Raw genomic sequence first — 56303 nt, 5'->3', positions numbered from 1 at the left:
GTCGATCAGCCGGGTGATGTGGCGATAGATGCGGCGATGGTCGTCGCGATAGAAGTCAGCCTCATTGACCAGATCGGCGATGCGCTCCCACGCCTGATTGTCGAGCAGCACACCACCGATCAGCGACTGTTCGGCCTCAAGCGAATGCGGTGGCAGCTTGATCTGCGCAAGCTGCGGATCGCTCGGAAAATCGGAAAAACGGGAGGGAGCAGAACTCATCTGAAACACCATCTGGGCCGGATCGCCACATTGTAGCGACCGACCGCGCCGCGAACGGCGACCCTGAAAACAAAAAGGGCTGCACATTGCAGCCCTTTCTACATGCTCTCGCGGACGAGATTACTGCTCTGCCACCACCGCGACGGTGATGTTGGCCAGCACGTCGGCGTGCAGCGACACTTCCAACTGGGTCTCGCCAACCTGCTTGAGCGGCCCTTCCGGCATGCGGATGGCGGCACGATCGATGTCGAAACCCTTGGCAGCCAGCGCCTCGGCGACGTCAGCATTGCCGACCGAGCCGAACAGACGGCCGTCCATGCCGGCCTTGCGGGCGACTTCCACACTGACGCCTTCCAGCTTGCCAGCCAGTTCCTGGGCAGCCGCGAGCTTTTCGGCCTGCACGCGCTCAAGTTCGGCACGACGCGCCTCGAACTCGGCCAGGTTGGCCTCGTTCGCGCGCTTTGCCTTGCCCTGCGGGATCAGGTAGTTGCGGGCGTAGCCGTCCTTGACCTTGACGACGTCACCTAGAGCACCGAGGTTCACGACCTTCTCGAGAAGAATGATCTGCATGTTTCCGTTCTCCTCTTACTGGTGCAGGTCGGTGTAGGGCATCAGAGCCAGGAAGCGGGCGCGCTTGACGGCAACCGACAGCTGACGCTGGTAACCCGCCTTGGTACCGGTGATGCGTGCCGGCATGATCTTGGCGTTCTCGGTGATGAAGTCCTTAAGGATATCGACGTCCTTGTAGTCGACTTCTTCGATCTTCTCCGCGGTAAAGCGGCAGAACTTGCGACGCTTGAACAGACCACGACCGCCGCGGTCGTCCTTCTTCTTGAACTTGGATTTGGGCTTGAAGGCCATTTTCAGTTTCCTTCGAGAAATTCGATTGTTGTCAGGTGCAGAACCGGGGTTCGGCTGCGCAGGCTCTTTGCGGCGAGGAATCCGGTGATACGCATTGCGCCTCCCGGAGTTGCCGCAGCCAGCACCGCCGCCAGATCGCCCAGCGCCACTGCCTGAAGCTCTACCGAAACTTCACGGGTCAGACCCGCTTCAACTTGTTTCGATTCGTGCGCCAACATACAACTGGCGACCGGCACTCCGGCAGGGGTTCGACGCAGCGGCAGCACTTCGGCCACGCGCGCATCGAGGCGCAGCTCGTTTAGACCCGGTTCAGGCAACTCAGGCGGCAGCGGCTTCGCTGTCGGCCGGCTTGGCGTCGTCGGAGCCGATATTCATCGAGCGCGACTTCTCTTCCTTCATCATCGGCGAAGGCGTGGTGACAGCCTTCTTCATCTTGATGGTGAGGTGACGAAGCACAGCGTCGTTGAACTTGAAGGCGTGCTCGAGCTCGGCCAGCGTCTCGCCGTCGCACTCGATGTTCATCAGCACGTAGTGGGCCTTGTGCACTTTCTGGATCGGGTATGCCATCTGGCGGCGCCCCCAGTCTTCCAGGCGGTGAACCTGACCGTTGCGGCTGGTCACGATGGACTTGTAGCGATCGACCATCGCCGGAACCTGTTCGGACTGGTCCGGGTGGACGATGAATACGATTTCGTAGTGTCGCATGCAGACTCCTTGCGGTTATTGATGCAGCCCCCCGGCATGCGAATCCGGTGGGGCAAGGGAAAGCCCGGCAGTCTAACAAGTTCTTCTTGAAAATCAAAGCGCCGTCGAGTTCAGCCACGGGGGCGCCCCGACCGGCCCGGCGCCGTCCAAGGCACAAGCCTGCTTACACTCTGCTCACGCCGCTGACGCGCCGGCCGGCCTAGCATCTTTGTCGACGGGGCGCCGCCCTGCCACAAGTCAGAACACGAACGAGGCAGAACATGAAGACCACACTCGGCAGCACGCTGCTTGCCTTACTGATCAGCGCCGGCCTGCTCGGCGCGGCCACCGCAGCCGAAGCACGCGATGACCGTCGCGGCGAGCGCCACGTGCGGCATCACACGCATCACCCCATGCACGGCGACAGGCATTACGACAAACGACCGCCACGCCATGCCGCGCGCGCCAGGGACGATCGCCACGGGTATCGCGAGCGGGTGGTGATACATCACGTGCCGCCGCGCGCCCCACGACACACGGTGATTCACCACCACTATTACCAGCCTGCCTACCGCAGTTACGGCTACAGCAACTCGCCCGCACTGGTGATCGGCGTGGACATCCCGCCCCTGGTAATCCCCCTGCGCTGACGGCTGCAGCCCAGAAGGCCCACAGCCCACCCCGGCGAGACTGCTCTGCCCAAACACGACCGGGGTGAGCGCATCGCCTGCGGGCACGGGCAAGAGGCCTTCAGCGTGGCCGGCTGTCCCAGATCTTCTGCAGGCGCTTGACCGACACCGGCATCGGCGTCCTCAGTTCCTGCGCGTACAGTCCCACGCGCAGTTCCTCCAGCAACCAGCGGAATTCCTCCAGCGCGGGATCCTCGACGCCGGCCCGCCGGCGCGCGAGGCGCTCGCGCTCCCAGATCTGGGCGAGTTGCTTCCATTCGGCCATGAGTTGCGCATCGCGCGTCGGATTGTTGCGGAGTTTGTCGAGCCGCACCGAGGCACCCTTGAGGTAGCGCGGGAAGTGCGCCAGCTTGTCCCACGCGAAGGCGACGAGGAAATCCTTCGGCAGCAGCGCACCGAGCTGCCCCTGGAGGTCGGCCACCACCTCAGGGAAGGTCTTCAAGCCGGACAGCCGCTTCTGCAGTGCCGCATGCTCGATCAGCAGTTGGCCAGCCAGGCGCATGAACTCCTGCGCGACCAGGCTCACCCGCGACTTGGCCTCGGCGCAGCGCTTCGCGAACGCATCGGCGCCGGTCGGCAATGGCTCGAGCAGGCAGCAGCGGTTCAGCGTCGCCTCGACCAGACACGCCTTCAGCTCGGCCTCGGTGCCGAAGCTCATGTACTGCAGCGCGAGCTCGCGCAGGCCGGGCAGGCGCTCGACCGCGCGCACCTGGTCCTTGAGGTTGAGCGCGAACAGGCGCGCGAGGCCGCGGCGGTGCACCCGCGTCGCCTCCTCGGGCGTGTCGTAAGGGCGTAGCGAAACGCTGTCGCCATCGTCGTGCAGCGCCGGGAAGCCGATCACCTCGCGGCCGGCGACGCGCACCTCGAGCAGCTCGGGCAGGGCGCCGAAGGTCCAGGCGGTGAAGCCGGACAGCGCCTGCGCCGGCATCTCGGCCGCTGCGGCGCCGCGCCCCGGGGCGTCGCCCGCCGCCTTGCCACTCCCCTTGCGCCCGGGCTGAGCAGCACCCGCGCCACGCCCCGTCCCGCTCGCGACCTCGGCGCGCCCCCCCCCCCCGACACCCGCCGCCGACAGCGCGCCCGCAAGCGCGCCGCCGATCTTCGCAGCCGAGAAGCGCGCCGCCACCTGCTCGCGGAAGCGTGCGCGCAACTCCATCAGGTTGCGCGACTGACCCATCACTCTGCCGTGCTCGTCGACCACGCGGAAGTTCATGAAGCAATGCGGCTTGAGGTTCTCCGCACGGAAGCTCTCCAGCGGCAGCTTCAACTGCACGCGCTCCTCGACGAAGCGCTGCAGCATCTTCAGCAGCGGCTCGTCAGTGTCGAACTCGCCGCCCTCGAACGCCGCCATGAACGCCGCCGCGCTCTCGGCCACCGGCTGCAGACGGTGGCGGTGCTTCTGTGGCACGGTCTTCATCAGCGCCGCGACCTTCTCCTCCAGCAGCCCCGGCACCATCCACTCGCAACGATTGGCGGGGATCTGGTTGAGCATGGCCAGCGGCACCGCGAGCGTCACGCCATCGTCGGCCTCGCCGGGCTGGTGCAGGTAGGTGAACTTCAGCTTCTGCCCCAGCACCTCCAGCGCGGGCGGGAAGCGGTCGGTGGTGACACCCTCGGCCTCGTGGCGCATCAACTGCTCGCGCGACAGGTGCAGCAGCTTCGGCTCGGTCTTCTCCGCCGGCTTGCGCCAGACCTCCAGGCCGGCGACGTCACACACGTCCGCGGGGAGCTTGCTGTCGTAGAAGGCCTCGATCAGCACCTCGTCCACCAGCACGTCAGGGCGGCGCGATTTGTGCTCGAGGCGCTCGATCTCCGCCACCAGGCGCTGGTTGTGGGCGAGGAAGGCCATCGCGCGTGCCGGCCCCTCGGCGATCTCGCCCTGCACCAGGCCCTCGCGGATGAAGAGCTCGCGGCACAGCGCGGGGTCAATGTCGCGGTAGGCCACGCCGCGGCGCGGGTAGATCACCAGCCCATACAGCGTCCCGCGCTCCCAGGCGCGCACCGCACCGGAAGACTTCGACCAGTGCGGCTCGAACACCTGACGCTTGATCAGGTGGCCGCCGACCTCCTCCACCCACTCCGGCTCGATGCGCGCAATGCAGCGCCCAAACAGGCGCGAGGTCTCGACCTGCTCCGCGGCCATGATCCACTTGCCGGCCTTCTTCGCCAGCGACGAGCCAGGATGCGGCCAGAACTTGATGCCACGCGCGCCGAGGTAAGAACCGGCCTGCGGGCCCTTGCTTGCGTGCTCTCCATCGTCCGCCTTGCAGCCGATGTTGCCGAGCAGGCCAGCGAGCAGCGCCTTGTGGATCGCCTCGTAGTTCGCCGGCTGCGCGTTCTCCTTCCAGCCGTGCTCGGCGCACAGCGTATGCAGCTGGCTGAACACGTCGCGCCACTCGCGCATGCGCATGTAGTTGAGGAAGTGTTTCTTGCACCAGGCTTTCTGCTTGCTGGACGACTCATGGCGTTGCACCTCGTCCCAGGCCTTCCACAGGTGCCAGTACCACAGGAACTCGGACTTCTGGTCCTGCTCGCCGCCGCGGAACTTCGCGTGCGCCTGGTCGGCCGCGCCCGGGCTGTCCTGCGGCCGCTCGCGCGGGTCCTGCACCGACAGCGCGGCGGCGATCACCAGCAGTTCGGCGAGCGCGCCGCGGTCGCGCGCGGCGAGGATCATGCGGCCGATGCGCGGGTCGAGCGGCAGCTTCGCCAGTTCAATGCCGGTCGGCGTCAGCCTGCGCTCGTCGTCGTCAGTGACGGCGCCGAGCTCGGCGAGCAGCGCGTAGCCATCGCCGATCAGGCGCGAACCGGGCGCGTCGATGAAGGGGAAGTCCTCCACCGCGCCCAGCTTCAGGGCCTTCATGCGCAGGATCACGCCGGCGAGCGACGAGCGCAGGATCTCGGGGTCGGTGTGCGGCTGACGACGGTTGAAGTCGTCCTCGTCGTAGAGGCGGATGCAGATGCCGTCCATGACCCGACCGCAACGCCCGGCGCGCTGTTGCGCGGCCGACTGGGCGATCTTCTCGACCTGCAGCTGCTCGACCTTGTTGCGCGGCGAGTAGCGCTTGATGCGCGCCAGCCCCGTGTCGACCACGTAGCGGATGCCGGGCACGGTCAGCGAGGTCTCGGCGACGTTGGTCGAAAGCACCACCCGGCGCCCGTTGGAGGCCGAGAACACGCGTGCCTGCTCCTGCGCCGACTGGCGCGCGAACAGCGGCAGGATCTCGGTGCCGGGGAGGTGATGGGCCTTCCTCAGCGCCTCGGCGGCCTCGCGGATCTCGCGCTCGCCGGGCAGGAAGACCAGCACGTCGCCCGGGCCGCAGCGCTGCGCCTCGTCAACCGCTTCGACCAGCGCGTCCATGAGATCGCGGCTCCTGTCCCTGCCACCCGCCCTGGATTTGTCGCCCTCCTTCCCGCCTTTCGCGGCCGCGCGCGCCGCGGCCGCCGGGTCGATGTCCTCGCTCTCCACCGGCCGGTAGCGCATCTCGATCGGATACAGGCGGCCGGAGACCTCGATCACCGGCGCCGGCTTGCCCGCGGCGTCGGCGAAATGCTTCGCGAAGCGATCGGCATCGAGCGTCGCCGAGGTCACCACCACCTTCAGGTCTGGCCGGCGCGGCAGCAGGGTCTTGAGGTAGCCGAGCAGGAAGTCGATGTTGAGGCTGCGCTCGTGCGCCTCGTCGATGATCAGGGTGTCGTAGGCGGCGAGCAGCGGGTCGGTCTGGGTCTCGGCGAGCAGGATGCCGTCGGTCATCAGCTTGACGTGGCTACGCTCGCTGGTCTTGTCGGTGAAGCGAATCTTGTAGCCGACGACCTCGCCGAGCGCGCTCTTCAACTCCTGCGCGATGCGGCTCGCGGTGGCGCGCGCGGCCAGCCGGCGCGGCTGGGTGTGGCCGATGAGGCCGGCGACGCCGCGCCCGAGCGTCATCGCGATCTTGGGCAGCTGGGTGGTCTTGCCCGAGCCGGTCTCGCCGCAGACGATGATGACCTGGTGGGCGGCGAGCGCGGCGGCGATCTCGTCGCGCCGCGCCGATACCGGCAGCTCGGGCGGGAAGTCCGGGACGGGCAGCGCCGCGCGACGAGCGAGCAGCGCGGCGCGCGAGCGGGCAAGGAGCGCATCGAAGTCTGCCTGCAGGCGAGCCCCTCGCGCCTCCATCCGACTCCGCCCATGCATCACCTCGTCCCTGGCCGACCGGCTCTCCGGCGTAGCTTCTGCACCGCTGCGCGTTGGGGACGCGGGTTGCGCGACACGTGCCAGATCGCGCGCCATGCGGCGCAGGCGCGGGCGATCGACGCTCAGGCAGTCGTCAAAAATCGGCAATTCGGTCGGACGGCGCGCGCCCTTGTGTTCAGCCCTCATGGATCCACTTCGGGTTCTTCAGGCCGCGCATTATCTCCTGCATCTTCGCCATGTTGGCGTTGCAGTGCGACAATGGCGCCCATTGCCGAACGCCCCGCCCGCAGAGTCCGACCATGCCCGCCCACGCCATCGCTGCCGTCGTCTATAAGCCCACCGACAACATCGAGACCCTGCTGGCCCACGCAGCGCGTGCCCTCGCCAAGCGTGGCGTCCGCCTCGGCGGCGTGCTCCAGCACGACATCGCCACCGTGATCGAGGACCCCTGCGCGATGCAGCTCGAGAACCTCGAGACCGGCGAGAGCATCCCGCTGTCGCAGGAACTCGGCCGCGGCTCGATCTCCTGTCGGGTCGACCCGGACGCGCTCGCACGCGGCTCGATGGCAGTGCGCGGCGCGCTCGCGCGTGGTGTCGATCTAGTGATCATCAACAAGTTCGGCGCCCAGGAGGTGGCCGGCGCCGGCCTGCGCGACGAGATGGCCGAGACCGTCGTCGCCGGCGTGCCGCTGCTCACCGCGGTGGGAGAGCGCTTCCTCGCAGAGTGGAAGGAATTCACCGGCGGCGATGGCATGCTGCTCGACCCCACGCTCGACGCCATCCTGGCCTGGTGGTCCGCGCCACATGCGGGCTGAGCCATGCACTGCCGCCCCGGCTGCGCCGCCTGCTGCATCGCCCCCTCGATCTCCTCGCCGATCCCGGGCATGCCGCTGGGCAAGCCGGCCGGCGTACGCTGCATCCAGCTCGACGACCTGGAGCGCTGCAGGATTTTCGACGACCCGCGCCGGCCGGCGGTGTGCGCAAGCCTGCAGCCGTCGGCGGAGATGTGCGGCAACGAACGGAAACACGCGCTGCGCTACCTCGCCCGGCTCGAAGCACTGACCGCGTCCTGACCGTACCCTGAGCGTGACCTGCGCACCCACCCGGCATCGTCCCCGTGGCGCAACATGCCGGGGGCTATAATCCCGCCTCCCTCCGCTTCCCGCTCCCGCGCCGCATGGACCTCTCCCTCCTCCTCGTCGCACTCGTCCTCGGCATCGTCGAAGGCCTGACCGAATTCCTGCCGGTCTCCTCGACCGGCCACCTGATCATTCTGGGCGATCTGCTCGGCTACAACGACGACACCAGCAAGGTGTTCAAGATCGTCATCCAGCTCGCTGCCATCCTGGCGGTGTGCTGGGACTACCGCGAGCGCCTGATCAAGGTCGCCACCGGACTGCCCACGGAGCGCAGCGCGCAGCGCTTCGTGTGGATGCTGTTCATCGGCTTCCTGCCTGCGGCCGTGCTCGGGCTGATGTTCCACTCCACGATCAAGGGTCTGCTGTTCAACCCGATCACGGTGGCGACCGCGCTGGTGGTCGGCGGCCTGATCATCCTCTACGTCGAAAAGCGTGCTTATCACCCGCGCATCAACGAGGTCGACGAGATGCGCTGGACCGACGCGCTCAAGGTCGGCTTCGCGCAGGCGCTGGCGATGATTCCAGGCACCTCGCGCTCGGGCGCCACCATCATGGGCGGACTGATCTTCGGCCTGTCGCGCAAGACGGCGGCGGAGTTCTCCTTCTTCCTGGCGATCCCGACCATGTTCGCCGCAACCGCCTACGACCTGTACAAGAATTGGGCACTGCTGCGGATTGAAGACCTGCCGGTGTTCGCGGTCGGCTTCGTCGCCTCCTTCGTCGCCGCAATGTGGGCGGTGAAGAGCTTCATCCAGTTCATCTCCAACCACACCTTCATCGTCTTCGCCTGGTACCGTATCGCCTTCGGTCTCTTCGTGCTCGCGACCTGGTACTTCGGCTGGGTCGAATGGTCCGAGCCTTGATCGAGGCACGCACGATGATCATCTACCTGCACGGCTTCCGCTCCGCGCCCGCGTCGATCAAGGCGCAGGCGCTCAAGGCCCGCATGGAGGCACGTGGCCTCGCCGACCACTTCTGGTGCGAGCAACTGCCAGTGTCGCCGCGCGCCGCGATCGCACTCGCCGAAAGCGCAATCGCCCGCGCGCGCGCCGCCGGGATCGAGCCAGCCGTGGTCGGCAGCTCCCTCGGCGGCTACTACGCCACCTGGCTCGCACAGCAACACGCGCTGCGCGCGGTGCTGGTAAACCCCGCAGTCGTCGCGCCGCTGTCGCTCGAAGCCTTCGTCGGCACACAGACCAACCTGTATACCGGCGAATCCTTCGCGTTCACCCGCACGCACATCGACGAATTGCGCGCCTTCGAAGTCCCCGCAATCACCCACCCCGAGCGCTACTGGCTGCTGGTCGAGACCGGCGACGAAGTGCTCGACTACCGTCACGCAGTGGAGAAATACGCCGATGTACGGCAAACCGTGCTCGAGGGAGGCGATCACGGCTTCTCGCGCTGGGGCGAATTCCTCGACGACGTGATCGACTTCACCTGCCCCTGACGCGACAATATCCACGATGAACGCGCACGATCCTTCCCGCAGCACGCCGGCCGCAGGCGCCACCGCCACTTCCGGCTTCGATCCGCGCCGCTTCAAGGCCATGGAGCGTGCTGGATTCAACCGCATTGCCGCGCGCTACGCGGAAGGCGCTCATCTGCGCGCCGACCTCGCTGCCGCGCTGCTGGATGCCGCGGCCCTCGCGCCAGGGCTGCGCGTGCTCGACCTGGCCAGCGGGCCGGGCCTGCTCGCACGCGATGCAGGCTTGCGCGTCGCGCCCGGCGGTGTCGTGCTCGCCACAGACATCGCGGAAGGCATGCTGGCCGAGGGTGCACGCCGCTGCGGCGAGCACGCAGATGCGCCGTGCTTCGCCGCCGCCGACGCCGAACACCTGTGTCTGGCCGACGCCAGCATGGACCGGGTACTCGCTGGCCTCGCGCTGTTCATCTTTCCCCACCCGGAGCGCGCCCTGGCAGAGATGCGCCGCGTGCTCGTCCCAGGCGGCCGGATCGCACTGTCGGTGTGGGGCCCGCGCGAGACGGTGCCGCTGATCCACCGCGCGCAGGACACCATCGCCCGCCTGCTGCCCCCGCCCAAAGTCGCACGCCCCTCGGTATTCCGTTACGGCGAGGCCGGCGTGCTGGAGCAGGCACTTGAGACGGCCGGCTTCGTCGACATTGAACTTCGTCCCTGCGAATTCAGCTGCCACTTCGAGCATGCCGAAGCCTATTGGCAGGCCTTCCTCGACCTCGCGGGCGGAGCGGCCGAAGCGCTCGGGCGGCTGCCACAGGCCATGCAGGACGCGCTGCAGGCGGCGGTCGCGGATGAGCTTGCGGGCCACTGCTGCGACGACGGTCGCGGCGGCTACCTGCTGCCAGCGCGCACGCTGATCGCCACTGCGCGCCGTCCGAAAGCCTGAGGCGCCCCCCACCCATCGAACGCTGCAGCGCCCCAGGTGACCGCTTCTACCGCCCCCTCGCCCGGCAGCGCCGATTCGCATGCGCGCAACGGCATGCGCGCCGCGCTGGCGGCCTTCTGCATCTGGGGGTTGGCGCCGCTGTATTTCCGCGCCATCGGAACGGTCCCACCCTTCGAGATCGTCGCGCACCGGGTGCTGTGGTCGGCGATTCTCCTCGCCGGGCTGATCGCGCTGCTGCCCTTCACCGGAGGCTTCGCGCGCGTGCGCGGCGTGCTCGTGCAGCCGCGCCTCCTCGGCCTGCTCGCGTTCACCGCCCTCCTCACCGGCAGCAACTGGCTGGTCTTCATCTGGGCCATCGATGCCGGAAGGCTGCTCGAAGCCAGCCTCGGCTACTTCATCAACCCACTCGTCAGCGTGGCCCTGGGCGCGCTCTTCCTCCGCGAGCGGCTGCGCCCGCTGCAGGCCGCTGCGGTCGCCATAGCGTGCGCAGGCGTGGGATGGCGGGTGTGGCAGCTGGGCAGCCTGCCCTGGATCGCGCTCTTTCTCGCCGGGACCTTCGGCCTTTACGGTCTGCTGCGCAAGCGCGCCCCGGTCGAGGCCGCCAGCGGGCTCTTCATCGAAACCCTGCTCGTCGCACCGCTCGCGCTCGCGTGGCTGGTCTGGGTCGGGCAGCAGGGCGGCCTCAGCTTCGGCAGCGGCGCCCGCACCGACTGGCTGCTGCCGCTCACGGGCGTCATCACCGCGGTCCCGCTGATGCTGTTCGCAGTGGGTGCGCGCCGGCTGCCCCTGGCCACGGTAGGCTTCCTCCAATACCTCGCGCCCAGCCTCAACTTCCTGGTTGCGGTGCTCGTGTTCCGCGAGCCGCTCGACGCCACCCAGTTGGTGGGCTTCGCGCTGATCTGGTGCGCGCTCGCGGTGTATTCCTTCGATCTACTGCGTGCCGCACGCCGGCCTGCGCCCCGAATCCAGTAAACTAGCGCGCTTGAATTCTTCAGGCAGATGCCGATGTTCGTGCTGTATGAAGAGGACGGTGCATTCAAGGCCGGCACCATCCTCGCTGATAACGAAGCCACCCTGCAGGTCGAAAACACGCACGGCAAGCGGGTCAAGCTCAAACGCGCCAACGTGCTGCTCGAGTTCCGCGAGCCGGCGCCGGCCGAGTTGCTCACGCGCGCCGACACGGACGCCGAGGCGCTCGACGTCGAATTCCTGTGGGAGGTGTGCGGCGACGACGAGTTCGCGTTTGCCGACTTCGCTGCCGAATACCAAGGACGTACACCAAGCGCGGTGGAGTCGGCAGCGGTGCTGCTGCGCCTGCATTCGGCCCCGATCTGGTTCCATCGCAAGGGCAAGGGGCGCTTCCGCAAAGCGCCCGCCGACATCCTGCAGGCCGCACTGGCCGGGCTGGAGAAGAAGCGCCAGCAGGCCGCAGCGATCGAGCACATGCGCGCCGAGCTCGTCGCCGGCCGCCTGCCGCCCGAGCTCGCCGCACTGCTGCCGCAAGCCCTCTACCGCCCCGACCGCAACCGCCCCGAGATCAAGGCCCTGGAAGCCGCCTGCGTCGACAGCGGGCTGTCGGCCGCACGCCTGTTGCTCGGCTGCGGTGCGCTCGCGTCCAGCCACGACTTCCACTACAACCGCTTCCTGTTCGAGCACTTCCCCGAGGGTACGGCCTTCCCCGTCGTCGAGCCGGCCGCGCTGCCACAGGCCTTGCCGCGCGCGGAGGTCGCCGCATTCTCGATCGACGACGCCTCCACCACCGAGATTGATGACGCCTTCTCGGTGACGCCACGCGCCGAAGGCGGCTGGCGCATCGGCATTCACATCGCGGCACCGGCGCTGGGCTTTGCGCGCGGCTCGGGGCTGGACGCGGTCGCCCGCCGGCGCCTGTCCACCGTGTATATGCCTGGCAGCAAGATCACCATGCTGCCGGACGAGGTGGTGCAGACCTTCACCCTCGCCGAAGGCCGTGACTGCCCGGCGGTATCGCTATACCTCGACGTTACCCCGGGGCTGGCCATCGTCGGCGAGGAAAGCCGGGTCGAGGCCGTGCCGATCGTCGCCAACCTGCGCCACCACGACATCGAGCCCGTGTTCAACGACGAGACGGTGCATGCTGGCTTGCCCGACTTCCAGTGGAAGCAGGAGCTGTCCCTGCTGTGGGACCTAGCCACCGTGCTCGAGGCCGGACGCGGCAAGGCCGGCGGCAACGAGGACCGCATTGATTTCGGCTTCAGCGTGGACTGGAACGTAGACACCGCCGACGGCCCCGGCCATGTGAGCATCAGCCGGCGCCTGCGCGGCTCGCCGATGGACAAGCTGGTGGCCGAGCTGATGATCTACGCCAACATGACCTGGGGCAAGCTGCTCGACGCCTCGGGCATCCCCGGCCTGTACCGCGCCCAAGGTGGCGGCAAGGTGCGCATGACCACGGTCGCCGCGCCGCACGAAGGCCTGGGGGTCGATTGCTACGCCTGGTCGAGCTCGCCGCTACGCCGCTATGTGGATCTGGTGAACCAGTGGCAGATCATCTCGGTGCTGCAGGGCACACCGCCCGCATTCGCCCCCAAGTCGGCCGAGTTGATGGCCGCGATGCGCGACTTCGAGCTCACCTACGCCGAATACGCGGAATTTCAGCGCGGCATGGAACGCTACTGGTGCCTGCGCTGGCTGCGCCAGCACGGCCGCGGCGAGGTCGAGGCCACCGTGCTGCGCGAGAACGTGGTGCGCCTGACCGAGATCCCGCTCGTGTTCCGCATGCCCTCGCTGCCGCTGCAGATTCCCGGCAGCCGGGTCAAGCTCTTCATCGAGCGCACCGACCTGCTCGACGTCGAGGTCGAGGCGCGCTTCGTGCAGACGCTCGCCGAACCCGACCCGGAAGCCGAGACCGAAACCGGCTTCGGTTTCCTTTGAACCCGTGATGAACGCGAAGCGGCCCGCCCCCGCCCTCGCTCCGGTTTCTGCAACCGCCCGGCAGTTGCGGAACTTCGGCGGGCCGCTGTTGCTGGCAGCCTTCGCGATCTCGGCAGTGGTGCATGGTCTGCTTCTGCTGATCCAGTTCCGCATGCCGGAAAGCAAGCCGACGAGAGACAAGGGGCTGGAGGTGGTGCTGGTCAACACCCGCCACGCCAAGGCACCGGACCAAGCGGACGTGCTGGCGCAGGCGAACGTGGACGGCGGCGGCAACACCGAGCAGGACGCCCGCCCCTCAACGCCCCTGCCGCCGCAGCCCGAGCGCCAGGACGGCGATGCGCTGGTCGATGCACGGCGCCGGGCACCCGAGCCGGTGCGCGAGCAAAAGCAGGTGATCACCCGCGACAAGGCGCCGGCCGCGATCGCTGCCGCACCGAAGAAAGCCGAGCAACCCCCGCCCCGCCCCGAACCACAACCTCAGCTCAGTGGCCTGGATCTGCTCGACAGCGCCGCCGCGGTCGCACGCCTCGAAGCCCAGATCGACCGCGACCTCCAAGAGCTGGCCAAGCGTCCGCGCAGGAAGTTCATCGGCGCGCGCGCCAAGGAATACCGCTTTGCCCAGTACGTCGAGGACTGGCGTCAGAAGGTCGAACGGGTCGGCACGCTGAACTACCCCGAGGCAGCGCGCGGCAGGCTCTACGGCAGCCTGCTGCTGTCGGTTTCGATTCGCGCCGATGGCACGGTGGACAAGGTCTCGGTGCAGCGCAGTTCCGGGCACACGCTGCTCGACGAGGCCGCGGTGCGCATCGTCAGAATGGCCGCGCCCTACGCCCCCTTCCCCCCCGACATCCGCAAGGAATTCGACATCATCGAGATCACGCGCACCTGGACCTTCACCAACACCGACCAGGTACGCGCAAACTGAGCCCGAGCCCATGGACCGTTACGCCGTCATCGGCAACCCCATCGCCCATAGCAAATCGCCACAGATCCACACCGCCTTCGCCCGCCAGACCGGCCAGGCACTCCAGTACGAGGCCCTGCTCGCACCGCTGGATGGCTTTACCCGGACGGTCGAGGATTTTCGCGCCGCGGGCGGGCGCGGCGCGAACGTGACCGTTCCCTTCAAACTCGAGGCCTTCGCACTATCAACGCGGCGCACCCCACGTGCGCGGGCCGCCGGTGCGGTCAACACCCTCGCCTTCGACGGTGACGAGGTGCTGGGCGACAACACCGACGGCGCTGGTCTGGTGCGCGACCTCCTCATCAACCTCGGCCACACCGTCGCCGGCCGCCGCGTACTGCTGCTCGGCGCGGGCGGCGCGACCCGCGGCGCGATCCTGCCCCTGCTGCACGCCGGCCCGGCCGAGCTACGCATTGCCAATCGCAGCGCGGACAAGGCCGAGGCACTCGCCGCAGACTTCGCCGCTGAAGCGGGAAAGGCCAGACTCGAAGGCGGAAGCTTCGCCGCGCTCGCGGATAGAAAGTTCGATCTCGTCATCAACGCCACCTCGGCAAGCCTCGCGGGTGAACGCCTGCCGCTGCCGCGGGGCCTCTACGCTGAAGGCGCCCTCGCCTACGACATGATGTACGGCCGCAGCCACACACCCTTCATGTGTGCTGCGCTTGCCGACGGCGCGGCACGCGTGGCCGACGGGCTGGGCATGCTGGTCGAGCAGGCCGCGGAGAGCTTCGCGCTGTGGCGCGGCGTTCGGCCGGACACGGCGCCGGTGCGCGCAGCACTGCGCCGGCAGATCGATGCCGGCTGACGCGGGCGGCACAGACCCACGGTGAGCGGCATGCAAGGCCTCCTGCGCGGGGCTGTCCGCGGCCTGGCCATCGCCCTGCTGCTTCTGCTGTTCTGGCAGGCGGTGCTGCTCACCCAGATCGTGTGGTGGAGCCGTTTCGACCCCGGCAGCACCAGCTTCATGCGCCAACGCCTGGCCGAACTGCGCAAGACCGACCCCAAGGCCGAACTGCGCCAGCGCTGGGTCGCCTACGAGAACATCTCGGTGCACCTCAAGCGTGCCGTCGTGGCCGCAGAGGACGACCGTTTCCTGGACCACCGCGGCTTCGACTGGGAGGGCATCCAGCGCGCGCTCGAGCGCAATGCCGAACGTGGCCGCCTCGCAGCGGGTGGCTCCACGATCAGCCAGCAGCTGGCGAAGAACCTATTCCTGTCCTCCTCCCGCTCCTGGCTGCGCAAGGGGCAGGAGGCAGTGCTCACGTTGATGATCGAGACGACCTGGGAGAAGCGGCGAATCCTCGAGGTGTACCTGAACGTGGCGGAGTGGGGAAACGGGGTGTTCGGCGCCGAAGCCGCTGCGCGCCACTACTATGGCCGTCCCGCCTCCAGCCTGGGCCCGGCCGAAGCCGCCCGACTCGCGGTGATGCTGCCGAACCCGCGCCGCTACGAAAACGAGTTCGGCCCCCGCCTTGCGGCGCATGCGGCACGGGTGCAGCGGCGAATGAGCCATTCGCAGGTGCCCTGAGCCGGCAGACGGTTTTTTTTCGCACTGCAACAGAATCGGGGTCGCGACGCGCTGCACGAGCCCGTAGAATTCGCGCATCGCGCTCGACACACGCCATTCCAGCGATGACCGAATCCGAAGAACTCCACCCCGACGACGTCCAGCACCACCTGAAAGAGGTGCAGGATCTGCTCGCCCGCCAGAGGGTGGTGGAGGATCTCGTCCATCGACAGGACATGCCGCGCCACGCGCTGGTCGAAACCCTCGTGCACAAGCAGCACGAGGCCAGCCTGCGCGCGAAGCTCGACAGCCTGCACCCGGCGGACATCGCCTACATCCTGGAGTCCTTGCCGCGCGAGGAACGCCTCTACGTCTGGGATCTGGTCAAGGCCGAACGCGATGGCGAGATCCTGCTCGAGGTTTCGGACGCAGTGCGCGAGTCGCTGATCGAGACCATGGATCCGCAGGAGCTCAAGGCGGCGGCCGAATCGCTCGACGCCGACGAGCTCGCCGACCTGGCGCCGGATCTGCCGCCCGAGGTCATCGAAGACGTATTTCAGTCGCTCGACACCGAGGGGCGCGAGCAGCTACGCGCCGCGATGTCCTACCCGGAGGACTCGGTCGGCGCGCTGATGGACTTCGACATGGTGACGGTGCGCGACGACGTCACCCTGGAAGTGGTGTTGCGCTATCTGCGCCGCTTCGATGAGCTACCCGACCACACCGACAAGCTCTTCGTGGTCGACCGCGAGGACCATTTGGAAGGCATCCTGACCCTGGAGACGCTGCTGATCAGCGACCCGGAGAAGACCGTAGCCGAAGTGATGCGTTCGGAAACGGTGATCAGCTTCACCCCCGACGACGAGGCCGACGACGCGGCGCAGGCCTTCGAACGATACGACCTGGTCTCGGCGCCGGTGGTCGACAACGACAAGCGCGTGATCGGCCGGCTGACCGTGGCCGACGTGGTCGACTTCATCCGCGAGGAATCCGAAGCGGAAATCCTGTCCCAGGCCGGTCTACGCGAGGAGGAGGACATCTTCGCCTCTGTTTGGAGCTCGGTGAAGAACCGCTGGGCCTGGCTGGCGATCAACCTGGTCACCGCTTTCGTGGCCTCGCGGGTGATCGGGCTGTTCGAGGACTCGATCGAGAAGCTGGTGGCATTGGCTGCGCTGATGCCGATCGTCGCCGGTATCGGCGGCAACTCGGGCAACCAGACGGTGACGATGATCGTGCGTGCAATCGCAATGGGGCAGGTGGAGCAATCGGCGATGACGCGGCTGCTGCGCAAGGAGCTGGGCGTGGCGCTGATCAACGGCATCGTCTGGGGTAGCCTGCTCGGCGTGCTGGCGTGGTGGCTGTACGGCAACGTGGAGCTCGGGATGGTGATGACGGGGGCGATGACGCTGAACCTGCTGCTCGCGGCCTGCGCCGGCGTGCTGATCCCGATGCTGCGTCAGCGTCTCGGCGCCGACCCGGCACTCGGCGGCTCGGTGATGATCACCGCGCTCACCGATTCCGGTGGCTTCTTCATTTTCCTGGGACTGGCAACGCTGTTCCTGCTTTGATGGGCCAGGCACGCGCTAACGGCATGCCGCTCGGGATCGTGCCCCCTCAGCCCAGCTTCGCAAACACCTCGCGCGCCACCGCCACCGTCGCGTCGATTTCCGCCTCGCCGTGCGCGGCCGACACGAAGCCGGCCTCGAAGGCCGAGGGCGCGAAGTAGTGGCCGGCGTCCAACATGGCATGGAAGAAGCGGTTGAAACCCTCCTTGTCCGAGGCCATCACGTCTGAAAACGAGGCCGGCACCTTGTCGGCGAAATAGACGCCGAACATGCCACCAACCGAATCCGCACTGAAGGTGACACCCGCATCCTGCGCCGCGGCGGACAACCCGCTCACCAGACGCCGGGCACCTGCAGCCAGGCCTTCGTAGAACCCCGGCTCACGCGTCAGCTTCAGCGACACCATACCCGCCGCCACCGCCACCGGGCTGCCCGACAGCGTGCCGGCCTGGTACACCGCGCCCAGCGGGGCGATCTTCTCCATGATGTCGCGGCGGCCGCCGAAGGCACCCACCGGCATGCCGCCACCGATCACCTTGCCCAGCGTGGTCAGGTCGGGCGTGATGCCGTACAGCCCGGCTACGCCCTGGGGGCCGACACGGAAGCCCGTCATCACCTCGTCGAAGATCAGCACCGCGCCGTATTCGGTGCAGATGCGGCGCAGGCCTTCGAGGAAACCGGGCGCAGGCTTGATCAGGTTCATGTTGCCGGCCACCGGCTCGACGATGATCGCGGCGATCTCGTTGCCGCGGGCCTTGAACACGTCCTCGACCTGCTGCAGGTCGTTGTAGTCGAGCACGATGGTGTGCTTGGCGAAATCGGCAGGCACGCCGCCCGAGGACGGGTTGCCGAAGGTCAGCAGGCCGGAGCCGGCCTTGACCAGCAGGCTGTCGGCGTGGCCGTGGTAGCAGCCCTCGAACTTGACGATCGCGTCACGGCCGGTAAAGCCGCGAGCGAGGCGGATTGCGCTCATGGTCGCCTCGGTGCCGGAGCTGACCAGGCGCACCATCTCCACCGACGGCAAAAGCGAACAGATCAGCTCGGCCATCTCGACCTCGCTCTCGGTGGGCGCGCCGAAGGACAGGCCCTTCAGCGCGGCCTCGCGCACCGCCTCGACGATGGCCGGGTGGGCGTGGCCGGCGATGGCCGGGCCCCAGGAGCCGACGTAGTCGATGTATTCCTTGCCGTCTGCATCCCACACCCGGGCGCCTTCGGCGCGCGCGAGGAAGCGCGGCGTGCCGCCCACCGAGCGGAAGGCGCGCACCGGCGAATTGACGCCGCCCGGAATGGTCTGCTGGGCGCGCTGGAAGAGGGTCTCGTTACGGCTGGTCATGGCGTTTCGTTCCTGTGCTGCATGCGAAAGGCAGCATTGTCGCGCCACTGACTGGGCCGGTCCACCGCACAGGTCAAGAATCGCCTCCGCTCCGGGGCTTGGGCCGGCACCCGGCGCACACGCGCCCCCCTGTGCAACCAGGGCCGGGGCCCTTCCACCGTTCAGAACAAGCTGCGATACGCGGCGGCCCGCGCCGCGGGATCCCCCGCCCCGAACAGGTCGCCCACCACCGCAAGCAGATCGGCACCCGCTGCCAGGACCTGCCCCGCGTTGGCAAGGGTGATGCCACCGATGGCCGCCACCGGCAGGCCAAGTTCCCGCTTCGCGCGCGTGATCATTGCGAAGGGCGCAGGTGGTGCGTTCGGCTTGGTCATCGACGGAAACATCGCACCGAAGGCGATGTAGTCGGCGCCGATCTCGGCGCCCTCGGTCGCACGCGACCAGTCGGAATAACAGGTCAGACCAAGAATACGCTGCGTGCCAAGCGCCTTGCGCGCCTGCCCAGGCGAGCCATCGTCGCGACCGAGATGGGCGCCGTCCGCACCGACCTCGAGCGCCAGCGCCAGGTCGTCGTTGATGATGAAGGGCACCGCGGCCGTGCGACACAGGCGCTGCAGCGCGCAGGCCTGCTCCCTGCGCAAGGCTGCACTGGCGGTCTTGTTGCGATACTGCAGCAGGGCCGGCCGCCCCGCCAGCACCGCTTCGGCGAGCGCCAGCAGGCGGACGGTATCGGTCACGTCCGGGGTGACCGCATAGAGCCCGCGAAGCACCTGGCCGACTGGGCTGCGCAGCGCTTCAGACATCTTCCGCGCCTTTGCCCCGCGCCCAGAAGAAGCGGTCCGGAAGCGCACGCCCCATGCCGGGACGGTACGCGTGTCGCAGCGTCTGCTGGGTGAACTCCTGTGCCTCACGCACCGCCTCGGGCAGATCCATGCCGTGCGCCATCGCGGCAACCACCGCCGCGGCCAGCGTGCTGCCGGCGCCAAGGAAGCTGCCCTGCAGCCGTGGCCAGGCATCGGTGCGAATCACCCCCTCATGGCCGAACAGGGTGTCGAGCACCTGCGGCCCGTGCTCGCTGCCGCCGGTGAGGAGGACGTACTCGACCCCTCCACCAAGCACGCGCGCGAGCGCTTCATCCACATCGGGAGCATTTTCACTCCCCTCCCCTTCATCGTCGGCAGCGCTTTCGTGCGGCAACGCATCGACGCCGGCAAGACGGCACAGGGCGTGACGATCCGCCACCAGCAGGGTCGTCTGGGGCAGGATCAGGTCCGACAGCGCCGCAACGATCTCCTCGCCCGGCTCGCCCATCTGCATCGCAGCCTGCAGTCCGGGCTCGACGACCAGCGGCACTTCGGGGTAGTCGGACAGAATCTCCGCGATCACCGCCACGTTCTCGACGCTGCCGCAGAAGCCGAGCTTGAATGCGGCCACCGGCACATCCTCGAGCACAGTGCGCGCCTGCATCACCAGTAACTCGGGCTCGGTCGGCCACACCTCTTCAACGCCGCGCGTATCGCGCACCAGCGCCGCGGTATGCACCGGCAAGGGGTGACAGCCCATGCTCGACAAGGTCAGCATGTCGGCGGCAAGGCCGCTGCCGCCGGTCGGATCTCCTGCGGACAGGCACATCACGCACGGCGGCGTATCAGGAATCGCAATTGGCATGAGCGAGAACTACGCCACGTTTGCACCACAGAGGATGCGTTAAGATTCCGCGAATTCTAACGCCAAGCCTTAAGCTGCGCAGACTCATGGACGATACTTCATACCGCACCTGGATGTGCCGGATCTGCGGCTTCATCTACGACGAAGCCGCAGGCTTGCCAGACGAAGGCATCGCACCCGGCACGCGCTGGGAAGACATTCCGCCCAACTGGACCTGTCCGGAGTGCCACGCCGGCAAGGGTGACTTCGAGATGGTCGAGATCTGAGTGGCGCCACGAAGCCGTGGCCCCGCACCTGAAGAACGAAGGGGAGACGACAGAGCATGAACATTGCCGGGCTGAAGGTGATGGTCATCGACGACAGCAACACGATCCGGCGCAGCGCCGAGATCTTCCTCACCCAGGCGGGCTGTGAGGTGCTGCTGGCCGAGGACGGGTTCGACGCGCTTGCGAAGATCACCGACCACCATCCGGACGTCATTTTCGTAGACATCATGATGCCGCGCCTCGACGGCTATCAGACCTGCGCGCTGATCAAGAAGAACCCGCGCCTGTCCTCGACCCCCGTGATCATGCTTTCTTCCCGTGACGGCCTGTTCGACCGTGCGCGTGGGCGTATGGTCGGGTCGGACGAATACCTCACGAAGCCCTTCACCAAGGACAGCCTGCTCAAGGCAGTCTCCGCCCACGCCACGCAACGCAACCACTGAACAGGACAGGATCACGAAGATGCCGATTCACAGGATTCTCGTCGTCGACGACTCGCCCACCGAGCGCCTCGCCATGCAGGAAGTGCTCGTGAAGAACGGTTACGAAGTGCTGACCGCCCAGAGCGGAGAAGAAGCCATCGCGCGCAGTCAGGCCGACCACCCCGACCTCATCCTCATGGACGTGGTCATGCCCGGCATGAACGGCTACCAGGCCACGCGCACGATCTCGCGCCACGACACGACGCGTGACATCCCCATCATCATGTGCACCACCAAGGGCGAAGAAACCGACAAGATCTGGGGCATGCGCCAGGGCGCACTGGCCTATCTGGTCAAGCCGGTCGACCATCAGGATCTGCTCGCCCGCATCCGGGCCATGGGCTAAGCGCCATGGGCCGCAGCAGCCTGCGAGAATTCCAGGAACGGCTGGCACGTCGGCTCGCCGAAGCGGGCACCACCGGGCGTCGCGGCCTGCTCGGGTTTGCCTGTGGAAGCGAGCACTGGCTGATCGACCTGGCCGAAGCGGGGGAGATCCTTCCTCCGCCGGGCCTGTCTGCCGTTCCCCTTACCCACCCTTGGTACCGTGGGCTGGCCAACGTACGCGGCACGCTGTTCGGCGTAGTCGATTTCGCCCTCTTCAACGGTCAGCCGGCCACCCCCGCCGGGGGCAGCGCACGCCTGCTCCTGATTGGCGCCCGCCACGGCGTGAACGCCGCCCTGCTGGTGGGCGCCTCGACCGGGCTGCGTGCGCATGAAGACTTCGAGGCCGAAACCGAAGCCGATGCACGCCCCTGGGTGAGGCGCCGCCTGCGCGACCTCCAGGGTCGCGTCTGGCTCGAACTCGACCCCGTGCGCCTGCTCTCGCAACCTGCCTTCCTCGACGCCGGCCTCGAATGACGAGCCCGCCGATTTCCGCCCAAAACGACTGAATTCGAGCTTCCATCATGGCACTGAACCTGTTCACCAAGAAGAATGCGGCCCCCGGCAGCACCGAGGAGAGCACGATTCTCGAAACCGGCGCCCCGCGGCGCACGCCAGCCTCCGATACCAAGCCGGTTCCGGAGCGCTCGGGAAGCGACCTTCGCGGCCTCGGCATGATGCTCGCGGCGCTGGTCATCGCCACGATCGGCCTGCTCGTCTACCAGGGTCGAACCTCCTCGCTCAACACGCTGCAGGTGAGCGCCTCCAGCGAACTGCAGACCTTGTCCCAGCAGTTGGCCCGCTCCGCGCAGATGGTCCGCTTCGGAGACGCGGGATCGATCGCCGAACTGAACAGCACCCGCACCCGCTTCGCCAGTCTGCTGCAGACCCTGGACGAAGGCGGCACCTACGGTGACGCCATCCTGCCTCCGGTTCCGGAGACGGTACGCCCGCAACTGGAGCAGCTCGGGGCGGTCTGGAGCAAGACTTCCAGCGCAACCGCGCAACTCGCCAATCAGGCCGACATCTTCGTGGCCGTCGCAGCCGCGGTGCAGACCATCAACGGCGAAAGCGCAGCGCTCTTCGACGCAAGCGAGGACATGCTGCGACAAGCGATCGCCGACGCGTCCGACACCGGCCTCCTGTCCGCAGCCACTGCCCTCTCGATGCAGGCCCAGCGCGCGGCCGGGCACGCCAACACCTTACTGCTGGCCGAGGAAGCCACACCTGAAGCAGCCGCCGCACTTGGCGCGGCCGGCGACCGCATGCGGGAGCAACTGGAGCAGCTCAAGCGCAGGGCCGCAGGCACCCGCCTCACCAGTGCCGCCCAGGAGCTCGAGATCGTCGCAGGCCCGACGCTGACCGCGATCAACAGCATCGTCGCCGGCACCCACCCCCTGCTGCAGGCACGGGAAGCCGCGCGCGGGATCGCGAGCGACGCTGCGCCGCTGCTCGCCGGCAGCGCATCGCTCACAGACGCGCTGACCCGCATCTCGAGCGGCTTCGGGCCACTGCACGTCGGCGCCCTGCTGACCGCCGCCCTGTCGGTATTCCTGCTGATCCTGATGATCCGAAGCTACGCCAGCGACCTCGCCGCCCGCCGCGCAGCAACCGAGGTTGAGCGCCAGAAGGCTGAGAACGAACGCAACCTCTCGCAGCAGGCCATCCTGCGCCTGATGAACGAGATGGGCGACCTCGCCGACGGCGACCTTACAATGCGCGCGACCGTGTCGGAAGACATCACGGGCGCCATCGCCGACTCGGTGAACTACACCATCGAAGAGCTCGCGGTTCTCGTGCGGCGAATCAACGACGCGGCTTCGCGCGTGACCAATGCGACCGAATCCGCACGCAACACCTCCAACGAGCTGCTCGACGCGACCGAGCGGCAGTCGCGCGAGATCGAAGAGGCGGGCACGACCACCGAGCGCATGGCCCAGTCGATGACGGAATCCTCCGAGCGTGCCCTGCAGTCCGCGGCAGTGGCGCGCCGCTCACTGGACGTCGCGCGCAAGGGCGCGGACGCGGTGGCGAACACCATCCGCGGCATGAACGACATCCGCACCCAGATCCAGGAGACGGCGAAGCGGATCAAGCGCCTCGGCGAATCCTCGCAGGAGATCGGCGAGATCGTGGAGCTGATTTCCGACATTACCGAGCAGACCAACGTGCTGGCGCTGAACGCCGCCATCCAGGCCGCCTCGGCGGGTGAGGCCGGCCGCGGCTTCACCGTCGTTGCGGAAGAAGTGCAGCGCCTGGCCGAACGCTCCGCAGAGGCGACCAAGCAGATCGCAGCGATCGTGAAGACGATTCAGACCGACACCCAGGACGCAGTGGTCGCAATGGAAAATGCGACCCAGGACGTGGTCGAAGGGGCGCAGCTGTCCGACGCCGCAGGCCAGGCGCTGGCAGAGATCGACGCGGTGAGCACCGACACCGCCCGCCTCATCGAGCAAATCTCTGCCGACATCCAGACCCAGGCCGCGACCGCCAGCCGGGTGGCCGAAACCATGAAGGACATCCTGGCAGTCACCGAGCAGACCTCGCTCGGCACCCGTGAGACGGCAGTGTCGATCGAGCAGCTCGCCGAGCTCGCGGTCGAGCTGAAAGGTTCAGTTTCGGGCTTCAAGGTCTGAGCACCCCGCCAGGAAGATCAAGCATGACAAACGCCACCGAGCCCGACCTGGGCGCGCTGACCTGGGTCAAGGGCGAAATCGATGCCGCGCTCGCGCGTGCGCGGGAAGCGCTGGAGCAAGGCGCCGACGCCGACGGCACCGCCGGCCTGCAGTTTGCCCAGACTCACCTGCACCAGGTTCGTGGCGCGCTCGCGATCGTTGGCCTGGACGGTCTGACCCAGTTCGCCGACGCCACAGAGAAACTGCTCTCGTCCATGGCACATGGCGAGGCAGGCGCCCCTGCAGCGCAGCGCGAACTCGTGCGGCGCGCACTTGCGATGATCGGCAACTACCTTGATGAACTCGCTCACGGCGCGCCAGACCAGCCGCTCCGCCTCGGCGATACCTATCTCGAGCTCGTTGCAGCGTCCGGCCAAACCGCAGCTGGCCCGGTGGACCTGTTCCATCCGGATCTTTCCCGCCGCCCCCCGGCCCTGGCCGCCTCTCCTACAGCCTCTCCTACAGCCTCTCCTACAGGCTCTCCTACAGGTTCCGCTACTCCCTCAGCCAGCGACGACGCCGGCAGCGCACTGCGCAACGCGCGCAGCCGCTTCGAGCGCGGCCTGCTCGACTGGTTGCGCAAAGGCAACGCGGGTGAAGGCGCGCGCACCATGCGCGAGGCGATCGCCGAGGTCGCCGGACTGCAGCAAGGCGCGCCCGCGCACGCGCTGTGGTGGATCAGTCTGGCGTTCTACGACGCCCTGATCGCAGACAGCCTGCAGCCCGAACCCGCAGTCAAGCGCCTGTGCACCCAGATCGACGCCCAGTTCCGTCGTCTGCTCACCAGCACCGCTTCGCAGCCCGATCGACTGCTCCGGGAACTCCTCTACGAGATCGCCCGCTGCCCGGCCGTAACGCCGCATCAACGCGCCGTGCGCAGCTTCTACGGCCTTGAAGCACTGTTGCCAACCCCCGGCGCGCAGGTAAGCGGAACACCGACAGCTCCGCTGCTCGACGCGCTGGGCCGGCACCTCGCCGCAGCACGCCTGCATTGGGATGCGTTCTGCGCAGGCACGGCCGTCGACCTGCAGCATTTCGAGCATGCGCTTGTCGAGATGGGGCCTTCGGCTGCAACGCTTTCCCGCCCGGGCGTCGAGCGCCTGATCGGCGCGCTTGCTGGTTTCGCTCACTGGCTGCGCCGAGACCCCTTGCAGTTGCCTCAGGCCGCCGCGATGGAAGTCGCCACCGCGCTGCTGACGCTCGAAACCGCGCTCGCACCGCGCCCCGCGGAGCCCGCCTTCACGGCCCGCGCCGACGCGCTGGCGGAACGCCTCGCTGCGCTTCAACGCGGCGAAACCCTGGGCGAGGATGAAGGCGGCGACAGCTTCCGCGCCGCAAGCCAGGCACAGGAAAAGGGCGCCATCGAGCAACTCGTCAAGGAGATGCGCAGCAGCTTGGCGCAGATCGAACAGACCCTGGACGACTTCTTCCGAGATCAGGCCAAGCGCGATCCGCTCGAGAAGCTGCATCACCCGCTGCAGCAGATCATTGGCGCGCTCAGCGTGCTGGGCGAAACGGAAGCGCTGGCCATTGTGCGCGACGCGGCGACGAGGATCGCCAGCCTCACGCGCGAGGATGCCAGCCCCGATGACGGGGAGCTCGAAGCGCTCGCCGAGCGGCTGTCCGCTTTCGGCTTCTACCTGGACGCCCTGCCCCGCGGCGGCGCGAATATACACGCCCTGTTGGCGCACGGCGTACCTGGAGCCGCCCACCCAACCCCCGCCGAATCCGCCTTCCCGTCCGAAGCCGAGGAAGAAGCCGGCGCACCGGCAGCGATGCCGGTGGCGGAGGCGGAAGCCCCGACAGCAACAATCGACGAGGCCTTCAACGACGAGCTTGCGCGAGCGCAGCAACTGCTCAACGAGCCACAGGCAGCGCTCGAGCTGGCACCCCTCACCGAGCCCGCCGTAGCCCCCGTGGCCGGGGCCGAGCCGCCTGCAGCAGCCCTTGCGGCTGCCGAGACTGCTGGAGAGGAGCAGGCGCCAATCGATGAGGAACTGCTGGGCATCTTCATCGAAGAAGCGCATGAGGTGCTGGCAACGCAAAGCGAGCAGCTCGAGCTGCTACGCACCGCGCCGGGAAACCAGGAGGCCCTTGTCACGATCCGCCGCGGCTTCCACACCCTCAAGGGCAGCGGGCGCATGGTCGGCCTCACTGCGCTGGGCGAGGTCGCATGGGCGGTAGAACAGACGCTCAACCGCTGGCTGCAGCTTGAATGGCCCGTGACCCCGGCGCTGCTGCACTTCATCGACGACGGTCGCGAAGTGTTCTCAAGCTGGGTGGCGTTGCTCGAAGCCGGGGACATGAGCACAGTCGAGGCAGGCGCCCTGGTCGCCGACGCCGAGCGCCTGCGCAACGCAGAGCAGGCACCCGTCCTTCCAGCGCAGGATCAGCCGCCGGCCGAGCCCCCAGCCGCTGCCCTCCCGTCGGCCGCGCCGGAAGCCCTCGAATCCGCGCTTCCCGAAATTCCGCCGCCAGAACCTGAAGCGAGCGAACCGGCACCGGCCGCCGAAGCCGAGATGGTGCTCGAGAGCGCAGCCTTCCTGATCGACGCCGAACTCGGCGAACTCCCCCCGCTCCCGCTGGAGGAAACCGCGGAAGCGCCCCACGCGCCGGCATCGGAAACAACGCCGGACAGCGGAGCGCCGGAGGACGCGGCATTTGCGGTCGAGGACTTCCCGGCTCCCGACATTTCCTGGGACGAGGAAGACCACCTGCTAGAGCCGCTGGAGATCGACCTGCTGCCCGAGCCGGTTGAAGCCGCGTTGCCCCCCGAAGCGGCCACTGCCTCCGCGGAGCTTCCTGAATTCGAGCGCACAGAACCTGAGGCGGCAGACGCCCTGGACGAGGAGACGGCGACCGCACCCACCCTCGAGGCGGTCGACATCCCCCCCGCCGAAGCGGCCGAACAGCCGGCGGTGGTACGCATCGGCGACGTCGAAATCTCCGCCGCACTGCACGAACTCTATTGCTCGGAAGCCGCGCAGCACCTCGACACGCTTGCCAGCGAGCTCCTGGCCCTGCGGGCCGGCGCCCACAGGCCGCCATCCGCCGCGAGCATCCGTGCAGTGCACACCTTCACCGGGATCTCGGGCACGACACGGCTCGACGCCCCCCACAAGCTCGGGCGCGCATTGGAGCGCGCGCTCGAGCGGCTGGCCGAGGGCGGGCGCGTGCCCGACGCCGAAGAGCTCGCGCTGTTCGAAGACGCACAGGCCGCCATGCGCGCCATGCTCGCCGACACCTGCGCCGGGCAAGCACCGCAAGAAGCCCCCACGCTCGTGAGTGCGCTCGATTCAACCGCACGGATGCTGGAGCACCCTGCGCCCACCGAGGCAGAACCAGTGATGACGGCCGAGCCAGCGGCTCAGAGCGCGTTGGCGGTCGAGGACGAAGGCGAGATCGAGTCCGCACTCGACATCGAGATAGAGCCTGCGGCCGGGGCGAAGCCAACCGACGAAGTCGCTGCAGAGCCCTTCCTCAGCGAGCCCGCCCCGTCGAAAATTCCGACGGCCCCGGTGCGCACGGAATCCGCCGCGCGGGAAGCGGCCGAACAGCTCCCGCCCGTCCGCGACGACCTCGACGCCGACCTGTTGCCGATCTTCCTTGAGGAAGCCGGCGAAGTCCTGGGGCAGTTGCACGACACCCTGCGCAATTGGCGCAATGCCCCGCATGCCGATGGCGAAGCACCGAAGGTGCTCGCCCGCCTGCTGCATTCGCTCAAGGGCAGCGCGCGCATGGCGGGGGCGATGAGCCTCGGCACGCAGCTGCACCAGCTCGAATCCCGGCTTGAGGACGGCCTTGCAGCACGCGAGTCCATCGCCAGCCTGGTGGACGCACTCGCACACGGCCTGGATCAGTCCGAGCAGACGATCGGCGCACTCACCCTGGGTGACCAGGCTGCCGAGGCGCCCAGCGAGGCCGCCGGGGCCGAAGGTGCAGCACGCGCGCCCACCGCGGCCGACGAAGGAACGCCTCAGGGCGAAGCCGCTCCCGACGCCGAAGTGCTGAGCAGCCCGACCCTGCGCGTGCGCACTGAGTTGATCGACCGCTTCGTCAACCAGTCGGGCGAGATCGGGGTCGCACGCAGCCGGATCGACGGCGAGCTGCGTACGCTGCGCCGCTCGCTGCTCGACCTCACCGAGAACGTCATCCGCCTGCGCAACCAGCTACGCGAAGTGGAGATCCAGGCCGACGTGCAGATGCAGTCGCGCATCGCACAGTCGGGGTCGGAGCATGGCGACTTCGACCCGCTCGAGCTCGACCGCTACACCCGCTTGCAAGAACTGACGCGGATGATGGCCGAGAGCGTCAACGACGTGACCACGGTGCAGCAAAACCTGCTGCTGAACCTGGACGGCGCCGAGCTTGCCCTCAACAGCCAGGCACGTCTGGCGCGCGATCTCCAGCAAGGTCTGATGCAGGTACGGATGCTGCCCTTCGAAAGCCTCGCGAGCCGCCTCTACCGGGTGGTGCGGCAGAGTGCTCGCGACCTCGGCAAGCGCGCAAACCTGGACCTGAGGGGCGGCCGCATCTCGGTCGACCGCAGTGTGCTGGAACAGATCGCCGCGCCGCTCGAGCACCTGCTGCGCAATGCGCTCGCCCACGGCATCGAAACGCCCTCGGCACGTCATGCCGCGGGCAAGCCCGAAACCGGCGACATCATTGTGAACGTACGGCAGGAAGGCAACGAGATCGCCATCGACGTCTCCGATGATGGCGCCGGCCTCGATCTCGAGCGCATCGCGGCCCGCGGCCGCGAACGCGGTCTGCTGGGCGAGCACGAGCAGGCCGACGAACGACGCCTCACCAACCTGATCTTCCTTTCGGGCTTCAGCACCGCGAGCGAGCTGTCCGCAGTGTCGGGGCGCGGCGTCGGCATGGACGTGGTCAAGGCCCAGGCCGCCGCGATCGGCGGGCGGGTGAGCGTCGCCTCCACACGCGGCGCGGGCACGCGCTTCACGATCCACATCCCGCTCACGCTCGCGGTCACCCGCGCGCTGCTGGTGCAGTCCGGCGGACGCACCTGGGCCATTCCGTCCAGCCTCGTCGCCCAGGCGATGGAGCTCAAGCCCGCCCCGCTGCGCACGCTGCAGGAGCAGCACGGCTATGCGTGGCAGGGCGAGCACTTCCCCTATCGCTATCTGCCGCGCCTGCTCGGCGACCGCGACGCGCGCCCGCTCGAACAGCGCTACAACTGGGTGCTGCTGCTGCGCGCCGGTGCGCAGCGGCTTGCCCTGCATGTGGATGGACTGCGCGGCAACCAGGACATCGTCGTCAAGAATGCGGGGCCGCAGCTCACCCGGGTGGTCGGCATGTCCGGCGCCACGGTGCTCGGCGACGGTGAGGTCGTGATCATCCTGAACCCGGTCGCGCTCGCCAGCCGAGGGCTCGGCGAGCAGGAGATCGACAGCATCCATCTGCCGCCCGAGTCCGAAGCCCCGCCACCGCTGCATCTGCCCACGGTGATGGTGGTCGACGATTCGCTGACCGTGCGCAAGATCACCGGGCGCCTGCTCGAGCGCGAGGGCTATCGCGTAATCACCGCAAAGGACGGCGTGGACGCGCTGGAGCAACTCATCGACACGCTGCCCGACGTCGTGCTCTCGGACATCGAGATGCCGCGCATGGACGGCTTCGATCTGGTGCGCAACATCCGCGCCGACAAGCGTCTGCAGCACCTCCCGGTGATCATGATCACCTCCCGTCTGGCCGAGAAGCACCGTCGCTACGCAGAAGAGATCGGCGCCAACCACTACCTCGGCAAGCCCTACCAGGAAGAGGAACTGCTCGCGCTGGTGGCGGGATACATCACGGGTCAAACCCAAGCCCCGGCCTGATACCCGCCCCGCGGCCCTGCCCGCGCGGGGGCCGCGCGTGCGGACCCGGCCCCCTTCGGGCCGGGCCCACAGCCACGCTTGATCAAGCCTCGTCGCGTGCCGGGCGCTCGCGATTGCTGCCACTCACCATGCGGTACTCATACAGCCGGCATTCAAGCGCACCGTTGAACAGGGGCGTGCGCCGACTGGCCTTGAGGCCAATGAGCTTGGGCAGCGCGGTGTCCGCGCTGAAAAAATAGCAGCGCCAGCCGCCCCAGCGCCGTTTGAGCGCATCACCCAGGCGCGGATAGAAGGCCGCAAGCGCCTCCGCCTCGCCCAGGCGCACGCCATAGGGCGGGTTCGCCACCATCACACCGGACTGCGCGGGCGGCTCTCGCTCGAGCAGGTCGGCGCGCGAAAGGCTCACACAATCCGCCAGCCCGGCGGATTCGAGGTTCACCCGGCTCCGCCGCACCCATTCGGCGACGATGTCGGAACCGTGGATGGGCAACGCGCGCACTGGCTTGCGGCGTGACTCTGCCGCTCGCCGCAGCGTCGCCCAGGCCGCGCGATCGTGAATGCGCAGGCGATCGAAGGCGAACCCGCGTCCCAGCCCGGGAGCGACATCGAGGGCCATCTGCGCCGCCTCGATGAGGAAGGTGCCGCTCCCGCACATCGGGTCGATGAGCGTCTCTCCCGGCTGCCACCCCGAGAGCCGCAGGATGCCCGCAGCGAGGTTCTCCTTCAGCGGCGCTTCGACTGCAGCCGGTTTGTAGCCGCGCTTGTAGAGCGGCTCGCCGGAGGTGTCGACATAGAGCGTCGAAGTGTCGGCAGTCAGGAACAGGTGGATGCGCACGGCCGGGTTCGCGGTGTCCACGCTCGGCCGGCGTCCGGCCACGGTCCTGAAGTGGTCGCAGACCGCATCCTTGATCCGCAGCGTGACGAACTCGAGGCTCTTGAGCGGGGATTTCTGCGCGGTGACGTAGATCCGGATCGTGTCGTCGGGCGTGAACCACTTCGCCCAGGTCACGCTGTACGCAAGCTTGTAGAGATCGACTTCCGCGCGATAGCGCCCCTGGGCCACCCGCCACAACACCCGGGTCGCAAGCCGGCTCTCCAGATTCGCGCGCTGGCACGCGACCCAGTCGCCCTGCCAGCTCACCCCACCATGGACCGCCTTCGCCTCGCGCGCCCCCAGGCTCGTCAGCTCCTCCACGAGCAGCGCCTCGAGCCCACGCGGGCAGGGAGAGAAGAAGGTTTCAGCCATGAGGTGCTCCGCGCGCGTTCAAAGCCGGCATTCTACCCGCACGAATCATGGAGATTGCGGCATGTGCCCCGAAGCAGCCGCACAACGCGCATGACACGGGCACGGGCAGCGAGAAACGCGCAAAACGGGGCCCCACGCAGCACATGCCACGCGGGGCCGAATGGCCCGGGCTGCAGGGAGGCGTCGCCCGGGCGGGGAGAGAAAACCGGCGTTCAGGGGTGCCCGGACTTGCCCGCCTTGATGTCGTGATACCACTGCTCATGGTGCTCGCGCGCCCAGGTCTCGTCGACGTAGCCGGTCTTCATCGACTCGTAGGCGCCTTCCGCGCCCAGGGTGCCCATGTAGATGTGGCCGAAGGCCAGGCCCAGCATCAGGATTGCACCAATGGCATGCACGATGTTCGCGGTCTGCATATCAGCCCGCGTCCAGTCGCCCAGGTTCGGGAAGTCCATGATCAGCCCGGAGACCGCCACGGTGAAGCCGAGGATCGTGACCCCGAACCAGAACCAGGTCTTCTCGCCGAAGTTGAAGCGCCCGGAGGGGACGTGGCTGCCGTCGAGCAGACCGCCGGCACGGCGGATCCACACCGCGTCGATCGGCCGCCAGACGTTGTCGCGCAGGAAGGCGAAGAACATCAGCAGCACGAAGATCCCGAACAGCGGGCCCACGTAGTTGTGCACCAGCTTGCCGGCGTTGAGCAGCAAGCCCAGCCCACCGTGGCCGATGAGCGGCAACAGTACGTGCTTGCCGAACAGGATTGCCAGCCCGGTGATGGCAAGCAGCAGGAAGCTGATCGCCGTGCCCCAGTGCACGAAACGCTCGAAGCCCGAGAAGCGCAGCATCTTGCGCCCGGTCTTCTGCCCATGCAGCTTCAGCGTGCCCTTGATCATCCAGAACAGCAGGATGGCCGAAGGCACGAGGATGAGGAGCCAGCCGCCGTACAGCGTGACCGGGCCGTTGCGCAGCTGGCGCCAGGTGTTGCCTTCGCTCTGGATCAGCACGCCGGCCTCGGGGCCGCGCACGGTGGTGAAGTGCTCCTCGCCGGAGCGCACCGCGCGCCACACCGGTGCGTTGTTGAGCGGCCGCTCGACCTGGCGCTGGGCCTGGTCCGCGGCGCTGCTGCCGGGCGGCGGTTCGGCCGCGTGCAACGGCAGCGCCGTCGCCCACAGCATGAGCGCGAGCAACAGCACGGCCAGCCAGCCGCCGTGTCGCACCCGCATCGATGGTGTCGTCATGGCGCTCTCCTCACTGGATGCGGTTGTACTCGTTCTGGCCGCGGGCGCGCTCCTTGAGCGCCTTCTCCCAGGCCGCACGGTCGCCCTTGAACTCGCCGCCGTCCCACGGCCGGGAGTCGGCCTTGCCGCGGTACTCGCCCTGCTCGTAGACGGTGACCTGCGGCACCTCGCTGCACGCCGACAGGCCGAGCAGCGCGGCGCCGGCGAGCGCCGCGAGCGAGATCGACTTCAGTTTGCGCGCGCTCATGACTGGCCCTCCCGCTTGCGTTCCTGCTTCTGCTGGCCGCCGCCGTAGGCGGCATCCCAGCCCCACACCTCGGCGCCGCCACCGCGGCGCAGCACGCGCTCGCGGAAGATGTTGGCCACCACGTCGGCGTCGCCGGCGATCAGCGCCTTGGTCGAGCACATCTCGGCGCACAGCGGCAGCTTGCCCTGGGCGAGGCGGTTGGAGCCGTACTTCTCGTACTCGGCCGCCGAGTTGGTCTCTTCCGGGCCGCCGGCGCAGAAGGTGCATTTGTCCATCTTGCCGCGCGCGCCGAAGGCCGCCGGGCCGTTGGGGAACTGCGGCGCGCCGAACGGACAGGCGTAGAAGCAGTAGCCGCAGCCGATGCACTTGTCCTTGTCGTGGAGCACCACGCCTTCGTCAGTCTTGTAGAAGCAGTCGGTCGGGCACACCGCCATGCAGGGCGCGTCCGAACAGTGCATGCACGCCACCGAGATCGAGCGCTCGCCCGGCACGCCGTCGTTCATCGTCACCACCCGGCGGCGGTTCACGCCCCAGGGCACCTCATGCTCGTTCTTGCACGCGGTGACGCAGCCGTTGCATTCGATGCAGCGCTCGGCGTCACAGAGAAATTTCATGCGTCCCATCGTGTTCTCTCCTCGTCCTTACGCCTTGCTCACGCGGCACAGGGTGGTCTTGGTTTCCTGCATCATCGTCACCGAGTCGTAGCCGTAGGTGGTGGCGGTGTTGACCGCCTCGCCACGCACGACCGGCGCCGCGCCTTCCGGGTACCACTCGAGCATGTCCTTGCCCTGCCACCAGCCGGAGAAGTGGAAGGGCAGGAAGACCGTGCCCGGCGCCACGCGCTGGGTGACCTGGGCGCGCACCTTGAGGCGAGCCTTGGTCGGGGATTCGACCCAGATGTACTCGCCATTGCGGAAGCCCGCGTCGTTGGCGTCCTTCGGGTTCACCTCGGCGAACATCTCCTGCTGCAGTTCGGCCAGCCAGGGGTTGGAGCGTGTTTCCTCGCCACCGCCCTCGTACTCGACCAGGCGGCCGGAGGTCATCACCAGCGGGTAGTCCTTGGAGATGTCCTTCACCTTCTCCTGCATCGACTTGTACAGGGTGGGCAGGCGCCAGAACTTCATCTTGTCGTCGTGGGTCGGGTACTTGGCGACCAGGTCCGGGCGCGGCGAGTAGATCGGCTCTCGGTGCTGCGGGACGGGGTCGGGGAAGTTCCACACCACCGCGCGCGCCTTCGCGTTGCCGAAGGGGTGGCAGCCATGGTTCTTCATCACCACGCGCTGGATGCCGCCGGAGACGTCGGTCTTCCAGTTCTTGCCCTCGGCCGCGGCCTTCTCGGCATCGGTGAGCTCGTCCCACCAGCCCAGCTTCTTGAGCAGCACGTGGTCGAACTCGGGATAGCCCATCTGCAGGTCGGCGCCCTTGGAGGCCGAACCCTCGCCTGCGAGCAGCGACACGCCGTCCTTCTCGACGCCGAAGTTGGCGCGGAAGTTGCCGCCGCCCTCCATGACGTGCTTGGAGGTGTCGTAGAGGTTGGGCGTACCCGGATGCTTCATCTCGGGGGTGCCGAAGCACGGCCACGGCAGCCCGAAGTATTCGCCGTCGCAGGGGCCGCCCACCGCCTTCAGCGTCTTCACGTCGAAGGTGTGCATGTTCTTCATGTGCAGCTTGAGGCGCTCGGGCGACTGACCGGTGTAGCCGATGGTCCAGGTGCCGCGGTTGATCTCGCGCAGCGTGTCCTCCATGCTCGGCTCGTCCCAGCCCTGGGCGTCCTTCTCGAGCTTGATGTTCTTGACGAACTCGTCGGCCCAGCCGAACTTCTTGGCGAAGGCGTACATGATGGTGTGGTCGGGCTTGGACTCGAAGAGCGGCTCGATGACCTTCTCGCGCCACTGGATCGAGCGGTTCGACGCGGTGGCCGAGCCGGTGGTCTCGAACTGCGTGCAGGCGGGCAGCAGATAAACGCCCTCCTTTCGCACCATCGCTGCCATCGCCGCGGTGGCCGACGGGTAGGGGTCGATCACCACCAGGGTGTCGAGCGCCTTCATCGCCTCGACCATCTCGGCACCGCGCGTCTGCGAATTGGGCGCGTGGCCCCAGTACACCACCGCGCGCAGGTTGCCGGCGGGCTGGTCGATGAGCTCCTTGTTCTCGAGCACGCCGTCGATCCAGCGCGACACGGTGATGCCGGACTTCTCCATCATCTCCTGCGAGGCGTAGCGGCCCTTGACCCACTCGTAATCCACGCCCCACACGCCGCACCAGTGCTTCCACGAGCCGGTCGCGAGGCCGTAGTAGCCGGGCAGCGAATCCGGGTTGGGGCCGATGTCGGTCGCGCCCTGCACGTTGTCGTGGCCACGGAAGATGTTGGCGCCGCCACCCGACTTGCCGATGTTGCCGAGCGCGAGCTGCAGGATGCAGGATGCGCGCACCATCGCGTTGCCGATCGAGTGCTGGGTCTGGCCCATGCACCAGACGATGGTGGAGGGTCGGTTCTCGGCCATGGTACGCGCGGCCAGCAGCATCTGGTCCTCGGGCACGCCGCAGGCTTCCTCCACCTTGTCCGGCGTCCATTTGGCGAGCACCTCCTCGCGGATCTTGTCCATGCCGAAGACGCGGTCGTCGATGTACTGCTTGTCTTCCCAGCCATTCTGGAAGATGTGGTACAGCAGGCCGAACAGGAAGGGCACGTCGGTGCCCGAGCGGATGCGGATGTACTGGTGGGCCTTGGCTGCGGTGCGGGTGAAGCGCGGATCGACCACGATCATCTTCGCGCCGTTTTCCTTGGCGTGCAGGATGTGCAGCAGCGACACCGGGTGCGCCTCGGCCGCGTTCGAGCCGATGAACAGCATCGCCTTGGCGTTCTGCATGTCGTTGTAGGAGTTCGTCATCGCGCCGTACCCCCAGGTATTCGCCACGCCCGCCACGGTGGTGGAGTGGCAGATGCGCGCCTGGTGGTCGCAGTTGTTGGTGCCCCAGAAGGAGACGAACTTGCGCAGCAGGTAGGACTGCTCGTTGTTGTGCTTGGAGGAGCCGATGAAGTACACCGCGTCGGGGCCGGACTCCTCGCGGATCTTCAGCAGGCGGTCGCCGACCTCGTTCAGCGCCTGTTCCCACGAGATCTTCTGGTATTTGCCATCGACCAGCTTCATCGGGTACTTCAGGCGGTATTCGCCGTGGCCGTGCTCGCGCAGGGCCGCGCCCTTGGCGCAGTGCGCGCCGAGGTTGATCGGCGAGTCGAATACCGGCTCCTGGTGCACCCACACGCCGTTGCGCACGATGGCGTCGCTGGCACAGCCGACCGAACAGTGAGTGCACACGGTGCGGCGCACTTCGGCCTGGCCCTCGGCGCGCGACACGCCCGCGGGCGCGACGGCCTCGGCGGCGCCGATGAAGTTGTAGGGCAGCTGGGTGGCGAGCGCGCCCGCACCCACACCCAGGCCCGAGCGCTTGAGGAAGGCGCGGCGGTCCATGGTCTGGCCGAGCTGGCGCGCGGCGGCGCCGCGCAGGCGACGCGCGCCGGTGGCGGCGGTCGCGGATTTCTTGGTCAACATCCTCGCGTCCTCCTCAGATCCGCGTCGTGCGGTAGTAATTGCGCATGTGCTCGCTCACGCCCTGGTCGGCGGCTTCGCGGCGCGCGTCCTCCACCACCTGGGCGGTGACCGGCGTGGCTTGCGCGGCGGTCGCCGCCAGCGCGGCGGCGCCCGCTGCACCGCCGGCACCGATCGCGGCCAGGAAGTTGCGGCGCGACAGCTTGGTGTTTTCGTCCTTCATCCTCGCTCTCCCCTCTATGCGCCGGAGCGGCTCGTGCCGGCCCGGCCTCGTTTCCATGGCGGCCGCGCTCAGCGCGCTTCCGCCTCCAGCATGTCGAACGCCTCGCGCTCGATGTCCATGAAGGCCGCCAGCAGGCCGCCGACCTTCGCGTAGAAATCCGCCCCCGGCGCCGCCGCCAGCGCACCGGCGAACTGCGCATACCAGGGCGCGAGGTGGCGGCCGAAGAAGCGCCGCTGGCGTTCCAGGCCGGCCGCGTCCGGCCCGGTCAGCACCAGGTGGCGCATGACCTCGGCGAGCGCGGCGATGTGGTCCTCGGTCTCGGTGACGCCAGGCCGACGCCCCAGGCCGAGCGCCGCGAGGTCGTCGCGCAGCTCGGCGAGCGGTTCCTCCTGCAGGAAGCCGGTGAGGTACCAGGAGCCGTTGCTCATCACCTCGGGCTTGCCGACCGAAACGAAAAGCGCGTCGAACTCGTCGACCACCGCCTGCGGCGGCATCGCCTGAGCGGCGGATCCCAGGGCGGCCCAGGCGCGCGGCAGCTCGCCGGCCTCGCCGCCGAGCGTGCGCCCGGTCTGCGCCAGCGCGGCCAGCAGCGCGTCGTCGGGCGCGGCGTGGAACAGGCGGGCGATCAGCGCGTAGTGCTCGGCACGCGCGCGGTCCTCGTCCGACCAGGTCGGCTGCGGCTGGAGGGCAATGGTGGAGGTCGCGGAGTCGTTCATTCGGAGTCGTTCACTCAGTGAGATCCCAGGCTTTCACGGCCGATCCGGTCTTCATCATGTCGATCACCCGGCAGTCGGCGCACATTCGCAGGCGGGCGCGCTCGGCCTCGCCGGCGAACATCGAGTGTCCGGACAGGCGGGCGATCATGGATTCGATCAGCGGCGCGGCGCCCATGGCCTTGCCGCAGGCGGTGCAGTGGAAGATGTCTGCCTCGCGCAGGGTGCGCACCTTGCGTGCGCCCTCTCCGCCGTACTCGCCCGGCAGCAGGCGCGGCTCAAGCGTGATCGCGGACTCCGGACAGGAGGCCTCGCACAGCCCGCACTGCAGGCAACTCTTCTCGACGAGTTCGAGACGGTAAGCGTCGCTGGCGGCGCGTAGCGCGCCCGCCGGACAGGCGCCAGTACAGGACATGCACAACGTACAGGCGTCGGACACCAGCACCTGGCCGAAGGGCGCGCCGGCCTTCAAGGCGATCGCCGCAGGCAGGCCGGCGGGCGTTTGTGCTGCAGGGGCATGCGCCACCAGGTGGCGCAACGCGAAGTCCAGCGTCTCGCGCTTCCTGGATAGCAACTGGAAACGCGCGGGCTCGGCGACGCCGGTGGCCGGCGCCCAGCCGTACAGTGCGGTCTCGAGCGTCTGCCAGTCGTCGGCATCCGCGGCAATCACACGCAGGTGATCACCTCCGTAGCCGAGCGCGGTGAGGATGTTCTGGCCATGGCCGGCCTGCGCCTGCAGCGGTGCGGCGTCGTGGCTGCCGGCGGCAAGCACCGCCACCTGGGAGGCGCCTAGCGCGAGGCTGCCGAGCATCAGGTCCAGCCCGACCGCGTCCGCGCTCCACACCTCGACCGGGATCACCCGCGCCGGCAGGCCGCGGCCACGGCGGGCCAGGCGCGCGATGGCCGCGGTGCCGGCCTCGGCGGAGTGGAACAGCAGGCAGGCGTCGCTGCCGCCGGCGCGGGCGTATTCGGCGAGCAGGGTCTTCACGCGCTGGCCGAGCTCGGGCACGCGCGGATACTGGAAGGACAGCGCGCCCGAGGGGCACACCGTGCTGCAGGTGCCGCAGCCCTTGCACAGCCAGGGATCGACCGCGATCACGTCGCCCTGGCTGCGGATCGCTTCGGTGGAGCAGGCCTCGATGCAGTTCGTGCAGCCGGTCTTCTTCGCCCGGCTGTGGGCGCACAGGCCGGCCTCGAAGGCCACGTAGCGCGGCTTCTCGAACTCGCCCACGAACTCACCCAGCGCCTGCACCGCGAGCGCCTGCTCGAAGGGGGCGCGTCCCGGGGCGGCGTAGCCGTCGGGCAGCTCGACGCGGCGCAGCAGCGGCTCTACCGAAAGGTCGAGCACGAGGTCGAAGCGCTCGCGGCGTGCGGTGTCGACGCGCGCGAAGTCGATCGCGCCGATCTCGCCACAGGCGGCGACGCAGGCGCGGTGGCTGCGACAGGCGTCGGCGTCGACCTGCAGATCCCAGCCGATCGCACCTTCGGGACAGGCCTTCACGCAGGCGTTGCAGCGCACGCACAGCTCGAGGTCGATCGGGTTGTCCTGCGACCATTCCAGCGCGAAGGCGCCCAAATGACCGGAGAGCGCCACCGGCCTGCCCGTCCACACCGGATACGCGTTGACCGCCGGCAGCTCGGCATCCTTCGTGCGCGCAGTGATCAGCACAGCCGGCTCGAAGCTGCCCGCCAGGCGCTCCGCCCAGCCCAGCGCCGCGCCCGCCTCGCCGATGATCAGCAGGCTGCGCCCGGCCGACATCTGCACCGCCGCCACCGGCTCGGGATCGGCCAGCGTGGTCGCGGCGGCGATCAGCGCAGCGAGCTTGGGCGTCGCAGCAGCGGATTCGGCCGACCAGCCGGCGTTTTCGCGCAAGTTGAAAAAGCGGATGCGCTCGCCGGCGCCGGATTCCTCTGCAAGCTCGCCAAACAGCGCGGCTTCCTGCGTACAGCCGACGTGCACCGTACGGGCGCCGGCGAGCGACGCTTCGAGTTCCGGCAGTTCGCTACCGCACAAGGCCCGATGGCAATGCACGGTGGCGGCCGCAGCGTCGGCCAGCCGCCCGGGGTCGAGCGTGAAGCTTCGGTTGCAGTCGCAGAGATGAACGCAGGCAGTCGTGTCGTGGCGGTCGGGCATGTTCAATTCCATCTATTACCTAAGCAAAGCAGTTCATAGGCCAGCGGCGAACGGAGCCAAAACCTCTAAGCACCGAAAAATACCGCACCCGATCCAAGCCATCCGGCGAGAAGCGACAATCTGTCGCTCATGGTGCGATTTGTCGCGACGGCAACCCCGTTTGATCCAGTTCCCCCTTCTCTGTGCTCCCCGCCTCTGCACCCTCCTGTCGCCCGCCCGCCTCCACCGCGCGGCCTTCCGCCCTCGCAGGCTCCTCAGCAGGTCCAGCCACGTCCCCGCGGGCGGTCGAATCACCAGGACTTTGCGCCACGCTAGCCGGCGAGGGCGCATCGTTTTCGGCCTCGTTCGCCATGAGCCATTCACGCGCGTGGCGCAGCTTGGCCAGCGCCTCGGACGGGATTGGATCCGGTTGTGAATAGTCGTCGATGTAGATGTCCAGCCCGTCCATACGGTTGAAGTGTGGATCGGAAAAAAGCTTGTGCAGCGCCTTGCGGCGCAGGGCCTCGCCCACCTCCTGCTTGAGGAAGACGCTGAAGTCAGAGGACAGTGACAGGCTCTCCACGGGCGGCAGGGGCGCCTCGGCACCGGCGGCAGCGTGTGCGCCGTCGTCGCCCCCAGCCCGCGCCGCAGCGGGCACCTCCTGTGTGCCGGACAGGACGCTATCGCTCTCCACCGTCACAGATGCGGGTGCAGCCTCGAGTTCGGGGGCCGGGCCCGGTGCGCGCTGCAAGCTCGCGGCGAGCTTGCGCCGTGACCAGCGCGAGAGGAAACTGCCGCTCACGTTCGCCTCCGGTCCAGCCCGAGCGGATCATTGCGCTTGACCTTCTTCTTTGGCTCGGGCTTGTAGTGCGTATTGACGAAGTCCCCTGCCCAGTCAGCGATCTCGCGCGGCATCGCCACCCCATCGACCTGTTCGCCCGAATCCAGCCAGCGCGCCGCCTCACCGTAGCTCACAGTCACCGCGGTCGGGCGCGCGAGGTCTTCCTCCATGCGCCACTGGATGAAGACCTTGGGAATGGGCGCTGTGATGTTGGCGAAGTAGTTCTCCGCCTCGTCCCGAAACAGCTCCAGCGCGAGCGCGCCGAAGCGCCACTGGCAACGATCGGCCTCGTCGACGATCCTGGAGGGCGCGGGATCGGCATCGTCGAAGGCGGGCACCACACCGACCGCCTCCCAGGCGGCGTCGACCCAGGGATTGTTCAGGCGGCGACGCTCCATGATCACTGCAATCGGAAATTTTTTCATCGTGCCGTCCCGTACGGTTCGAACCTATGTGGTCTACAGCATACGTGCCGGCCTGCCAGCGCGCGACCGTGGGAAACCCCAGCCGCGGGAGGGCCATGGGAGACCGGGCTTGCGGCTACAATCGGGCGGGTTCGCTTATCCGAGTTGCAGTGATGCCCCCTCCCCGCCGCCCGCAGCTGAGCCAGGCCAGCCGTCCGCTGACCATCGAGATCCCGGCCGTCAACGAGCTCGGCGCGATCGTGCCGACCCCGATCGCAGGCGAACACCCCCTGACGCTCTATGTCGACAAACGCGAGATCGTCACCCTGATGACGCTGGGCGCAGCGCCCGAGGCGCTGACCATTGGCTGGCTACGTAACCAGCGCCTGGTGCGCAGCCTGGACGAGATCGCCGCTGTACAGGTGGATTGGGACGTGGAGGCGGTCGCGGTGACCACGCACAACGGACTGGAGGATGCCGACCGCAGACTCGGCAGCCGAACCGTCACCACGGGTTGCGGCCAAGGCACGGTGTTCGGCGGCCTGATGGACGAGATCGACCAGATCCGCCTGCCCCACGACCGCCAGCTCAAGCAGTCTACGCTGTACGCCCTGATGGACGCGGTGCGCCATCACGAATCGATCTACAAGCAGGCCGGTGCAGTGCATGGCTGCGCACTCGCGCAGGCCACGCCGGAGGGCTGCAGCATCCTGATGTTCTTCGAGGACGTCGGCCGGCACAATGCAGTCGATGCGATCGCGGGCCAGATGTGGCTGGACGGCCTGGACGGCGCCGACAAGATCTTCTACACCACCGGCCGCCTGACCTCGGAGATGGTGATCAAGACCGCCCAGATGGGCATCCCCTTCCTGGTCTCGCGCTCCGGCCTCACGCACATGGGCTGGCAGATCGCAACCCGGATCGGCCTCACCATGATCGGCCGCGCCCAGGGCAAGCACTACCTGCTGTTCACCGGCGAGGACCGTTTCGAGCGCAACTGAAGCCGGCCTCGCGGCCCTTTGCCTGCACGGGCGAAGGGGAAGACCTGATCACGACACACTGCCAGCCATGAACGACGCCACGCATTCCCATTCTTCCAACCCCTCCCGCGCCGACCGCCGCATTACCGGCGTGCTGCTCGCCGGCGGCCAGGGCAGCCGCATGGGCGGCGTCGACAAGGGCCTGGTCGAGCTCGCCGGACGGCCGATGGCTGCGCATGCGCTCGAGCGCCTGGCGCCCCAGGTCGACGAGCTGATCATCAACGCCAATCAGAACCCAGCCGCCTGGCAGGCCTTCGGCTACCCCGTGTTCGGGGACGACATCGACGGCTTCGCCGGCCCGCTCGCCGGGCTGCATGCGGCGCTGATGCGCGCACACCATCCCTTCGTGGTCACGGCGCCCTGCGACTCGCCCTTCCTGCCTGTGGATCTGGTCGAGCGCCTCGCCACAGCCCTGCATGCCGCCGGCGCCCAGCTCGCGGTGGCGAAGACCTTCGACCAGCCACATCCTGTGTTCTGCCTGTGCAGGCGTGACGTCGCCGGGCACCTCGGCGCCTTCCTCGCCTCTGGCGGGCGCAAGATCGACCGCTGGTACGCCAGCCTGAACATCGTCGAGGTGCCCTTCGACGACGAGGAAGCGGCCTTTCGCAACATCAACACCCGCGCCGAACTCGAGGCGGCAGCGGGCGCGTTGCACACGCCGGGCAGCTGAGCATGCGCCCCCCGCGATGAGCAAGGCGCCGCTTTCCACCCCTACGCTGCCCGACACCGGGGCGCTGCAGAGCCCGTGCCTCACCGCGCGTGAGGCCGCAGCTTTCCTGCACCTGAACGAGAAGAAGCTCTACGCGCTGGCCAACAGTCGCGAGATCCCTGCAGCACGGGTGGGCGGCAAGTGGCTGTTCCCGCGCGCGATGCTGGAAGAGTGGCTGCTCGAGCAGGCCCACGGCGGCGCGCTCACCGACCGGCTGCTGATCACCGGCAGCGACGACCCGCTGCTTTCGGCCACCGTGGCCGCGCTCGCACCTGCGCTCGGCAGCGATGCCTTCATCGCCTACAGCCCGACCGGCACCCTGCCCGGGCTCGAGTTGCTGGCCCGCCGGCGCGCCAGCGCCTGCGCACTGCACTGGGGCGGGGTGGAGCACAGTGCCCAGCAGCACGCCACGCTGCTACGCCGCTTCGCCCCCCATCGCCAGTGGGCGCTGGTGCGCCTGGCGCTGCGGGAGCAAGGCGTGATCCTGCGCCGCGGGCTGGCGGTGGACGGCATCGGCACATTGGCCGCCTTCGACTACCGCTGGGCGATGCGCCAGACCGGCGCCGGCTCTGCACACTTCCTCGAGTCGGCGCTCGCCAGTCGCGGGTTTTCTGTGGCGGACTGCAGCGCGGTCGCCACCGCCCACACCGAGCGCGAAGCTGCAGCGCTGGTCGCGCGCGAGGATGCCGACTGCGCACCCGGCACCCGCGGCGCGGCGGCCGAGTTCGGCCTGGGCTTCCTTCCCCTCGGCTGGGAGGCCTTCGATCTGGCGCTGCCGCGCGAGGTGGTGTTCCGCCACCTGTTCCAGAACCTGCTCTCCGCCTTCGGCGGCCCGGCTGCTCGCGCGCTGGCAGGTCGGCTCGGAGGCTACGACCTCACCCCGCTGGGCCAGGTCATCGGACTGGACTGAACACCTGGGCGGCGATGAAATCCGCCACCGCATGCGGATCGTTGATGTCGAGCTGAGGCAGCGCGGTGTCGAGCGGCGCGTCGGTCGCCACCGCAACGATGTCCGGGTCGTTCAGGTGCAGCAAAGGCGCCGCGATGACCGTACGACGCACCTCGATCTTCGGGATCCGCGCGCGCTTGAAACCCTCGACCAGCACGAGATCACACGGCCCCAGATGGGCGAGCAGCTCATCCAGCGTCGCTTCGGGGGCGCCGCGAAGTTCCCGCGTCAGCGACCAGCGCTGCCCGGAACTGACCATGACCTCGCGGCAACCGGCCTGACGGTGGCGCCAGGAGTCCTTGCCCGCGTGATCGATGTCGAAGCTGTGGTGCGCGTGCTTGACCAGGGATACCGCGAGTCCGCGCGCGCTCAACACGCCGATGACCTGCTCGAGCAGGGTCGTCTTGCCGCTGCCGGACCAGCCGGCGAAGCCGATGACTTTCATGTTGCATCCGTTTTCGTGTGCGCCGTGTTTACACGAGCGTCGGCGAGGCCGGCTTCAATACGATATTCCGGCTCGGCGAGCAAGCTCACCGTGAAGCACGTTCCCTCGCCGGGCCGGCTGTCGACCTCGATACGGCCGCCGTAGCGCTCCACCAGGGTGTGGCTGATGGAGAGCCCCAGGCCGGTGCCCTGGCGCTTCTTGGTGGTGAAGAAGGGGTCGAAGATGCGCGCCATGTCCTCGGCACGGATACCACTGCCGGTGTCGCGCACCCGGATGAGAGCGCCGCGTGCATCGGCATCCGCATCGCGGTCGGCCGTGGACAGGGTCAGCGTCCCGCCGTCCGGCATGGCCTGCACCGCATTGACGATCAGGTTGATCAGCACCTGCTGCAGCTCCTGCAGGTTGATCTGCACGTTGACCGTCGCCGCAAGGTTCTGTACGACCCTGACCTCCGAGCGCGCCAGATGCTGGCGGGTCAGCAACAGGCAGTCGGCGAGCGCGGCATTTACGTCCACGTCCTCCACGTAGCCGGCGAACTCCCCCGGGCGCGCGAACTGCAGCAGCTTGGTCACGATCAGCCGGATGCGGCCCACCTGCTCGTGGATCAGGCGGATCTCGTTGCTCACCGGTTGCGCCGCCGGGCCGAGCTCCTCGCGCAGCAGGTCGAGATTGCCCTGGATCACCGCAGTCGGGTTGCTGATCTCGTGCGCGACGCCCGCGGTGAGCTCGCCGATCGCAGCGAGTTTCTCGCTCATCACCAGGCGGCGCTGGGCGGCACGCAGTTCCTCGTTGGCCGCAGCAAGATCCGCCGTGCGTTCGGCCACCTTGCGGTCGAGCGATGCGTTCAGCGCCCGCAGCTCGTCCCGGCGCGCGGCCTGCTCATCGAGCAGATGGTCGAAAGCGGTGGCCAGACGCCCCAGCTCGTCACGGCTGGCGACGTCACTCACGCGCGCACGCTCATCGCCCGCGTCGATCCGACCGATGGTGGCGTGCATGCGCTCGATCGGGCGGAAGATGCTGCGCGCCCAACGCAGCGTCAGCAGCGCGCCCACGATCGAGACCGCAAGCGAGAGCGCGACGACGATCAGCAGTGCCATCTGCTTCGCGGCACGGAAGGGGGCCTCGAGAAAGCCCACATAGAGCATGCCCACGCGCTCGCCGCGGCTGTCGAGCACCGGCTCGTAGGCGGACACGTACCAGTCGTTCACCACGAAGGCGGTCTCCAGCCAAGTCTGGCCGCGGTCGAGCACATGAGTGCGAACTTCGTCCGAAGCACGCGTACCGAGCGCCCGCGCGCCCTCGAACAGGCGCACGTTGGTGGCGATGCGCACATCATCCACGAACAGCGTGGCTGTACCCTCGCTACCTTGCGGAAGCGTTCCTTCGCGATAGACGATGGCGTTGAGCGTGTCGATGAAGCCGAGATTGCCATTGAGCAGCACCCCACCTTCGAGCACGCCGGCCAGGGCGCCCGTTTCATCGTGCACCGGCGCTGCGGCATGCACGATCAGCCCGCGCGTTTCCGCCGCGCGCGGATCGGGACGGGCACGCTCGGTCGACACCAGCGCAAGCCGCGCGCGTTCGGCAAGCAGCGGTGAGATCGCCGCGAGGGCCTCGGGCGCAAGCCGCTCGATCACGCTGCCACCTGCGCCAAGCATCGCCCGCTGCACCATCGGCCACTGCCCACGCTCCGGCATGGAAGACAGGCCGGAGGACGAAACCAGCACCCGCCCGGAGGCGTCGAGCAGGTTCAGGAAGTCCAGGCCCTGGCGCGCCTTGCTCGCCGCCAGGAGAGCCTGCAGCGCCGCTGGGTCGCGCTGCGCCCGGGCGAGTGCCTGCGAGGCCGCGAGCGCCTGCACGTCTCGTCCGGCACCTTCGATCACGCGCTCGAAGTAGCCATGCGCCGTCGCGAGGTCGCTGCCCACGCGCGACACCATCAGGCGGTGGTAATACGCCTCGCCCCAATACCAGATCAGCCCCATGACGATGGGAAAGCCGAGCATCAGTGGGGCGAGCACCAGGCACAGCAGCTTGGCGCGTACCGAGCTGCGCAAGCGCTCAAACCCACCCATCCGCCCCGCCCCCCGACACGTTGCGCATTGTCCGTGCAGCGCTCATGCCCGGCGGCCAGCCGGCACGGCGGCCGGCGGTTCCTCCGCTGCCCACTCGGCGAACTTGCGCTCCAGCGTCTTGCGCGACACCCCCAGCCGGCGCGCCGCCTCGGTCTTGTTGCCCTCGCAATCCGCGGTGACGCGCTCGATGTGGCGGCGCTCGATCTCGGCGAGGGTCAGCGCCAGCTCACCCGGCGCGGGCACCTGGCGTGGGCAGGGTACGCCCAGCGGCTCGGGCGGAAAACAGCCCAGGATCATCGAACGCTCGACATGGTTGCGCAATTCACGCACGTTGCCGGGCCATGCGTAGGCACAGAGCCGGGTCACGACCTCATGCGTGAGTGGCAAGGGCGCCACGCCAAGCTGGCCGGAGAGCTGCTGCATGAAATGCACGACCAGCTCCGGGATGTCTTCCGCGCGTGCACGCAAGGGTGGCAGCACGATATCCACCACCGCAAGCCGGTAGTACAGGTCCTGACGGAAGCGTCCGGCCTGCACCTCTGCGGCGAGGTCGCGGTTACAGGCGGCGACGATGCGCACATCGACCGGCACCTCGCGCTCTGACCCCACCGGCCGCAGCCGGCGCTCCTCCAGCACGCGCAACAGGCGGGTCTGCATGGCGAGGGGGAGTTCGCTGATCTCATCAAGGAAGAGCGTACCGCCATGGGCGTAGTAGAACAGGCCGTTGCGGCTCTCGGTGGCGCCGGTGAATGCGCCCTTGACGTGACCGAAGAGTTCGCTCTCGATCAGCTCGGAGGCGATCGCGGCGCAGTTCAGCGGCACGAAGGGGCGCTGCGCCCGCGGGCTGCTCTGGTGCAGGGCGCGCGCCACGACTTCCTTGCCGGTGCCGGATTCACCCTGCAGCAGCACAGTGCTCGGCATCTGCCCGACGCGGCGCACCATCGCGCGCAGCTGAGCCATGGCCGGCGAGTGCCCGACGAGGCCGAGCGGATCATCCCCACCGCGGGCGCCAGCCAGCTCGCGCCGCAGCACGAAGTTCTCGCGGCTCAGACGCGCGCGCTCGAAGCAACGTTTGATGGAATTCAGGATCTGGTCGACGCGGAAGGGCTTGAGGATGAAGTCCGACGCCCCGCCGCGCAGGGCGTCGATCGCCGTCTCCATGTCGGCGAAGGCGGTGACCAGGATCACGTCGCCGGTATAGCCATGCTCGCGCAACTCGTGCAGCCATTCGATGCCCGACTTGCCCGGCAGCGCGATGTCGAGGACGAGCAGGTCGAAGTGCAACCGCGCCATCAGCGCCGCCGCATGCTCGGCATCCGCGGCCGACTGCACCATGCCGCAGCGTCGCACGAGCGTACGCTCGAGGAAGTTGCGCATGCCCTCCTCGTCATCGACGACAAGCACCGAGTGTGCCTGCCAGCTGTATTCGGCCAGGTCCACGGTCGTTCCGCCCTCGGTGCCCTGCCTGCCCTGTCTCGACTCCGGCATCTCGCCTACTCCCCCTCCGCCATGCGCGATGCTGCCCGGATCACCCATGCCCCGCATGCTCAGAACGGCTTGAGAACAACCAGGAACACGACGACGAACAACACCAGCACCGGAATCTCGTTGAACACGCGATACCAGACATGGCTGCGCTGGTTGCGCCCCTCGGCGAAGGCGCGCATCAGCCTGCCGCAATACAGATGGTAGGCGATCAGCAACACGACCAGCAGCGTCTTCACATGCAGCCATCCGCCAGAGAAGCCGTAGCCGAACCACAGCCACAGCCCGAGCGCGACCGCAAGAATGCCGAGCGGAGTCATGAACCGGTAGAGCTTCATCTCCATCAGCGCAAGGCGCTCACGGGTGGCCGCATCCTCGGCCATGGCGTGGTTGACGAACAACCGCGGCAGGTAGAACAGGCCGGCGAACCAGCTCACGACGAAAATGATGTGCAAGGCCTTCAGGGTCAGCATCTGCTCAGGGCTCCGGTTGTGAATGGGTCGAAGCGCCGACGCGGCCGGCGAGTGCGGCTCGCAGGCCGTCGGCAATGGTCGGATAGGCGAAGCGCACGCGAAGTTCGCGCTTGATGCGCCGATTGTCCAGCCGGCGCGATTCGCTCATGAACGACAGCGTAAGCGGCGACAGGCGGGAAGCGATCGCGTCCCGGCTCAGGCGCTCCGGCCGGGGCAGGCCGAATGCATCAGCCACGGCATCGAAATACGCCCCCATCCTGAGGCCGGAGTCGTCGCTGGCGTTGTACACCCGCCCGGCCGGCGCACGCAGCAGCGCGATGCAGGCGAGGCGGGCGAGATCCTCGGCATGGATGTGGTTGGTATGCACGTCCTCGTCGGCAGCCAGCACCGGATCGCCGCGACGCAGGCGCTCGAGCGGCAGGCGGTCACCCGCGTAGATCCCGGGGGCACGCAGGATTGCGACCCGCACTCCGCAGCGGCGGCCGAAGCGGCGCAGGCGCGCTTCGGCATCGACCCTGCGCCGCGCACGCGCCGTCGTGGCACGGAGCGGACGCGTCTCGGAGACCTGCTCACCGCCACAGTCTCCGTAAACCCCTGTCGTGCTTATGTATACCACCCCCTGTGGTAGACTTTTGCCACCTCCGAGTGCGGCCAGCAGACGCTTCGTCCGCGGGTCTCCCTCGCCGCTCGCGGGCGGGGGAGCAAAATGCAGAATGGCATCAGCCAGACCCGCGAGCCGACGCAAGCTGCTACGGTCGTCGAGGTCGCCGATCAGCGGCAGCGCGCCGGCCGTGCGCAGCGCCGCGGCGGCCTCGGGCTGGCGCACCAGGGCGTACACGCGAAAACGCCGCGTCAACCACGGGAGCGCACGCTGCGCGACATCGCCGCTGCCCACGATAAGAATTCGTTTCATTTGCTGATTATCTCACGCACCATGACCCACCGGATTTCACTTCGCCCCGGCGATCACAGCTTCGACGCCACCGACGACCAAACCGTGCTCGACGCAGCGCTCGCCGCGGGGCTGATGCTGCCACACAGTTGCCGCGATGGCGCCTGCGGCGCCTGCAAGGGCAAGGTGCTCGAGGGCCGGGTCGACTACGGCCTCCACGCCGAGGGCGCGCTGACCGCTGCCGAGCGCGCCGAAGGCCACGCGCTGTTCTGCTGCGCGAAACCGCTCACCGATCTGGTCATCCAGGCGCGCAACGTCACGCGCGCCGGTGACATCCCGGTCAGGAAGATGCCTGCGCGGGTACAGAAGCTCGAGCGCCTGGCCGACGACGTGATGCGCGTGGACCTGAAGCTGCCCGCGAGTGAGCAGTTCCAGTTCCGTGCCGGACAATACATCGACATCCTGCTCGCAGACGGTCAGCGGCGCAGCTTCTCCATCGCGAACGCACCGCACGATGCGGCCCATCTCGAGCTGCACATCCGTCGCATCGAAGGCGGCCGCTTCACCGGGCACGTGTTCGAATCCATGAAGGAGAAGGAGATCCTGCGCTTCGAAGGCCCGCACGGTAACTTCTGGCTGCGCGAGGATTCCGACCGGCCAATCGTGATGATCGCGGGCGGGACCGGCTTCGCCCCGATCAAGGGCCTCGTCGAGCACGCGATCCACATTGGCCTCACCCGCCCGATCACGCTCTACTGGGGCTCACGTACCCGGGGCGGCCTGTACATGGATGCGCTCGCACGCGGTTGGGAAGCCGCCCTGCCGGGCCTGCGCTACGTGCCGGTGCTCTCCGATGAAGTCTGGGACGGCCGCCAGGGCCTGGTGCATCAGGCGGTACTGGACGATTTCACCGACCTGTCGGGCCACGAGGTCTATGCTTGCGGCGCGCCTGTGATGGTCGATGCGGCGCACAGCAGTCTCTGCGCGGAACGCGGCTTGCCCGAAGAAGCCTTCTTCGCCGACGCATTCACGTTTGCCCAGCCCACGAACTGACGCCCGGAGCGCCCCATGAGCCAGACCACCCTGCTGACACGCGAGCCGGTCGTAAACAAAAACCGCGCCATTACCGCCAACCGCCTGATCGCTCATGGTCCCAACATCGCAGCGGTCGTCGAGACGCTGGCCACCCTCAGCGATGCCTGGCCGACGCATCACCCGGTCTTCCTCAGCCTCGGCCGGCTGGTGCCGACACCCGAGTTGATGGACTGGACGATTCCCGACAACACCGCAATCGAGATCCCCGCGCAGACCCTCGCCCACCCGCAAACACAGGCGCTGATGGCCCGCCTGCAGGAAACCGGCGTAGGCATGTGCCTGACCTGGTTCCAGGCTGGCGTGGCGCTGCCTGCCGGCGCCGACTGGCGCTTCGTTCTGATGGACGTGCGCCGCGCACCCAATCCGGGCGGCTCGCCCGGACTCAGCCTGGCCTGGGGCCTGCCCGATATCGAAGGCTTCCACAAGGCGATCGGCGCCGGTTACGACGGTGCCTCCGGCTGGTTCTTCCTCCATGGCAATCCACCCGCAAAGAGCCTCACCCCGGGCCATGCGCAGATCGTGCGGCTACTCAACCTGGTACGCAACAACGCGGAAATCCGCGACATCGAGGCAGTGCTGAAACAGGACGTGGCGCTGTCCTACAAGCTACTGCGCTACATCAACTCCGCCGGCTTCGGCCTGATGTGCGAGATCCAGTCCTTCCGCCACGCAGTCAGCATCCTGGGTTACGACGCGCTCAACAAGTGGCTGTCGCTGCTGCTGGTGACGGCCAGCCGCGATCCAAGTGCCCCCGCGCTGATGCAGACCGCGATCGCGCGCGGTCGCTTCATGGAAGAGATCGGCGTGAGCTTCTTCGATGCGGGAGAGCGCGACAACCTGTTCATCACCGGCGCCTTCTCCCTGCTGCACGTCCTGCTCGGCACCTCGATGCAAGCTTTGCTGGACGAAATGAACCTGCCACCGAACGTCAGTGAAGCGTTGCTGTACGACCGGGGGGAGTTCGCGCCCTTCCTGCGCCTCGCCCAGTCCTGCGAGAGCTTCGATGCGAAGAACCTGAGCGCAGCGGTCGACGACCTGCATCTGTCCCCCGAGCAGATCAACCGGGCGCAGCTCGTGGCCCTGGCCTTCGCCGACAGCCTGCACGCCTGATCGCCCGCAGTGGCGGGCGATCAGGTGGCGGGCGCGGGCACTTCGTGTCGAGTGCCACTTTCGTCACGGAAATGCGCGTGGTCGGTCACTAGAATGCGACGGATATCCAACTGTCCGTGCACCCGATGCAGCTGACCCAATTCTCCGCCTTCGAACTGCAGCCGCTGCCGGATGGTGCGTCGACCATCCTGCGCCTGCTGGCCGCGCAGGCGCCGAACTGGCCCGAGATTGCACTGGTCGCCGCGCGGGACCCGGCCTTGTGCCTTGCGCTGCTGCTCGCCGAGCCACTGTGCGCGGGCGAGCTTCAGGAGGGGCTCAACAGCGCGCTGCGGAAGCGGCTGGAGCGCACCGGGGCCGATCTGCTGCGCGCCTGGCTGCTGGGACTGGGGCACCTGGGCGAAGAAGCCGACGATACGCCTGACAATTCCCTGCTGCGCGCCGAATGCGCACTGCACCTGGCAATCGAAACCGGCTACCCGCGCACGGACGAGGCCTACCTCGCCGGATTGTGGCGCGGACTGACCGGATCCGAGCGGTGGCGTACAGGCCAGCGCCCGAGCCTGCCCGCACTGATTCACGATTGCGGCCTGCCGCCCACACTCGCGGATGCTCTTGAAGTGCGGGGACTGCTCGACGAACAGATTGCCGCCGCACACCCCCTGATCGCCCTGATCGCCGCTGCCGAGCGCCTCGTCGCCCAGGACTGGCAGGATCAGGCCGCACAGGTTGCACGCCTGACCGGCCTGGAGTCCGCGAGCGTGATGAGCCTGCGCACCGACGTGGGCTACATCGTTTCGGGCCATGCAGCCTATCCGCCCGCACCTCCCACCGCAGGCCGCCCCGCCGCTGCGCAGGCGCGGCCACGTCTGATCGATGACCCATACCGCAGCGCCGGCATGCTCGGCCTGCTCACCGCGGCCTTCGTAGACCTGGACGCTGCCACAGTCCGCGAGCGTCTGAACATCGCCTGCCCGCTTTTTGGCCTGCGTGTAGCCCCCGTGCTCCTTGGCTGTGACGACCGGGGCGTCCTTCACCCACTTCTGACACCCCCCGACGGCAGCCCCGAGGCCCTGATCGGCGAGCTCGGGCTGCGCCTGGACGACGCCGCGAGCTGCATCGCACTTTCCGCCCGCAGTGGGCAGCCGGCTGAATTCACCACGCAGACACAAAGCCCGGGGCGCAGCGTCGTCGACTGGCAGATTGCCCGATGGCTGGGCCACCCGGGCTTCCAGGTGCTTCCGCTCGGCTCGGAGGAGGACCCCTCGGTGGCCCTGGTGCCAACGCTTGGCCGGCAGGCGCTCGACAGCGAAATGCGCTGGCGCTACGTCGCGCTGCTCGGAGCCGCCGCACGCGCGCTGCGCAGCCACCACCGCCATGCACGCGAGATCACCGAGCGCGAGAGCGCGCTGCAGGCGCGCTTCCGGGACCACATGCGCAAACTGGCTCATGAAGCGAGCAATCCGCTCACGGTGCTCAAGAGCCGGCTCGGCATGCTGGCGCAAGAGCGCTCTGCCGACACACCGCTGCAGGACGAGCTCAGCCTGCTCAATGCCGAGCTCGACCGGATCGACAACCTCCTGCGCAATTCCGCAGACCTTCCCGCCCAGAGCCCGGAGTCGCGCGCCTGCCGCGTCCCCGAGCTGCTTCTCGACATGCGCACGCTATACGGCGAGCCGCTGTTCAGCAGCCGGGACATCCAGCTCGAACTGCGCGCCGCGCGTGACGTGCCGCCCGCAGCCATCCCGCCTTCGGCGCTCAAGCAGGTCCTGCTCAACCTGTTCCGCAACGCCTCCGAGGCGCTCCAGCCAGGACAGCGCCTGATCGTCTCGGTGTTGCCGCTGGTCAATGTCGACGGACGCAACTGCCTCGAGATCCGCTTCGTGGACAATGGACCGGGTCTTCCGCCCGAACGCGCCCGCGATCCGCTTTCGCCGCGCCCAAGCGAAAAGGGCGGGACGCACCGCGGCGTGGGGCTAAGCATCGTGCGCGAGATCCTCGCGAAATGGGGCGCGACGCTGCTCTGCCGCAGCCAGCCCGGGACCGGAACGAGCTTCCAGGTGATGATCCCGCTGGAAGAAGTCGGCTGAGTGTTGCATCATGGGGACTGACAATCCCGCCCCCTCCTGATTCCTGGAGCCATGACACCGCCGACAGATCAAGCCGTCCAGGCCCGTACGGTTGACGAAAAGGCCGCCACCAGCGAATCCACGCGCATTCTCATCGTCGACGACGACCCCTCGCTCAGGAAGACTTTTCCCCACGTCCTCGCTAGGCCCGGCCGGGTTTTCGACGAATGCGGCAGCATCTCTGAAGCGATCGCCTGCCTCGAGCGCAAGCACTACGCGCTGATCCTGCTCGACTATCGCCTGCCTGACGCGAACGGCCTCGCCCTGCTGGAATGGCTTTCCGACCACCAGCGCGACGAAGCCGTGGTCGTCATCACCGGCGAAGATGCGATCGACGCGGCCATTGGCGCCCTGCGCGGCGGTGCAGACGACTTCGTACGCAAGCCCTATCACGTCGCCCAACTCCAGCGCGCCGTCGACAGCGCGTTGCACAAGGGAACGCTCGAGCGCACCAACAAGCTGATGAGCAAGCGCCTGAAGGCCTCGGAGCGCCTGCACCGCTACCTCGTCGAGAGCTCGCCCGACATCATCTTCACGCTCGACGGCGCCGGCCGCTTCACCTACCTCAACCCGCGCGTCAAGGCGCTGCTCGGTTACGAGCGCAATGCGCTGCTGCGCCGTCCCTTCACCACACTGGTGATGCCCGAGGACATCGACCGCATCGACAGCCTGCTCAGCAAGCCCAGCGCCCTGCCGGGGGAGAGCTTCCATGTCGAGCTCCGGCTGCGCCGCCATAGGGCCAACACCGCCGGCGCAGAGGGCGACAGCGTCACAGTCTCGCTGACCGCCATCCCGATGATCACGCAGGAAGGCGAGCGCCGCGTGGTCGGCCTGTACGGCGTCGCGCGCGACATCTCCGAGCGCAAGCGGGCCGAGGAGATCATCTCCTTTCAGGCCTATCACGACCAGCTCACCCACCTTCCCAACCGCGTGCTTTTCAAGGACAGGCTTGAGCTGTCGATCGCGCAAGCGCAGCGCCGCACGGGCGCCCTGGCGGTCATGTTCGTGGATGTTGACCGATTCAAGCTCGTGAATGACACCTTCGGCCATGCCGAAGGCGACGCGCTGCTGCGCGCAATCGCCAGCCGGCTGACCGCGGCGCTACGCCGTGGAGACACCCTCGCCCGCCTGGGTGGGGACGAGTTCACCATCCTGCTGCCGGACATCGCCCACCCCGAGGATGCGGAGACCATCGCGCGCAAGGTCATCGCTGCGCTCGACGAACCGATCGCCTTGAGCCGGGGCGAGTTTCGTGCCACGGTGAGTGTCGGAATCGCGCTCTTCCCGCGCGACGGCAATACTTCGGAAGATCTGACCCGGCACGCCGACATCGCGATGTATCAGGTCAAGCGCTCCGGCAAGAACGGCTACCGCTTCTTCGACCCCGAACTGAACACCCGCCACCGCGACCGCATCGCGCTGGAGAACGACCTGCGCAGCGCGCTCGCACGCAACGAGCTCGAACTGCACTACCAGCCCCAGGTCAGCTTCACCGCCCGCCGCATCGTCGGCCTCGAAGCCCTGCTGCGCTGGAATCACCCCGCGCTGGGCCCGGTCTCGCCCGCCACTTTCGTCCAGGTCGCGGAGGAAGTGGGCCTCATCGGCGAGATCAGCACATGGGTGCTCGAAACCAGCTGCGCCCAGCTCGCGCGCTGGCAGAGCGAAGGCATTGCCGCACCGCAGATCTCGGTCAACCTTTCCGCCCACGACTTCCATCGCCACGACATCGTCGATTCCGTCTCCGCCTGCATCGGCCGGCACGGCGTCGAGCCAGGACACATCGAGGTGGAGATCACCGAAAGCCTGATGATGGATGACGCCGCCGGCGTGGCGGCCAAGGTGCGCGCCCTGCGCGCCGCCGGCATCAGCGTCGCGATCGACGACTTCGGCACCGGCTACTCGGCGCTGGCCTACCTGCAGAAGTTCCCGGTCAACACAATCAAGATCGACCGCAGCTTCGTGCGCGACCTCGAAGGCCCGATGACCAACCCGATCATCTCCGCCATCAGCGGCATCGCGCGCGGCTTCGAGCTCGACCTGATCGCCGAAGGCGTGGAGAACAGGGAACAGGCCGAAGCCCTGCACGCACTGGGCTGCGACATCATGCAGGGCTACCTCTTTGCGCGCGCGGCGCCCGCCGAGCAGGTCGGCGAATGGCTGACGCGTCCGGAAGCCCTGTTCACGTCGCTGGAAGACCCCATCCTCGGCGCCCCCTGCGCCGAGCCGGGCTGAGCGGAACGGCGCCCATAAAAAAGGGCCGGCAGGCCGACCCTTTTTCCATTCGCAGCCACCGCCACGCGGCAGTGGCCCACACGACGCTTACTTCAGCGACAGCACCCACTCGACCAGCGCGGTCGCATCGGCGTCATTCACCTGCGGATTGGGAGGCATCGGAACCTTGCCCCAGACGCCCACACCACCCTTCTTGACCTTGTCGGCGAGCATGGCCGCGGCGTCGGCCTGGCCGGCGTACTTCGCGGCGACATCCTTGTAGGACGGGCCGACCAGCTTCTTGTCCACTGCGTGACAGGCCATGCAGTTCTTGGACTTGGCCAGCGCCTCGGAAGCGAACGCGGGCGAAGCGGAGAGGAGACCTGCAGCAACTGCAGCAGCAACCAGAGCCTTCATGTTCATTACCTCGTGTTGTTGGTGATTACGGGCCGATGTTAACCCAGGCTCCTGCGGCGCGCCATGGATCCAGATCAAATGCAATACCTTGTTGCGTATTTCCAATCACCATCGCGGACACGACAGACGCTCATTGCCGCACCTCCATCACCTCATCGGCAGCCAGCGCCACGTGCGTCGCGCGGAACGGGTTGATGTCCAGCCCGCCGCGCCGGGTATAGCGCGCCCATACCGCGAGCCGCACAGGCTTGCAGCGCGCGAGCAGGTCGCAGAACACGCGCTCCACACACTGCTCGTGAAACTCGTTGTGTGAACGGAAGGACACGATGTAGCGCAACAGCCCCTCCCGCTCGATGGCCGGGCCGCGGTAGCGCACCACCAGCATGCCCCAGTCGGGCTGACCGGTGACGAGGCAGTTCGACTTGAGCAGATGGGAGTACAGTGTCTCCTCCACCTCGTGCCCGCCCGCGCGCAACGATTCGGGCGCAGGCAGGTAACGGTCAATGTCAATGTCGAGGGTGTCTAGACAGACCCCCTGCGGATACCCGAAGCGGCGCAAGGGCTGTTCGCTCAACGGACTCAGCCGCACACCCACCAGGGCCCCGGCCGCGGCCGAAAGGTCCTGCGCGATGAGTTGGCGCACCGCTTCCACGTCGGCAAAGCGCTGCTGGTTGAAGGCGTTCAGATAGAGCTTCAGCGACTTCGACTCGATCAGCCGCGGCGACGAGGCCGGCACACGGAATTCGCCGAGCGCGACCACCGGCTTGCCTCGTGAATCGAGCCAGGACAGTTCGTACGCGTTCCACAGATCCTCGCCGACGAAGGGCAGCGCTTCGGCACGCAGGCCCAGTTCATCCCGCTTGAGCTGGCGCTCGATCGGGAACAACAGCTCGGGGGCATACGTGTCGCGATAGGCGACCGCCTGGCCAAGCAGCGAGGATTCGGCGCCGTGCCGGCGCGTGTTTTCAGTGTTCATGCTGGCCTCG

General features: G+C 67.9%; 52 protein-coding genes (2 of these 52 only partly in view). 25 read left to right on the top strand and 27 right to left on the bottom strand.

The features are described 5' to 3' along the window. From dnaB to rpsF, 5 genes are all read right to left on the bottom strand, one after another. Positions 1-219: the 5' portion of a replicative DNA helicase gene (dnaB, locus tag ACNKW1_RS10980; RefSeq protein ID WP_418364615.1), read on the bottom strand. The gene continues 1182 nt to the left of window position 1, outside the view; only the first 219 of its 1401 coding nucleotides appear in the window; the start codon lies at positions 217-219; the stop codon falls past the left edge of the window. A 120-nt stretch (positions 220-339) separates the two neighbouring features. After that, positions 340-789, bottom strand: a complete 450-nt coding sequence (gene rplI / locus ACNKW1_RS10975) for a 50S ribosomal protein L9 (RefSeq protein WP_418364614.1) — start codon at positions 787-789, stop codon at positions 340-342. Between the two features lie 15 nt (positions 790-804). Further along, entirely contained in the window at positions 805-1080 is a 276-nt protein-coding gene (rpsR, locus tag ACNKW1_RS10970; protein WP_002933051.1) for a 30S ribosomal protein S18, read from the bottom strand. A 2-nt stretch (positions 1081-1082) separates the two neighbouring features. Beyond that, the gene (gene priB, locus ACNKW1_RS10965) at positions 1083-1355 is read right to left on the bottom strand and encodes a primosomal replication protein N (protein ID WP_418364613.1); all 273 of its coding nucleotides are present in this window, start codon (positions 1353-1355) and stop codon (positions 1083-1085) included. Between the two features lie 43 nt (positions 1356-1398). Beyond that, positions 1399-1785, bottom strand: a complete 387-nt coding sequence (rpsF, locus tag ACNKW1_RS10960; RefSeq protein WP_418364612.1) for a 30S ribosomal protein S6 — start codon at positions 1783-1785, stop codon at positions 1399-1401. Between the two features lie 260 nt (positions 1786-2045). Here rpsF and ACNKW1_RS10955 point away from each other — a divergent pair, with 260 nt between their 5' ends. After that, complete coding sequence (locus ACNKW1_RS10955) at positions 2046-2414, top strand: hypothetical protein (protein WP_418364611.1); 369 nt, start codon at positions 2046-2048, stop codon at positions 2412-2414. 100 nt (positions 2415-2514) lie between these two features. Here ACNKW1_RS10955 and hrpA read toward each other — a convergent pair whose 3' ends face one another. Then, positions 2515-6807: an ATP-dependent RNA helicase HrpA gene (gene hrpA / locus ACNKW1_RS10950; protein WP_418364610.1), complete on the bottom strand. Its 4293-nt coding sequence runs from the start codon at positions 6805-6807 to the stop codon at positions 2515-2517. Positions 6808-6920: 113 nt separating this feature from the next. On the opposite strand from hrpA, the gene ACNKW1_RS10945 reads away from it, so the two are divergent. The 11 genes from ACNKW1_RS10945 (at position 6921) to mgtE (ending at position 17078) form a co-directional block, all read left to right on the top strand. Continuing rightward, entirely contained in the window at positions 6921-7436 is a 516-nt protein-coding gene (locus ACNKW1_RS10945) for a DUF2478 domain-containing protein (RefSeq protein WP_418364609.1), read from the top strand. A gap of 3 nt (positions 7437-7439) precedes the next feature. After that, a complete protein-coding gene (locus tag ACNKW1_RS10940; protein ID WP_418364608.1) occupies positions 7440-7694 on the top strand; it encodes a YkgJ family cysteine cluster protein in 255 nt (84 codons plus the stop codon). Between the two features lie 104 nt (positions 7695-7798). Then, the gene (locus ACNKW1_RS10935; protein ID WP_418364607.1) at positions 7799-8623 is read left to right on the top strand and encodes an undecaprenyl-diphosphate phosphatase; all 825 of its coding nucleotides are present in this window, start codon (positions 7799-7801) and stop codon (positions 8621-8623) included. Between the two features lie 14 nt (positions 8624-8637). After that, positions 8638-9210, top strand: coding sequence for a YqiA/YcfP family alpha/beta fold hydrolase (locus ACNKW1_RS10930; protein ID WP_418364631.1), 573 nt, complete (start codon positions 8638-8640; stop codon positions 9208-9210). Positions 9211-9226: 16 nt separating this feature from the next. Continuing rightward, entirely contained in the window at positions 9227-10126 is a 900-nt protein-coding gene (locus ACNKW1_RS10925) for a class I SAM-dependent methyltransferase (protein ID WP_418364606.1), read from the top strand. A 93-nt stretch (positions 10127-10219) separates the two neighbouring features. Next, positions 10220-11098, top strand: coding sequence for an EamA family transporter RarD (gene rarD, locus ACNKW1_RS10920; protein ID WP_418364630.1), 879 nt, complete (start codon positions 10220-10222; stop codon positions 11096-11098). A gap of 33 nt (positions 11099-11131) precedes the next feature. After that, positions 11132-13039, top strand: coding sequence for a ribonuclease catalytic domain-containing protein (locus ACNKW1_RS10915; RefSeq protein ID WP_418364605.1), 1908 nt, complete (start codon positions 11132-11134; stop codon positions 13037-13039). Positions 13040-13046: 7 nt separating this feature from the next. After that, a complete protein-coding gene (locus ACNKW1_RS10910) occupies positions 13047-13964 on the top strand; it encodes an energy transducer TonB (RefSeq protein WP_418364604.1) in 918 nt (305 codons plus the stop codon). A gap of 10 nt (positions 13965-13974) precedes the next feature. Continuing rightward, a complete protein-coding gene (gene aroE / locus ACNKW1_RS10905; RefSeq protein ID WP_418364603.1) occupies positions 13975-14808 on the top strand; it encodes a shikimate dehydrogenase in 834 nt (277 codons plus the stop codon). 30 nt (positions 14809-14838) lie between these two features. Further along, positions 14839-15531 (top strand): monofunctional biosynthetic peptidoglycan transglycosylase, encoded by a 693-nt coding sequence (mtgA, locus tag ACNKW1_RS10900; protein WP_418364602.1) that lies wholly within the window; start codon positions 14839-14841, stop codon positions 15529-15531. Positions 15532-15635: 104 nt separating this feature from the next. Further along, positions 15636-17078, top strand: a complete 1443-nt coding sequence (gene mgtE, locus ACNKW1_RS10895; RefSeq protein ID WP_418364601.1) for a magnesium transporter — start codon at positions 15636-15638, stop codon at positions 17076-17078. 46 nt (positions 17079-17124) lie between these two features. On the opposite strand, the gene hemL is transcribed toward mgtE, so the two are convergent. The 3 genes from hemL to thiD form a co-directional block, all read right to left on the bottom strand. Next, positions 17125-18408, bottom strand: a complete 1284-nt coding sequence (gene hemL / locus ACNKW1_RS10890; protein ID WP_418364600.1) for a glutamate-1-semialdehyde 2,1-aminomutase — start codon at positions 18406-18408, stop codon at positions 17125-17127. 161 nt (positions 18409-18569) lie between these two features. Further along, positions 18570-19211 (bottom strand): thiamine phosphate synthase, encoded by a 642-nt coding sequence (gene thiE, locus ACNKW1_RS10885; protein ID WP_418364599.1) that lies wholly within the window; start codon positions 19209-19211, stop codon positions 18570-18572. Then, the gene (thiD, locus tag ACNKW1_RS10880) at positions 19204-20040 is read right to left on the bottom strand and encodes a bifunctional hydroxymethylpyrimidine kinase/phosphomethylpyrimidine kinase (RefSeq protein ID WP_418364598.1); all 837 of its coding nucleotides are present in this window, start codon (positions 20038-20040) and stop codon (positions 19204-19206) included. The genes thiE and thiD overlap by 8 nt, the downstream gene beginning before the upstream one ends. Positions 20041-20189: 149 nt before the next feature. On the opposite strand from thiD, the gene ACNKW1_RS10875 reads away from it, so the two are divergent. Genes ACNKW1_RS10875 through ACNKW1_RS10850 form a run of 6 tightly spaced genes read left to right on the top strand, consistent with a single transcriptional unit; the run spans position 20190 to position 29720 of the window. Beyond that, positions 20190-20342, top strand: a complete 153-nt coding sequence (locus ACNKW1_RS10875; RefSeq protein WP_418364629.1) for a rubredoxin — start codon at positions 20190-20192, stop codon at positions 20340-20342. A gap of 56 nt (positions 20343-20398) precedes the next feature. Continuing rightward, positions 20399-20785 (top strand): twitching motility response regulator PilG, encoded by a 387-nt coding sequence (pilG, locus tag ACNKW1_RS10870; RefSeq protein ID WP_418364597.1) that lies wholly within the window; start codon positions 20399-20401, stop codon positions 20783-20785. A 19-nt stretch (positions 20786-20804) separates the two neighbouring features. Next, positions 20805-21170 carry a response regulator gene (locus ACNKW1_RS10865; RefSeq protein ID WP_418364596.1) on the top strand — a complete coding sequence of 122 codons (366 nt, stop codon included), beginning with the start codon at positions 20805-20807 and terminating at the stop codon, positions 21168-21170. A gap of 5 nt (positions 21171-21175) precedes the next feature. Next, the gene (locus ACNKW1_RS10860; RefSeq protein WP_418364595.1) at positions 21176-21682 is read left to right on the top strand and encodes a chemotaxis protein CheW; all 507 of its coding nucleotides are present in this window, start codon (positions 21176-21178) and stop codon (positions 21680-21682) included. A 47-nt stretch (positions 21683-21729) separates the two neighbouring features. After that, on the top strand, positions 21730-23841 hold the full coding sequence (locus ACNKW1_RS10855) for a methyl-accepting chemotaxis protein (protein WP_418364594.1): 2112 nt from the start codon (positions 21730-21732) through the stop codon (positions 23839-23841). Positions 23842-23864: 23 nt separating this feature from the next. Beyond that, positions 23865-29720 (top strand): Hpt domain-containing protein, encoded by a 5856-nt coding sequence (locus ACNKW1_RS10850; protein WP_418364593.1) that lies wholly within the window; start codon positions 23865-23867, stop codon positions 29718-29720. 82 nt (positions 29721-29802) lie between these two features. Here ACNKW1_RS10850 and ACNKW1_RS10845 read toward each other — a convergent pair whose 3' ends face one another. The 10 genes from ACNKW1_RS10845 to ACNKW1_RS10800 form a co-directional block, all read right to left on the bottom strand. After that, positions 29803-30966, bottom strand: a complete 1164-nt coding sequence (locus ACNKW1_RS10845; protein WP_418364592.1) for a THUMP domain-containing class I SAM-dependent RNA methyltransferase — start codon at positions 30964-30966, stop codon at positions 29803-29805. A 212-nt stretch (positions 30967-31178) separates the two neighbouring features. After that, positions 31179-32201 (bottom strand): formate dehydrogenase subunit gamma, encoded by a 1023-nt coding sequence (locus ACNKW1_RS10840; protein WP_418364591.1) that lies wholly within the window; start codon positions 32199-32201, stop codon positions 31179-31181. A 10-nt stretch (positions 32202-32211) separates the two neighbouring features. Next, positions 32212-32448 carry a hypothetical protein gene (locus ACNKW1_RS10835; protein WP_418364590.1) on the bottom strand — a complete coding sequence of 79 codons (237 nt, stop codon included), beginning with the start codon at positions 32446-32448 and terminating at the stop codon, positions 32212-32214. Then, the gene (gene fdh3B / locus ACNKW1_RS10830; RefSeq protein WP_418364589.1) at positions 32445-33071 is read right to left on the bottom strand and encodes a formate dehydrogenase FDH3 subunit beta; all 627 of its coding nucleotides are present in this window, start codon (positions 33069-33071) and stop codon (positions 32445-32447) included. The genes ACNKW1_RS10835 and fdh3B overlap by 4 nt, the downstream gene beginning before the upstream one ends. Positions 33072-33089: 18 nt before the next feature. Beyond that, the gene (locus ACNKW1_RS10825; RefSeq protein ID WP_418364588.1) at positions 33090-36002 is read right to left on the bottom strand and encodes a formate dehydrogenase subunit alpha; all 2913 of its coding nucleotides are present in this window, start codon (positions 36000-36002) and stop codon (positions 33090-33092) included. 13 nt (positions 36003-36015) lie between these two features. Then, complete coding sequence (locus tag ACNKW1_RS10820; RefSeq protein ID WP_324525247.1) at positions 36016-36222, bottom strand: twin-arginine translocation signal domain-containing protein; 207 nt, start codon at positions 36220-36222, stop codon at positions 36016-36018. 68 nt (positions 36223-36290) lie between these two features. Next, positions 36291-36938: a TorD/DmsD family molecular chaperone gene (locus ACNKW1_RS10815; protein WP_418364587.1), complete on the bottom strand. Its 648-nt coding sequence runs from the start codon at positions 36936-36938 to the stop codon at positions 36291-36293. Positions 36939-36948: 10 nt separating this feature from the next. Next, a complete protein-coding gene (locus ACNKW1_RS10810; RefSeq protein ID WP_418364586.1) occupies positions 36949-39069 on the bottom strand; it encodes a 4Fe-4S binding protein in 2121 nt (706 codons plus the stop codon). Between the two features lie 127 nt (positions 39070-39196). Beyond that, the gene (locus ACNKW1_RS10805; protein ID WP_418364585.1) at positions 39197-39850 is read right to left on the bottom strand and encodes a DUF3306 domain-containing protein; all 654 of its coding nucleotides are present in this window, start codon (positions 39848-39850) and stop codon (positions 39197-39199) included. After that, on the bottom strand, positions 39847-40314 hold the full coding sequence (locus ACNKW1_RS10800; protein ID WP_418364584.1) for a DUF3305 domain-containing protein: 468 nt from the start codon (positions 40312-40314) through the stop codon (positions 39847-39849). Before ACNKW1_RS10800 ends, ACNKW1_RS10805 begins: the two co-directional genes overlap by 4 nt. A gap of 152 nt (positions 40315-40466) precedes the next feature. On the opposite strand from ACNKW1_RS10800, the gene ACNKW1_RS10795 reads away from it, so the two are divergent. From ACNKW1_RS10795 to ACNKW1_RS10785, 3 genes are all read left to right on the top strand, one after another. Next, complete coding sequence (locus tag ACNKW1_RS10795) at positions 40467-41294, top strand: formate dehydrogenase accessory sulfurtransferase FdhD (RefSeq protein WP_418364583.1); 828 nt, start codon at positions 40467-40469, stop codon at positions 41292-41294. Positions 41295-41361: 67 nt separating this feature from the next. Then, positions 41362-42003, top strand: coding sequence for a molybdenum cofactor guanylyltransferase MobA (gene mobA / locus ACNKW1_RS10790; RefSeq protein ID WP_418364582.1), 642 nt, complete (start codon positions 41362-41364; stop codon positions 42001-42003). Between the two features lie 16 nt (positions 42004-42019). Continuing rightward, positions 42020-42952: a substrate-binding domain-containing protein gene (locus ACNKW1_RS10785; protein WP_418364581.1), complete on the top strand. Its 933-nt coding sequence runs from the start codon at positions 42020-42022 to the stop codon at positions 42950-42952. Here the strand turns inward: ACNKW1_RS10785 and mobB are convergent. Genes mobB through ACNKW1_RS10760 form a run of 5 tightly spaced genes read right to left on the bottom strand, consistent with a single transcriptional unit; the run spans position 42936 to position 48379 of the window. Continuing rightward, positions 42936-43436, bottom strand: a complete 501-nt coding sequence (gene mobB, locus ACNKW1_RS10780) for a molybdopterin-guanine dinucleotide biosynthesis protein B (protein ID WP_418364580.1) — start codon at positions 43434-43436, stop codon at positions 42936-42938. The genes ACNKW1_RS10785 and mobB overlap by 17 nt on opposite strands. Next, positions 43433-45508 carry a sensor histidine kinase gene (locus ACNKW1_RS10775; RefSeq protein ID WP_418364579.1) on the bottom strand — a complete coding sequence of 692 codons (2076 nt, stop codon included), beginning with the start codon at positions 45506-45508 and terminating at the stop codon, positions 43433-43435. The genes mobB and ACNKW1_RS10775 overlap by 4 nt, the downstream gene beginning before the upstream one ends. A gap of 42 nt (positions 45509-45550) precedes the next feature. Continuing rightward, entirely contained in the window at positions 45551-46996 is a 1446-nt protein-coding gene (locus tag ACNKW1_RS10770; protein ID WP_418364578.1) for a sigma-54-dependent transcriptional regulator, read from the bottom strand. Between the two features lie 59 nt (positions 46997-47055). Then, the gene (locus ACNKW1_RS10765; RefSeq protein WP_418364577.1) at positions 47056-47466 is read right to left on the bottom strand and encodes a CopD family protein; all 411 of its coding nucleotides are present in this window, start codon (positions 47464-47466) and stop codon (positions 47056-47058) included. 4 nt (positions 47467-47470) lie between these two features. After that, positions 47471-48379, bottom strand: a complete 909-nt coding sequence (locus ACNKW1_RS10760) for an NAD-dependent epimerase/dehydratase family protein (RefSeq protein WP_418364576.1) — start codon at positions 48377-48379, stop codon at positions 47471-47473. 21 nt (positions 48380-48400) lie between these two features. Here ACNKW1_RS10760 and ACNKW1_RS10755 point away from each other — a divergent pair, with 21 nt between their 5' ends. The 4 genes from ACNKW1_RS10755 (at position 48401) to ACNKW1_RS10740 (ending at position 54921) form a co-directional block, all read left to right on the top strand. Next, positions 48401-49411 carry a CDP-6-deoxy-delta-3,4-glucoseen reductase gene (locus ACNKW1_RS10755; RefSeq protein WP_418364575.1) on the top strand — a complete coding sequence of 337 codons (1011 nt, stop codon included), beginning with the start codon at positions 48401-48403 and terminating at the stop codon, positions 49409-49411. 15 nt (positions 49412-49426) lie between these two features. Then, positions 49427-50563, top strand: a complete 1137-nt coding sequence (locus ACNKW1_RS10750; RefSeq protein WP_418364574.1) for an EAL and HDOD domain-containing protein — start codon at positions 49427-49429, stop codon at positions 50561-50563. Between the two features lie 125 nt (positions 50564-50688). Then, positions 50689-52650 carry an ATP-binding protein gene (locus ACNKW1_RS10745; protein WP_418364573.1) on the top strand — a complete coding sequence of 654 codons (1962 nt, stop codon included), beginning with the start codon at positions 50689-50691 and terminating at the stop codon, positions 52648-52650. A 51-nt stretch (positions 52651-52701) separates the two neighbouring features. Further along, complete coding sequence (locus tag ACNKW1_RS10740; RefSeq protein ID WP_418364572.1) at positions 52702-54921, top strand: EAL domain-containing protein; 2220 nt, start codon at positions 52702-52704, stop codon at positions 54919-54921. Positions 54922-55008: 87 nt separating this feature from the next. Here ACNKW1_RS10740 and ACNKW1_RS10735 read toward each other — a convergent pair whose 3' ends face one another. From ACNKW1_RS10735 to ACNKW1_RS10725, 3 genes are all read right to left on the bottom strand, one after another. Beyond that, positions 55009-55317, bottom strand: coding sequence for a c-type cytochrome (locus tag ACNKW1_RS10735; protein ID WP_418364571.1), 309 nt, complete (start codon positions 55315-55317; stop codon positions 55009-55011). A gap of 130 nt (positions 55318-55447) precedes the next feature. Further along, the gene (gene queF, locus ACNKW1_RS10730; RefSeq protein WP_418364570.1) at positions 55448-56293 is read right to left on the bottom strand and encodes an NADPH-dependent 7-cyano-7-deazaguanine reductase QueF; all 846 of its coding nucleotides are present in this window, start codon (positions 56291-56293) and stop codon (positions 55448-55450) included. Next, positions 56290-56303, bottom strand: partial view of a cobyric acid synthase gene (locus ACNKW1_RS10725; RefSeq protein WP_418364569.1) — the end only. The gene runs 1519 nt beyond the window's last position; the window shows 14 of its 1533 coding nt (coding positions 1520-1533); the start codon falls outside the window, past its right edge — the gene reads right to left on this strand; its stop codon occupies positions 56290-56292. Before ACNKW1_RS10725 ends, queF begins: the two co-directional genes overlap by 4 nt.

The sequence above is a fragment of the Thauera sp. WH-2 genome (assembly GCF_048321015.1).
Taxonomy (GTDB): domain Bacteria; phylum Pseudomonadota; class Gammaproteobacteria; order Burkholderiales; family Rhodocyclaceae; genus Thauera.
This window is presented reverse-complemented; position numbering and strand designations above follow the sequence as displayed.

Bases quoted from the DNA above. Each gene is read 5' to 3' on its own strand.
- ACNKW1_RS10820 (WP_324525247.1), bottom strand. From the start codon at position 36,222: ATGAAGGACGAAAACACCAAGCTGTCGCGCCGCAACTTCCTGGCCGCG.
- ACNKW1_RS10875 (WP_418364629.1), top strand. From the start codon at position 20,190: ATGTGCCGGATCTGCGGCTTCATCTACGACGAAGCCGCAGGCTTGCCA.
- rarD (WP_418364630.1), top strand. From the start codon at position 10,220: ATGCGCGCCGCGCTGGCGGCCTTCTGCATCTGGGGGTTGGCGCCGCTG.
- ACNKW1_RS10825 (WP_418364588.1), bottom strand. From the start codon at position 36,002: ATGTTGACCAAGAAATCCGCGACCGCCGCCACCGGCGCGCGTCGCCTG.
- ACNKW1_RS10810 (WP_418364586.1), bottom strand. From the start codon at position 39,069: ATGCCCGACCGCCACGACACGACTGCCTGCGTTCATCTCTGCGACTGC.
- ACNKW1_RS10745 (WP_418364573.1), top strand. From the start codon at position 50,689: ATGCAGCTGACCCAATTCTCCGCCTTCGAACTGCAGCCGCTGCCGGAT.
- ACNKW1_RS10955 (WP_418364611.1), top strand. From the start codon at position 2,046: ATGAAGACCACACTCGGCAGCACGCTGCTTGCCTTACTGATCAGCGCC.
- ACNKW1_RS10930 (WP_418364631.1), top strand. From the start codon at position 8,638: ATGATCATCTACCTGCACGGCTTCCGCTCCGCGCCCGCGTCGATCAAG.
- ACNKW1_RS10815 (WP_418364587.1), bottom strand. From the start codon at position 36,938: ATGAACGACTCCGCGACCTCCACCATTGCCCTCCAGCCGCAGCCGACC.
- fdh3B (WP_418364589.1), bottom strand. From the start codon at position 33,071: ATGGGACGCATGAAATTTCTCTGTGACGCCGAGCGCTGCATCGAATGC.
- ACNKW1_RS10865 (WP_418364596.1), top strand. From the start codon at position 20,805: ATGCCGATTCACAGGATTCTCGTCGTCGACGACTCGCCCACCGAGCGC.
- ACNKW1_RS10845 (WP_418364592.1), bottom strand. From the start codon at position 30,966: ATGGCTGAAACCTTCTTCTCTCCCTGCCCGCGTGGGCTCGAGGCGCTG.
- aroE (WP_418364603.1), top strand. From the start codon at position 13,975: ATGGACCGTTACGCCGTCATCGGCAACCCCATCGCCCATAGCAAATCG.
- ACNKW1_RS10750 (WP_418364574.1), top strand. From the start codon at position 49,427: ATGAGCCAGACCACCCTGCTGACACGCGAGCCGGTCGTAAACAAAAAC.
- ACNKW1_RS10835 (WP_418364590.1), bottom strand. From the start codon at position 32,448: ATGAGCGCGCGCAAACTGAAGTCGATCTCGCTCGCGGCGCTCGCCGGC.
- thiD (WP_418364598.1), bottom strand. From the start codon at position 20,040: ATGTGCCTGTCCGCAGGAGATCCGACCGGCGGCAGCGGCCTTGCCGCC.
- thiE (WP_418364599.1), bottom strand. From the start codon at position 19,211: ATGTCTGAAGCGCTGCGCAGCCCAGTCGGCCAGGTGCTTCGCGGGCTC.
- ACNKW1_RS10860 (WP_418364595.1), top strand. From the start codon at position 21,176: ATGGGCCGCAGCAGCCTGCGAGAATTCCAGGAACGGCTGGCACGTCGG.
- ACNKW1_RS10765 (WP_418364577.1), bottom strand. From the start codon at position 47,466: ATGCTGACCCTGAAGGCCTTGCACATCATTTTCGTCGTGAGCTGGTTC.
- ACNKW1_RS10800 (WP_418364584.1), bottom strand. From the start codon at position 40,314: ATGAAAAAATTTCCGATTGCAGTGATCATGGAGCGTCGCCGCCTGAAC.
- pilG (WP_418364597.1), top strand. From the start codon at position 20,399: ATGAACATTGCCGGGCTGAAGGTGATGGTCATCGACGACAGCAACACG.
- ACNKW1_RS10925 (WP_418364606.1), top strand. From the start codon at position 9,227: ATGAACGCGCACGATCCTTCCCGCAGCACGCCGGCCGCAGGCGCCACC.
- hemL (WP_418364600.1), bottom strand. From the start codon at position 18,408: ATGACCAGCCGTAACGAGACCCTCTTCCAGCGCGCCCAGCAGACCATT.
- ACNKW1_RS10740 (WP_418364572.1), top strand. From the start codon at position 52,702: ATGACACCGCCGACAGATCAAGCCGTCCAGGCCCGTACGGTTGACGAA.
- ACNKW1_RS10755 (WP_418364575.1), top strand. From the start codon at position 48,401: ATGACCCACCGGATTTCACTTCGCCCCGGCGATCACAGCTTCGACGCC.
- mgtE (WP_418364601.1), top strand. From the start codon at position 15,636: ATGACCGAATCCGAAGAACTCCACCCCGACGACGTCCAGCACCACCTG.
- rpsR (WP_002933051.1), bottom strand. From the start codon at position 1,080: ATGGCCTTCAAGCCCAAATCCAAGTTCAAGAAGAAGGACGACCGCGGC.
- mtgA (WP_418364602.1), top strand. From the start codon at position 14,839: ATGCAAGGCCTCCTGCGCGGGGCTGTCCGCGGCCTGGCCATCGCCCTG.
- ACNKW1_RS10935 (WP_418364607.1), top strand. From the start codon at position 7,799: ATGGACCTCTCCCTCCTCCTCGTCGCACTCGTCCTCGGCATCGTCGAA.
- rpsF (WP_418364612.1), bottom strand. From the start codon at position 1,785: ATGCGACACTACGAAATCGTATTCATCGTCCACCCGGACCAGTCCGAA.
- ACNKW1_RS10770 (WP_418364578.1), bottom strand. From the start codon at position 46,996: ATGCCGGAGTCGAGACAGGGCAGGCAGGGCACCGAGGGCGGAACGACC.
- ACNKW1_RS10785 (WP_418364581.1), top strand. From the start codon at position 42,020: ATGAGCAAGGCGCCGCTTTCCACCCCTACGCTGCCCGACACCGGGGCG.
- ACNKW1_RS10945 (WP_418364609.1), top strand. From the start codon at position 6,921: ATGCCCGCCCACGCCATCGCTGCCGTCGTCTATAAGCCCACCGACAAC.
- hrpA (WP_418364610.1), bottom strand. From the start codon at position 6,807: ATGAGGGCTGAACACAAGGGCGCGCGCCGTCCGACCGAATTGCCGATT.
- ACNKW1_RS10775 (WP_418364579.1), bottom strand. From the start codon at position 45,508: ATGGGTGGGTTTGAGCGCTTGCGCAGCTCGGTACGCGCCAAGCTGCTG.
- ACNKW1_RS10910 (WP_418364604.1), top strand. From the start codon at position 13,047: ATGAACGCGAAGCGGCCCGCCCCCGCCCTCGCTCCGGTTTCTGCAACC.
- ACNKW1_RS10940 (WP_418364608.1), top strand. From the start codon at position 7,440: ATGCACTGCCGCCCCGGCTGCGCCGCCTGCTGCATCGCCCCCTCGATC.
- ACNKW1_RS10795 (WP_418364583.1), top strand. From the start codon at position 40,467: ATGCCCCCTCCCCGCCGCCCGCAGCTGAGCCAGGCCAGCCGTCCGCTG.
- ACNKW1_RS10760 (WP_418364576.1), bottom strand. From the start codon at position 48,379: ATGAAACGAATTCTTATCGTGGGCAGCGGCGATGTCGCGCAGCGTGCG.
- ACNKW1_RS10840 (WP_418364591.1), bottom strand. From the start codon at position 32,201: ATGACGACACCATCGATGCGGGTGCGACACGGCGGCTGGCTGGCCGTG.
- queF (WP_418364570.1), bottom strand. From the start codon at position 56,293: ATGAACACTGAAAACACGCGCCGGCACGGCGCCGAATCCTCGCTGCTT.
- mobB (WP_418364580.1), bottom strand. From the start codon at position 43,436: ATGAAAGTCATCGGCTTCGCCGGCTGGTCCGGCAGCGGCAAGACGACC.
- ACNKW1_RS10850 (WP_418364593.1), top strand. From the start codon at position 23,865: ATGACAAACGCCACCGAGCCCGACCTGGGCGCGCTGACCTGGGTCAAG.
- ACNKW1_RS10735 (WP_418364571.1), bottom strand. From the start codon at position 55,317: ATGAAGGCTCTGGTTGCTGCTGCAGTTGCTGCAGGTCTCCTCTCCGCT.
- ACNKW1_RS10915 (WP_418364605.1), top strand. From the start codon at position 11,132: ATGTTCGTGCTGTATGAAGAGGACGGTGCATTCAAGGCCGGCACCATC.
- mobA (WP_418364582.1), top strand. From the start codon at position 41,362: ATGAACGACGCCACGCATTCCCATTCTTCCAACCCCTCCCGCGCCGAC.
- ACNKW1_RS10855 (WP_418364594.1), top strand. From the start codon at position 21,730: ATGGCACTGAACCTGTTCACCAAGAAGAATGCGGCCCCCGGCAGCACC.
- rplI (WP_418364614.1), bottom strand. From the start codon at position 789: ATGCAGATCATTCTTCTCGAGAAGGTCGTGAACCTCGGTGCTCTAGGT.